The following is a 54,093-nucleotide window of genomic DNA, read 5'->3' as shown; positions in this document are numbered from 1 at the left end:
GTTGATAGGCCGGATGTGGAAGCCCTGTAAGGGGTGGAGCTGACCGGTACTAATAGGCCGAGGGCTTGTCCATAGTTGCTACGCGTCCACTGTGTTGTTCTGAAGGAACGACCCCCAACCCCCGTGCCCCAGGCACCGGGGGGTGGTGTCCGGTCAACTTCATAGAGTTTCGGTGGTCATAGCGTGAGGGAAACGCCCGGTTACATCCCGAACCCGGAAGCTAAGCCTCACAGCGCCGATGGTACTGCAGGGGGGACCCTGTGGGAGAGTAGGACACCGCCGAACAACCATTAACAGAAGGCCCCCTGACCATAGGTCAGGGGGCCTTTCTGCGTTCACCTGTTCCGGCCCCCGTCACACCGTCGGCCCCCATCGGCGGTGTGACGGGGCGCACGCTTGCGGGGAGTTCCGGTTGCGAACCGCCGCTGCTCCCTAAAATATTGATCATGAGCACACACTTTGATGTCGTGGTCCTGGGGGCTGGGCCGGGTGGCTACACCGCGGCGGTCCGAGCCGCACAGCTCGGGCTGCGGGCGGCCGTGGTCGAGCAGAAGTACTGGGGAGGCGTCTGCCTGAACGTGGGCTGCATCCCCTCCAAGGCGCTGCTGCGCAACGCCGAACTTGCGCACATCTTCACCCAGGAGGCCAAGACCTTCGGGATCCGGGTCGAGGGGACGGTGAGCTTCGACTACGGGGAGGCGTACCGGCGCAGCCGCAAGGTCGCGGACGGCCGTGTCGCCGGCGTCCACTACCTCATGAAGAAGAACTCCATCACCGAGTACGACGGCCGTGGCACCTTCGTGGACGACCGCACGCTCACGGTGGAGCTGAGCGCCGGCGGCACCGAGACGCTCACGTTCGACCACTGCATCATCGCCGCCGGCGCCACCACGCGCCTGCTGCCGGGGACCTCACTCAGCGACCGGGTCGTCACCTATGAGGAGCAGATCCTCAGTGACTCGCTCCCCGGCAGCATCATCATCGCGGGGGCCGGCGCCATCGGTGTCGAGTTCGCGTATGTGCTGCACAACTACGGGGTGAAGGTCACCATCGTCGAGTTCCTCGACCGGGTTGTGCCGCTGGAGGACGTCGAGGTCTCGACCGAGCTGGCCAAGCGCTACCGCCGCCTCGGGATCGAGGTGCTGACCTCCACCCGGGTCGAGTCGATCGACGACAGTGATCCCTCTGCCAAGGTCAGGGTGACGGTCACCCGGGACGGGCAGCAGCAGGTGCTGGAGGCCGACAAGGTCCTGCAGGCGATCGGCTTCGCGCCGCGCGTCAGCGGCTACGGGCTGGACGCCACCGGCGTCAAGCTCACCGACCGGGGCGCGATCGATGTGGACGGCCGCGGTCGGACCAGCGTTCCGCACATCTTCGCGATCGGGGATGTCACCGCCAAGCTGATGCTGGCCCATGCCGCCGAGTCGATGGGTGTGATCGCGGCGGAGACGATCGCGGGTGCGGAGACCATGGAGCTGGACTTCGTGATGATTCCCCGTGCGACCTACTGCCAGCCGCAGATCGCCAGCTTCGGCTGGACCGAGGCGCAGGCACGCGAGAAGGGCTTTGACGTCAAGGTGGTGAAGTTCCCCTTCACCGCGAACGGCAAGGCCCACGGCCTGGGTGACCCGGTCGGCTTCGTCAAGGTGATCAGCGACGGCCGTTACGGTGAGCTGCTCGGGGCGCATCTGATCGGCCCCGAGGTGACCGAGCTCCTGCCGGAACTCACGCTGGCGCAGCAGTGGGACCTGACGGTCCACGAGGTCGCCCGCAACGTGCATGCGCATCCCACGTTGGGTGAGGCGGTCAAGGAGGCCGTCCACGGCCTGGCCGGACACATGATCAACTTCTGAGAGTTGTGATACCGGCTGGTTTCTCGTTACCTGCTCAGGGTAGAAATTGCTCATGCGAGTAACCCCCGGCACCGTCGATGCGGCGCCGTCACGGTCCCCGGCCGGGGCGGCGCCCAGCGGTCGACGGACGGCGGTGGTCCTCCTCATCGACGTCGCGCTGCCCATCGGCACGTACTACGGCCTGCGGGCCGCCGGGGTCAGCGTCTTTCTCGCTTTGGTGATCTCGGCGGTGGTGCCGCTGGTGAGCGCGCTGGTGCAGTTTCGGCGCGAGCGGCGCTGGGACGGGATGGCGGCGTTCGTGGCCGCCATCATGCTGGCTGGGATGGCCGCATCGCTCGTCAGTGGGAGTACCCGTTTCCTGCTGGCGAAGGACGGATGGCTCACCGGGGCCGCGGGTCTCTGGTTCCTGGCGTCGATCCGGGCCAGCCGGCCGCTGGCGTTCCACGGTGCCCGCCCGTTCCTGGAGGGGCGCTTCCGGTCCGGCGGGATCTCCTGGGATGTGCTCTGGGAACAGGAGCCCCGGTTCCGCCACATCTGGCGGGTGTCGACCGCGATCTGGGCTGCGGCCATGATCCTTGACGGCGCGGCGCGGGTGGTGATGGCGTACAGCCTTCCCGTGGACCTGGTGCCCGCGCTGGGAGGCCTGCTGTGGCCGGTCACCCTGGTCCTGCTGCAGGTGGTGACCGGCGTCTACTACCAGGTCGCGGGGTTGTGGGGGTTCACCTCGCGATCTCCCCGACCAGCCGCGAACGACGAATCCGCCGCAGCCCCCGCAGCAGAGTCCGGGTGAGTCGGGACGGTCGGATGCGGCCTGGAAGGAGCGTCAGCCCGCTTGCCGGGTAAGGCTCTTGGGCTCCGGGGCGGGACCCGTTGCGACCGCCGTAGCCGTGCTGCCTCCGCGTGGGAGGAAGGCGTACGCGCCGAGGCCCGCCAGCAGCGCCCACAGTGGTGCGCCCACGCCGAAGGCGGTCACCCCGGACGCGCCCACGACGAAGGTGATGACGGCGGCCTCGCGCCCCTCCTGGTGGGCCAGGGTCGCCGCGAGCGCGGAGCCAAGGGTGCCGATCAGGGCGAGCCCGGCGATGGCCTCCACCAGCAGGGGCGGCGCGGCGGTGAGCAGGATCGCGGACAGTCCGGCGGTCAGGCCGAGCAGGATGTAGCACGCTCCGGCGCTGACCGAGGCGATCCACCGACGTGCACGGTCCGGATGGGCGTCCGGACCGGCGGCCAGTGCGGCGGTGATGGCGGCCAGGTTGACCATGTAGGCGCCGCCGACCGCTCCGATCGCGGTGGCGAGGCCGGTGCCGACCAGGACGGGACGCAGCGGCGGGCGGTAGCCGAAGTGGGTCAGCACGGCAAGGCCCGGGATGTTCTGCGAAGCCATGGTGATCACGTACAGCGGGACGGCGACGCCGATGGCGGCCCCGGGACTGAAGGCGGGGAGCGTGAGGCTGAGGGTCGGCAGCAGGGGTGCGGCCGGGCCGACGCTGTGCGCGGGGTGGACGAGCAGGGCGCAGACGGCCACAGCGAGGGCGCCGGGGGTGGCCCAGCGGCGTGCGTAGCGGGTGAGCAGCGCCCAGCTGACGATGGCCGGCAGCGCGAGGGCCGGGAGCTGGACCGCCGCCCGGACCGGGGCCAGGCAGAGCGGTAGCAGTACTCCGGCCAGCAGGGCGGTGGCGATCTGCGCCGGGATCGCGGCGACCAGACGGCCGAGGCGCTGCCACAGCCCGGTCAGCGTGATCAGCAGACCGCTGACTACGAAGGCCCCCACCGCGGCGCGGTAGCCGCCGCTCTGGTGGCCGGCGGCGACCAGCAGCGCTGCGCCCGGGGTGGACCAGGCGATGCTGATGGGCTGCCGATAACGCAGACCGAGCCACAGCGCGAGCCCGCCCATGGCCAGGCAGAGCAGCAGGAGGCCGGAGACGGCCTGGCCCCGGTCGGCGCCGACCGCGCGGAGGCCGGTCAGGACCAGGGCGAACGAGCTGGTGAAGCCCACCAGGGCGGTGACCAGACCGGCGGAGATCGGCTGACCCAGCCCGGGCGGTGCCTCGGTGGTGGTCCCCATGCTGCCCCTCCGGCCTTCGTGCTGTGCTGCGGTGTTCTGCTCCTGCGTTCCGTTTATGGAACGATAGGGCAGCGGACCTGCCGGGCGCCAGAGGATACTGGGCGCCATGGTTCAGGCATGGTCGAGCAGCGCCGCTGCCGAGACGGGCCGGCGGATCCGCCGACTGCGGGGCGAACGCGGGCTCAGCCTCTCCGAGTTGGCGCGCCGTGCGGACATCGGCAAGGCCACGCTGTCCGGGCTGGAGAGCGGCACCCGTAACCCCACCGCCGAGACCCTCTACGCCATCGCCGGGCAGTTGGGCGTCCCGTTGTCGATGCTCCTGTCCACGCCGCTGCTCTCCGCACCCGGCATCGCTGACGGCGGGGGCACCGAAACCTCTCCCGGCGACGCATCAGCGGCGGGTCCGGTCGGCAAGGAGGGTGGCGCCGTCCCGGTGGTCCACGGCGTCGCCGTGTCGGCCACGCTGCTGGAGGTGTTCACCGACGCCGGGATGAGCACGGAGCTCTACCGGCTGCGGATCCGACCCGGCGCGGTGCAGATCTCCCCCGCGCACGCCCCCCGGGTGATGGAGTACCTCACCGTGTTTGCCGGAACGGCAGAGGTCGGCCCGGTCGGACGGACCGTGGTGGTACCGGCCGGCGGGCACGCCGGGTGGGTCTCGGACGGGCCGCACAGCTATGCGGCGCTCGGCGGGACGGTGGTGGAGGCCAGCCTGCTGATCCGGCATCCACTCCCCGGGATCGTCCCCGGAGGCGCGGGTTGATCGTTCCCCGGGCCCCCGCGCTGCGGAGTGTCGGTGGTGCCGGTTACGGTGTGCGCAACACCGGCCGAACTCGCGGATCCGGCAGCGTTCGCGGTGCCGGCACCTGTTTCGCGGAGCCGGTACCTGCTTCGCAGAACCGACAAGGGAGAGGAGGCGGCGACCGTGCAGAATCTGACGCTGTCCTGGCAGTCCGCCGGGGCGGTCGGCGTGGCCGTCTACGCCGCCTCACTCGCGGTGCGCCGCACCAACCGGCCCGCTGCCGCCCTGGTGCTGCGCGAGGCGGCCACGGTGCTGGGCCTGTTCGCGGTCTGGCAGTTCGCCGGACAACTGTCGGTGATGGGCACGGACGGGGCCATCGGCCGCGGCCAGTGGCTCTGGGACACCGAGCGAAGACTCGGCCTGCCCAGTGAACTGACCCTGCAGCAGTGGGTGCTCCCGCATCCGCTGCTGGTCCAGGGCGCCAACTACTACTACGCGGTCATGCACTTCGGGGCGATGATCGCGCTGCTCGCCTGGGTGTTCCTGCGGCACCGCCAGGCCTATCCCTGGGTACGCACCACGCTGGTGCTGGTCACGGCGTCCTCGCTGCTGGTGCAGCTGATACCGGTGGCCCCGCCGCGGCTGCTGCCGGGCACGCAACTGGTGGACACGGCGGTCCAGTACGGGCAGTCGGTGTACGGGGAGACCCTGGGCGGAATCCAGCCCGACTCCTACTCCGCCATGCCCTCGGTGCACGTCGCCTGGTGCTTCCTGGTCGCGGTCGCGGTGATCAGGATCAGCCGCAGCCGCCGGCGCTGGCTGGTGCTCGCACATCCGCTGCTGACGGTCACGGTGGTGCTGGTCACCGCGAACCACTTCTGGCTGGACGGCGTGGCGGCGGTGCTCCTGCTGCTGCTGTCCTACTTGGTCCAGTGGGCGGTGGCGGCCGCCCTCGTGCGCCGCCGCTCCCGTAAGGATCAGACGACCGAGGCGGAGGACGACGCCCAGCAGGAAGCCGTGGGGGCGGACGTCCGTTCCTGAAACCCGCCCGGCGTTCGTCGGGGGCGCAGACCCTGCGCCCCCGACGGGTCGGCGGACGGTCACCGACCGGTCAGCGGACCGGCAGTGTCAGCCGTCCCCAGCGGCCTCCGGCCAGAGCGGAGGTCGCGCTGTACCAGGCGGCCAGCCCGGCCGCCGCGGCCACCCAGCCGCCGATCTTGCCCAGGGTGGCGTTCCCGGCCATGGTGTCGATGGCCATCAGCACCAGGGAGACCGTGAACAGGCCGTAGACCGCGCGCACCAGCGTCCCGCCGAGCCAGTGGGCGGCTGTCGTGGTGAGTGCGAGCAGGGCCCAGAGGACGAGGAAGAGCGCGGTCGCGTCCTTCCCGGCAGGAGCGGCTTCGGCCCAGGTCACCCAGAAGGCGCCGAGGACGGCGAAGGTGGTGCCGGTGGCGGCGTTGCCGCCGCTGAACTCCAGCAGGCCGGAGATGAACAGGGTGAGCCCGCCCACGAACAGGGCCAGGCTGCCGGCGTCCTTGACGCCCGCTCCGTTCAGGACGCCGGTGGAGAGAATGCCGAAGGAGAGGAGGGTCAGGCCGAGGGCCAGGTAGCCGAGCGGTCCGGCTGCGGATCCCAGGGATGCGGTACGGGCTTGCTGCGCCACCGCGGCTTCGTTGCTCACGGGGGCTCCTTTCCATGTGTCCGAGGTACTGCGACGGAAGGGTGGTACGCGTGTGCGCGCACGGTGCCGCACGGCGTGCTGTGCAGTGATGTGCCGCGCGGTGAAGTGACGTGCCGTGCGGAGCGGAGAGCCGGGGTCGGACGTCGTCGTCCGGTCGGGGTCCGCGAAGAGGTGGACGGGCACACTGTCCTGACAGTCGATCAGTACCCGACAGTGATGGGTCGTCAACCTTCCGTAACCATAGATTTATCGACTACTTGGGCAAACCGCCTGACAACGACGTCGACAACCGGTAATGGCGGTCGGCTAGGCGCCGGGGCTTCGCTGTGCCGGGACGCGCAGGGCCAGGATCGCCATGTCGTCGGAGGCCGGCTCCGGCGCGAACCGCTCCACCGCCCGCAGTACCCGGGCCGCGACCGCGCCGGCGGTGAGACCGGTGCATCCGGAGAGCACGTCCGCAAGGCCGTCCTCCCCCAGCATCCTGGTGCCCTCGCGCCGCTCGGTGATGCCGTCGGTCACGCACAGCAGCACGTCGCCCGGGTCCAGCACCCAGGTCTCCTCGGTGAGTTCGAGGTCCTCGATCACGCCCAGCAGCGGCTGCGGTTCGGCCGCCGCGCTGACGCTGCCGTCCGGTCGCAGCCGCAGCGGCAGCGGATGACCGGCGCAGACCGAGCGCAGTTCCACCGTGCCGTCCTGGCGCGGCGTCATCTCCCCGTACAGCAGTGTCAGGAAACGGCTTCGGGCGCCCTCGTCCAGGATCGCCGCGTTGAGGCGCTTGAGCACCTCGGGCGCGGACAGCCCCTCCCGGGCCAGCAGGCGCAGCGAGTGCCGGGCGAGTCCGGTGACCGACGCCGCCTCGGGGCCGGTCCCGCAGACGTCGCCGATCGCGAAGCCGTAGGTGCCGTCCCTGATGGTGAACACGTCGTAGAAGTCGCCGCCGACCTCGTTGCCCTCGCCCGCCGCGCGGTAGATCACCTCGACCTCGACGCCGGGGATCTTCGGCAGCTCCGGCGGCAGCAGGCTGCGCTGCAGCGCCCGGCTGATGGCGGTGCGCTCGGAGTACAGTCGGGCGTTGTCCAGGGCCAGGGCCGCGCGACGGGACAGGTCCTCGGCGAGTTCCAGGATCTCCCGACGGAACTTCTCCTCCGCGGCCTTCCCCAGCGTCAGCATCCCGATGACCCGGTTGCGGGCCACCAGCGGCAGCACCACCGTCTCGCCGCCGACGGTCACCGCGGTCGCCAGCGCGGCGGCGGACCCGGCAGTCGAGCCGGAGGCCGAACCGTTGGCTGAACCCCTGGTTCTGGGGCCGGGCACCGAGTCGTCCCGGCCCAGGCAGCGCAGCGAGGCGCGCATCGCCGCGTCGTTCGCCGCCGTCGCCGGGGCGCGCCAGTTGCGGGCCCCGGGCAGGTTGACCGGTTCCGGCGGCGGGATCTGCGCCAGCAGCGCCCGCAGCCCGTCGATCTGGTCCTCGTCCTCGTGCAGGACGAAGGCCAGCTCGGGCGCGGACTGTTCGGAGATGGTGTAGACGGCGCACCAGGCCGCCAGCGTCGGCACGGTCATCTGGGCCATCAGGGCCAGCGTCTGGTCCCGCTCCAGCGTCCCCGCGAGCAGGTCCGAGGCCTCGACCAGGAACGACAGCGAGCCCCTGCGCAGCCGTTCCAGCTCGGTGAGCCGGGCGCTCTCCAGGGCCAGGGCGATCCGGTCGGCGGCGAACTGCAGTCGCAGCGCGTCCTCGTTGCGGTACTGGCCGGGGGCCTGGGCGGCCACGCCCAGCGAGCCGGTGAGCCGGCCCTCGACCTTGAGCGGCACGGTCACCACCGAGCGCAGCCCGGTGCCGGCCAGCAGCGGTACCGTGCCCGGCTGCACGGTCAGATCGTCGTGGACGGCGGGCAGCCGGGCCGAGCCGTAGCGGGCGCTGCCGGCCTCGACCGGCACCCGGGCGAACCGCTGGCGGCCGGACGGCAGTCCGCAGCTGGCCCGTACCTCCAGTTCGGTCTCGTCGTCGGTGGCCAGCAGCAGGTAGGCCGCGTCGCCGTCGAGCATGTCCCGGGCGCGCTCGACGGTGCGCTGCAGCAGGCCGTCCAGGTCGTCGGGCGCGGGGGAGCCGATGAAGGCGTCGAAGGACTGCGGTCCGCCCTGGACCCCCACCGCGGGACCGTCGAGCTGGCCGGGGCCGGACTCGCCGGACTGGCCCCGGAACGGCGACTGCAGCACGGCGCGTTCCTGGTCGCGTACCAGCAGGCAGACCGTGGAGGGAGCCCCCTCGCTGTCCCGGACCCGCAGGTGGGCGCCGTACACCGGCAGCGTGCGGCCGTCGCCGCAGCGCAGTCCGTAGCTGCCCTCCCAGCGGGAGAGCCGCAGCGCCTCGTTGAGGCCCAGGCCGGTGCCGGGGGTCTGCGGCCAGGCCGCGTAGGCGCTGAGCGGGCGGCCGAGTGTCTGCGCCGAGGGGTGCTGGAACAGCGTTTCGGCGTCCTGGTTCCAGGCGCTGATCACGCCGTCGGCGTCGACTTGGACCACGGCGACCCGGACGGTGGCCTCGGCGGCCGGCAGCAGCCGGTCCGGGGTCACCGGCCCGGCGAAGCGGGTGCCGGCGGCGCGTTCCGGCATCTCCAGCCGGAACCAGACCCGCTTGCTGGCCGGCTCGTAGTCGACTCCCCAGCGTGCCGCGAGCGCGGCGCAGAGCAGCAGCCCCCGGCCGCCCTCGCGTTCCAGCTCGACCGGACCGGGTTCGAACGGGAGGCCGTCGACCGGACCGCCGTTGTAGAGCGGCAGTGCGCGCTTGGGGTAGCGGTCGGCTACCTCGACCCGCACCCAGTGCTCCTCGCGCAGGCAGACCACCTCGGCCGCGGTGCCCGCGTGCACCACCGCGTTGGTCACCAGTTCGCTGACGAGCACCACGGCGTCGTCCACGACCTCGGAGAAGCCCCAGCCCTGGAGGGTGTCGCGGACGAACCCGCGCGCGGACGCCACGGAGCGGCCGACCGGCTCGAACGTGGCGGCTGCACGCGCGGTGACCACGAAGTGACTCCTGTCGTTCCTGTGCTGGGGACAACGGTGCTACGGCCGTCAGGTTACTTTCCGCAGGCACATCCGCGTGCCCGATCCCCCACGAGGTCCGCCCGTCCGCGGCCGCCCGCCCGGTTCGCGCCGTTCCCGCTCCGTTCGCAGTGTTCCGTTCCCCGGTCGGCAAGGCGATACCCCGCGCCACCCCTCACGCAACCCCCGGGGGTCGCTAGATTGTGAGCAACAGGACGTCGGCGTCACCGCGGACGCGCCCCGGATCCTCGGTGCGGGGCGCGTCCGGGCTGCCGCCGGTCGGCGACTCTGGGAGGGACACCCCGGTGGAAACCAGCAGGGCTACAGCGACGGTGGCGGCCCGTGGCGGCCGGAGCCGCCGGAACCGGGGGGCGGACGCGGCGGATCTGCGGAAGCTGCTGTCCGCGTTGACCGCGATGCGCGACGGCAACTTCCGTCGTCGGATGACCGTCCCCGGCGACTCGGTGATGGCCGAGATCGCCGCCGTCTTCAACGAGATCGCGGAGCGCAACCAGCACCTCACCGGAGAGCTGGCCCGGGTGCGCCGGGCCGTCGGCCGCGAGGGCCGGCTCTCCGAGCGCCTGGAGATCGGCGCGGGGGAGGGGGCCTGGGGTGCGGCGGTCGACAACTGCAACGCGCTGATCGACGACCTGGCCCGGCCGATGGCCGAGGTCGGCCGGGTGCTCGGGGCCATCGCCGAGGGCGACCTGGACCAGCGGATGGAGCTGCGGGCGATCGGCCCGGACGGCGGGACGCATCCGCTGCGGGGCGAGTTCCTCAAGGTCGGCCGGACCGTGAACGGGCTGGTCGGGTCGCTCGCGGAGTTCACCGAGGAGGTGACCAGGGTCGCCGTCGAGGTCGGCACCGACGGCATCCTGGGCGGCCAGGCCCGGGTCCGCGGCGTCTCCGGCAGCTGGAAGGACCTCACCGACTCGGTCAACATGATGGCCAGCCGGCTGACCGCGCAGGTGCGCGACATCGCGCTGGTCACCACGGCGGTCGCCAAGGGCGACCTGTCCAACAAGGTCACCGTCCATGTCGCGGGCGAGATGCTGGAGTTGAAGAACACCGTCAACACGATGGTGGACCAGCTCTCCGGCTTCGCCTCCGAGGTGACCCGGGTGGCCCGCGAGGTGGGCACCGAGGGCCGGCTGGGCGGCCAGGCGACCGTCCCCGGGGTCGCCGGGACCTGGAAGGACCTGACCGACAACGTCAACCTGATGGCGACCAACCTCACCGTCCAGGTGCGCAACATCGCCCAGGTGACCACGGCGGTGGCGCGCGGCGACCTGTCGCAGACCATCGAGGTCGACGCGCGCGGCGAGATCATGGAGTTGAAGAACACCATCAACACCATGGTCGACCAGCTCTCCGGCTTCGCCGAGCAGGTCACCCGGGTCGCCCGCGAGGTCGGCACGGACGGGATCCTGGGCGGCCAGGCCATGGTGCCCGGGGCGGCCGGGGTGTGGCGGGACCTCACCGACAACGTGAACTTCATGGCCGGGAACCTGACCTTCCAGGTCCGCAACATCGCCCAGGTCGCCACCGCCGTGGCGCGCGGCGACCTGTCGCAGAAGATCACGGTGGACGCGCGCGGCGAGATCCTGGGTCTGAAGACCACGCTGAACACCATGGTGGACCAGCTGTCGGCGTTCGCCGACGAGGTCACCCGGGTGGCCCGCGAGGTCGGCACCGACGGCACGCTGGGCGGCCAGGCCGTGGTGCCGGGAGTCTCCGGCACCTGGAAGGACCTGACCGACAACGTCAACTTCATGGCCAACAACCTCACCGGCCAGGTCCGCAACATCGCCGAGGTGACCACCGCGGTGGCGCGCGGCGACCTGTCCAAGAAGATCACCGTCTCGGCCCGGGGCGAGATTCTGGAGCTGGTCACCACCGTCAACACCATGGTCGACCAGCTGTCGGTGTTCGCCGACGAGGTGACCCGGGTGGCCCGCGAGGTCGGCACCGAGGGCATCCTGGGCGGCCAGGCCCGGGTCAAGGGCGTCTCCGGCATCTGGCGCGACCTGGCCGAGAACGTCAACTTCATGGCCAGCAACCTCACCTTCCAGGTGCGCAACATCGCCCAGGTCGCCACCGCGGTCGCCGGCGGCGACCTGTCGAAGAAGATCACCATCGAGGCTCAGGGCGAGGTCGCGGCCCTGGCCGACACCCTGAACACCATGGTGGACCAGCTGTCGGCGTTCGCCGACGAGGTGACCCGGGTGGCCCGCGAGGTCGGCACCGACGGGACGCTGGGCGGCCAGGCCCGGGTGGCCGGGGTGGCCGGCATCTGGAAGGACCTGACCGACAACGTCAACTTCATGGCCAACAACCTCACCGGCCAGGTCCGCAACATCGCCCAGGTGACCACGGCGGTCGCCAAGGGCGACCTGTCCAAGAAGATCGACGTGGACGCGCGCGGCGAGATCCTGGAACTCAAGACCACCATCAACACCATGGTCGACCAGCTCTCCGGCTTCGCCGAGCAGGTGACCCGGGTGGCCCGCGAGGTGGGCACCGACGGACGCCTCGGCGGCCAGGCCCGGGTCCCGGGCGTGGCCGGGACCTGGCAGGACCTCACCGAGTCGGTGAACGAACTGGCCGGCAACCTGACCCGGCAGGTGCGCGCCATCGCCCAGGTCGCCACCGCCGTGACCCGGGGCGACCTCAGCCTGCGGATCGACGTGGACGCGTCCGGCGAGCTCGACGAGCTCAAGGACAACATCAACCAGATGATCGCCAACCTGCGCGAGACCACCAGGACCAACCAGGAACAGGACTGGCTCAAGACCAACCTGGCCCGGATCTCCGGTCTGATGCAGGGCCGCCGCGACCTGGAGGCGGTCGCCTCGCTGATCATGAGCGAGCTGACCCCGGTGGTCTCCGCCCAGCACGGCGCGTTCTTCCTGGCCCAGCCCGGCAGCCGGCCGCCGGAGCTGGTCCCGGACGAGGAGGACGACGGCGACCTGGTGCTGCGCCTGATCGGCTCCTACGGCTACCAGCGGCGGGCGATGCCGACCACCTTCCGTCCCGGCGAGTCGCTGATCGGCCAGGCGGCGGTGGAGAAGCGGCCGATCCTGCTCAAGTCCGCGCCGCCCGGATATCTGAAGATCGCCTCGGGGCTCGGCGAGGCCGCCCCGGTGAACGTCATCGTGATGCCGGTGCTCTTCGAGGGCCGGCTCCTCGGGGTCATCGAGCTGGCCTCGTTCAACGCCTTCACCAAGGTCAGCCTGGACTTCCTGGACCAGATCGCGGAGATGATCGGCGTCACCGTCAACACCATCTCGGTCAACACCAAGACCGAGGGCCTGCTGCTGGAGTCCCAGCGCCTCACCGCCGAACTGTCGATGCGGTCGGCCGAGTTGGAGGCCCGGCAGGAGGAGCTGCAGCGCTCCAACGCCGAGTTGGAGGAGAAGGCGGAGCTGCTCGCCACCCAGAACCGCGACATCGAGATCAAGAACTCCGAGATCGAGGAGGCGCGCCAGGTCCTGGAGGAGCGCGCGGAACAGCTCGCACTCTCCTCGCGCTACAAGTCGGAGTTCCTCGCCAACATGTCGCACGAGCTGCGCACGCCGCTCAACTCGCTGCTGATTCTGGCCAAACTGCTCACCGACAACGCCGAGGGCAACCTCAGCCCCAAGCAGGTCGAGTTCGCCGAGACCATCCACGGCGCCGGCTCGGACCTGCTGCAGCTGATCAACGACATCCTGGACCTGTCCAAGGTCGAGGCGGGGAAGATGGACGTCCGCCCGGCCCGGATCGCGCTGGTGCAGCTGGTCGACTACGTCGAGGCCACGTTCCGTCCGCTCACCGCGGACAAGGGCCTGGACTTCGCGGTGCGGGTCTCGCCGGACCTGCCGGTGACCCTGCACACCGACGAGCAGCGGCTGCAGCAGGTGCTGCGCAACCTGCTGTCCAACGCGGTGAAGTTCACCGACTCGGGCGCGGTCGAGCTGCTGATCCAGCCGGCCGGATCCGGCCGCGGTCAGCATCCGGTGCCCGCGCCGATCATGGAGCAGTTGCTGGAGACCGGCGCCATCGCCGACCCGGACGTGCCGCTGATCGCCTTCTCGGTCACCGACACCGGCATCGGCATCCCGCAGAACAAGCTGAGGGAGATCTTCGAGGCCTTCAAGCAGGCCGACGGCACCACCAGCCGCAAGTACGGCGGTACCGGTCTCGGGCTGTCGATCAGCCGCGAGATCGCCCGGCTGCTCGGCGGGGAGATCCACTCCGAGAGCGAGCTGGAGCGGGGCAGCACCTTCACCCTGTTCCTCCCGCTGGACGCCGGCCTGGAGCAGGGCGACGGCGGTGTCGAGTCCGCGCTGCCGGACATCTGGAGTCTGAGCGGGATGCCGCCCACCAGCCCGGCGCAGCAATGGGCGGACGAGGTGCGCGAGGCGGCGCACGAGCGTCGCCGCGAGGCCGCCGCGCTGGCCTCGGCGCACCGGGTCGGGCTGGAGCCGCCGTCGGTCGGCAGCCGGAACGGCTCGGTCGGCGCCCCGCGCCCGGTCGGCGACCCGCGCCCGCTCGCGGACGGGCACCCCGGCGCGCGCGGCGACGACCGTCCCGGCCAGCTGTTCCCCGACCGCACCGGGCACGGCGGTCGCGGCGACCACAGCGAGCACGTCGGAGGCGTGCACGAGGGTCCGTTCACCGGGCGGTTCGAGGGCGAGAAGGTGCTGATCGTCGACGACGACATCCGCAACGTCTTCGCACTGACCAGCGTGCTGGAGCAGTACGGGCTGTCCGTGCTGTACGCGGAGAACGGCCGCGAGGGCATCGAGGTGCTGGAGCAGCACGAGGACGTCGCCGTGGTGCTGATGGACATCATGATGCCGGAGATGGACGGCTACGCCACGACCGAGGCGATCCGACGAATGCCGCAGTTCGCCGGGCTGCCGATCATCGCGCTCACGGCCAAGGCGATGAAGGGCGACAAGGAGAAGAGCCTCGCGGCGGGCGCCTCCGACCATGTGACCAAGCCGGTGGACACCGACCATCTGCTCGGCGTCATGGCGCACTGGCTGCGGGCCCGTGGGTGACCGACTGACCTCGGCGGGCGGCGGGCCGGGACATCCGTCCAGCTCCGCGGCCCGGTGGGGGCGATCCGTCCCCGGCCGGGCCGCGGCCGCCACCGCAGGGCCACCGGCCGGATTCCGGGCGGCTGGATCGGGCATGGGACCGGAACCCGCCCGGAAGGGCGGGGGCTGCACGGTTTCCGGCGGATCGTCTGTACCCACTCGTAGGGGTGGTAGAAGGTCCGGAGGGGAACGGGGTAGGGTCACTCGGCGTTGCTACCGGTGTCGACTGGGTCACCAGAGTGCCTGGTGCCCAGTGGTAGGTGCCGGACACCGTCAGGACGGTGGCGTGGGTGGCGGGCAGTGAGGTGCGGCTAGCATGACCGTGACGAGCACGACCGGAAGCGTGACCGGAACGGGCGGCGCATCCGCGCCGGTCCATGGGACGTCGACCGGATCCGTACCGGGGCGAGGAGGGCGGGCCGCAGTGCAGAAGGCCAAGATCCTCCTGGTCGACGACCGACCGGAGAACCTGCTGGCGCTGGAGGCGATCCTCTCGGCGCTGGACCAGACCCTGGTCCGTGCGTCCTCCGGGGAGGAGGCGCTGAAGGCGCTGCTCACCGACGACTTCGCGGTCATCCTGCTGGACGTGCAGATGCCCGGGATGGACGGCTTCGAGACCGCCGCGCACATCAAGCGCCGGGAGCGGACCAGGGACATCCCGATCATCTTCCTCACCGCGATCAACCACGGCCCGCACCACACCTTCCGCGGCTACGCGGCCGGCGCGGTGGACTACATCTCCAAGCCGTTCGACCCCTGGGTGCTGCGCGCCAAGGTGTCCGTGTTCGTCGAGCTCTACATGAAGAACTGTCAGCTCAAGGAGCAGGCCGCGCTGCTGCGGCTGCAGCTGGGCGCGGACGGGTCGGGGCCCCGGAGGAGCAACGGCGGCAACGCCGCCGCCGACGACCTGACCCGCCGTCCGGGCGCCAGCGGGGTGCTCGCCGAGCTGTCCGCGCGGCTGGCGGCGGTCGAGGAGCAGGCCGAGGCGCTGACCAAGCAGTTGGACGAGAACGCGGACCCGGCGGCCCTGGCCACGGCCACCCACCTGGAACGCAAGCTGTCCGGACTGCGCCGGGCCCTGGACGCGCTGGAACCCGGCACCGGCACCGCGGCCGCCGGCAGCAGCAACTGACACCGCGGCAACTGACAGCCCGACACGCGTGAAGCCCTCGCGGCGCATGTCGCGCCCCCAACACCACCGGTAACCTGAGGCCCATGGCTACACGCATGTCCGGAAGCGGCTCGCAGACCCGTGGCACGGGGTCGGCGAAGAAGGCTGCCGCCGGACCGGCGAAGGCCGCCGCCAAGAAGGCCCCGGCCAAACCGGCGGCCGCGAAGAAGGCCCCCGCCAAGGCGGCCCCGGCCAGGAAGGCCGCCGCCAGGAAGGCCGCCGCCGCGCCCCCGCCCGCGCCGCCCAAGCCGATGCCCTACCGCGCCGTGCGCGGCAGCTGGCTCGGCATCGCGCACGGCGTCGGGGCCATGGCCAGGGGCGTGGGCGACGGCGCCAAGGGGCTGCACCCGGCGCACCGCAAGGACGGTCTGGCGCTGCTGCTGATCGCGCTGGCGCTGCTGGTCGCGGCCGGCTCCTGGTCGGATCCGCAGGGCTGGCTCGGCATCGCGGTCACCAACGTGGTGATGGGCGCCTTCGGCCGGCTGGCGGTGCTGGTCCCGGTCCTGCTCGGTGGGCTCGCGATCCGGCTGATGCGTCATCCGGAACGCCCGGAGGCCAACGGACGGATCGTCATCGGCCTGGGCACGCTCATCTTCGGCGTCCTCGGCCTGATCCACATCGGCTCCGGCGCACCGTCCCTGAACGCCGGAGCCAGCCAGATCCGCAGCGCCGGCGGGCTGATCGGCCTGGCCGCCTCCCGGCCGCTGATGGAGGCGGCCGGACCCGCGCTCGCGGTGCCGCTGCTGCTGCTGGTCACCTTCTTCGGGCTGCTGGTGGTCACCGCCACCCCGGTCAACCAGATCCCGCAGCGCTTGCGCCTGCTGGGCACCCGGCTGGGCCTGATCGAGCCGCAGCTCCCGGAGCAGGACCCGTTCGGGCCGGACGGCGAGGAGTTCGACGGCGGTCTCGACGGACTCGGCCTCGGCGCCGACTTCGAGGGCGAACCGGGAACCCCGGACGAACGTGCCGCCCTGCTGGCCAAGCGCGAGCGGCTGGAGGCGGAGGGCGCGGTCGCCGCGCCGCCGGCCCGCCGTCGGCCGCGCCGCCGTCAGGGCGCGGCGGCGGAGCCGGACCTGGCGCCCGACGGGCTCGCGCCGGGCGGTCTCGACCCGATCGACGTGGCCGCCGCCGCGGCCGCCGCGCTGGACGGCGCGGTGCTGCACGGGGTCCAGCCCTCGTCCACGCTGGCCGACGTCCTGGGCCGGGTGAAGGACCGCACGCCGCCGAGCGACAGCGTCGCGCCCCCGGTCACCTCGCTCGACAAGCAGGCTCCGCTCCAGGACCGGATCGGTGCGGCGCAGGCCGGCACCGTTCAGGACGGCACAGGTCAGGACGGCGCAGTTCAAGACGCCGCCGAGGACGCCGCGGTACCGCCGGCCCGCCGGGAGGACGCCCCGGGGGAGGCCGTCGACGGCGGCATCCCGCCGCTGCGCTCCGAGCAGCTGCGGCTGCCCGCCGACAACAGCTACCAGCTGCCCTCGCCCGACCTGCTCACCCGCGGCGGCCCGGGCAAGGCCCGCAGCAAGGCCAACGACGACGTCGTGGCCGCGCTGACCAACGTCTTCGCCGAGTTCAAGGTCGACGCGGCCGTGACCGGCTTCACCCGGGGGCCGACGGTCACCCGCTACGAGGTGGAGCTGGGCCTGGCCGTCAAGGTCGAGCGGATCACGGCGCTGGCCCGCAACATCGCCTATGCGGTGGCCAGCCCGGACGTGCGGATCATCAGCCCGATCCCGGGCAAGTCCGCGGTCGGCATCGAGATCCCCAACACCGACCGGGAGATGGTGAACCTCGGCGACCTGCTGCGCTCACCGGTCGCCACCGGCGACCCGCACCCGATGATCGTCGGGATGGGCAAGGACGTCGAGGGGCAGACCAGCGTCGCCAACCTGGCGAAGATGCCGCACATCCTGGTCGCCGGAGCCACCGGCGCGGGCAAGTCCTCCTGCATCAACTGCCTGATCACCTCGATCCTGATGCGGGCGACGCCCGACGAGGTACGGCTGGTCCTGGTCGACCCCAAGCGGGTCGAACTGACGGCGTACGAGGGTGTGCCGCACCTGATCACCCCGATCATCACCAACCCCAAGAAGGCCGCCGAGGCGCTGCAGTGGGTCGTGCGCGAGATGGACCTGCGCTACGACGACCTGGCCGCGTTCGGCTTCCGCCATGTGGACGACTTCAACAAGGCGGTCCGGTCCGGCAAGGCCCAGCCGCTGCCGGGCAGCGAGCGGGTGCTGGAGCCCTACCCGTACCTGCTGGTGATCGTGGACGAGCTGGCGGACCTGATGATGGTCGCGCCGCGCGACGTCGAGGACTCCATCGTCCGGATCACCCAGCTGGCCCGGGCCGCCGGGATCCACCTGGTGCTGGCGACCCAGCGACCCAGCGTGGACGTGGTGACCGGCCTGATCAAGGCCAACGTCCCGTCCCGGCTGGCGTTCGCCACCTCCTCGCTGGCCGACAGCCGGGTCATCCTGGACCAGCCCGGCGCCGAGAAGCTGATCGGCAAGGGCGACGCGCTGTTCCTGCCGATGGGAGCGGGCAAGCCGGTCCGGATGCAGGGCGCCTTCGTCACCGAGGAGGAGATCGCGGCCGTCGTCGACCACTGCAAGGCGCAGACGCAGACCGCCTACCGCGCGGACGTCACGGTGGGCAGCGCGCCCCGTAAGGAGATCGACGAGGAGATCGGCGACGACATGGACCTGCTGGTCCAGGCCGCCGAGTTGGTCGTCTCCACGCAGTTCGGTTCGACGTCGATGCTGCAGCGCAAGCTGCGGGTGGGCTTCGCCAAGGCCGGGCGGCTGATGGACCTGATGGAGTCGCGGGGGATCGTCGGGCCCAGCGAGGGGTCCAAGGCCCGCGACGTGCTGGTGCAGCCCGACGAGCTGGACGCCGTGCTGCTCACTCTCCGGGGGGAATGACCGGGGCCGGGCGCATCGCATACGCATGGACCGCCGTTGACCGGGTAGGGGCGACCCATACGGTTCCGCTCTCCTGAGCGGCCGTCACCAGCGCGTACGGTGGCCGGACGAAGGCCTCGGCATCCCCTCGGCATCCCCTCGGCGACCTGAACGCACTTTCGGCGGTATCCGGCTTGATACCTCCGCAGGGTCGCGCCCTAGACTGAAACACCCGGTTCCGCAAAGGAGCCGCAGCAGTAGATGGCCAACGCTCGAAAGGCGCCATTGTGACCATCGGCAAGTCCCCTTCCGGAGACCCCGGCCGAACTGCTCGACCCAGCACGACGACGACTGAGACCGCTGCGCGGACCGCGAAGGCCGCCAAGGCTCAGGCGGCGGCCGCCAAGGCCAAGGCGGAGGCGCCGGCGCCGTCCACCACCTCGGCACGCGCCCAGGCCCAGGTCTTCCGGACCCCGGACCGGACCGCGCCCCCGGCCGAGCCGGTGACCGCGTCGGAGCCGTCGATCGGCACGGTGCTCGGCACCGCGCGGCTGGCCGCGGATCTGACGGTCGAGGAGATCAGCGCGCGGACCCGGGTCCGGGTGCCGATCATCCACGCCATCGAAGAGGACGACTTCACCCGCTGCGGCGGGGACTTCTACGCCCGTGGCCACATCCGCTCCATCGCCCGCGCGGTCGGTGTCGACGGCGACCCGCTGGTCGCCCGCTACGACGACGCCCACGGCGGGTCTCCGGCGTCGGCCCGTCCGGTTCCGCTGTTCGACGGGGAGCGGATCCGCTCCGAGCGCCGCCGGCCGAACTGGACCGGGGCGATGATCGCCGCGATCGTCGTGGTGGTCGCCGTCATCGGCTTCAACCTGGCCAGTGGCAAGAACCGGACCCCGGTCGCGCAGGCCGCGGTCCCGGCGCCCACGGTGACCGCGCCCACCCTGCACCCGGCGCCGCAGACGCCCCTGGCGGTCAAGCCCAGTGCGGTGGCGGCCGCTCCGGCGGGCCAGGTCACCCTGAAGGTGAGCGCCGAGTCCGGCGACACCTGGCTGCTGGTCAAGAACAGCGAGGGCAAGACCCTCTACCAGCAGACCCTGGCCCAGGGGTCCTCGCAGACGTTCAACGATCCCAAACAGCTGAAGATCGTCCTCGGTGACGGCGGAGCGGCGCACGTCTGGGTGAACGGCAAGGACCTGGGCAAGGTGGGACAGAGCGGGCAGGTGGTCAACGCCACCTACACCCCCGGCGACCCGCAGGCGGGCTGAGTCCGCCCGCCCGGCGCCGTGGTGGAGCCCCAGGTCGAAGGCCTGGCGGATGATCCACTACGGCGTCGCGGGCCGGGTCCGCGTCACGCGGTCGAAAACCTCGGTAACCTTGGCGACATGCCCGAACGCCGCACAGTCGCCCTTGTCACGCTTGGATGCGCCCGCAACGAGGTGGATTCCGAGGAACTCGCCGGGCGTCTGGAGGCCGACGGCTGGGAGCTGGTCCAGGACGCCGCCGACGCCGACGTCGCCGTGGTGAACACCTGCGGCTTCGTCGAGGCCGCCAAGAAGGACTCGGTCGACGCCCTGCTGGAGGCCAACGACCTCAAGGGCCACGGCCGCACCCAGGCCGTGGTCGCGGTCGGCTGCATGGCCGAGCGTTACGGCAGGGAACTCGCCGAGGCGCTGCCCGAGGCCGACGCGGTACTCGGCTTCGACGACTACGCGGACATCACCGACCGCCTGCAGACCATCCTGGCCGGCGGCCACCACACCTCGCACGCCCCCCGGGACCGGCGCAAGCTGCTGCCGCTCAGCCCGGTCGAGCGGCAGCAGGCCGCGGGCGCCGGTGCGGTGGCGGTCCCCGGCCACGGCGCCGAGCCGGTCGCCGACACGACGGTCGTCGACGAGAGCGCCGACGGCAACACGCCGATCCCCGACCTCCCGGACGGCGTCGCCCCGGCCTCCGGTCCGCGCATGCTGCGCCGCCGGCTCGACGACAGCCCGGTCGCCTCGGTCAAGCTGGCCTCCGGCTGCGACCGGCGCTGCAGCTTCTGCGCCATCCCCGCCTTCCGCGGCTCCTTCCTCTCGCGTCGTCCCTCGGACGTGCTGAACGAGACCCGCTGGCTGGCCGAGCAGGGTGTCCGCGAGGTGATGCTGGTCAGCGAGAACAACACCTCCTACGGCAAGGACCTCGGCGACATCCGGCTGCTGGAGACGCTGCTGCCGGAGCTGGCGGCGATCGAGGGCGTCGAGCGGATCCGGGTGAGCTACCTGCAGCCGGCCGAGATGCGTCCCGGCCTGATCGAGGCGCTCACCACCACCCCCGGGGTGATGCCGTACTTCGACCTGTCGTTCCAGCACTCGGCCGCCAACGTGCTGCGCCGGATGCGGCGGTTCGGCGACACCGACCGGTTCCTCACGCTGCTGGACGAGATCCGGGCCAAGGCCCCCGAGGCCGGCGCCCGCTCCAACTTCATTGTCGGCTTCCCCGGCGAGACCGAGGCCGACCTGGCGGAGCTGGAACGGTTCCTCACCCACGCCAGGCTCGACGCCATCGGCGTCTTCGGCTACTCCGACGAGGACGGCACCGAGGCCGCCGGCTACGAGGGCAAGCTGCCCGAGGACGTCGTGGCCGAGCGCCTGGCCCGGATCACCAGGCTCGCCGAGGAGATGACCGCGCAGCGCGCCGAGGAGCGGGTCGGCAGCGTGGTGACGGTCCTGGTCGAGTCCGTCGACGAGGACGAGGACGGCTCGGTGGTCGGCCGGGCCGCGCACCAGGCACCGGAGACCGACGGCATCACCTCGCTGACCGGCCCGCTCGACCACGTGCGGGTCGGCGACCTGGTCGAGGCCGTGGTGGTGGCGAGCGAGGGCGTCGACCTGATCGCGGAGGTCCGTGCGGTGGTCGGGGTGGACGCGTGATCCAAGGCGCCGAGGGGGGAGCCAGAGCCGCCGGGGCCGCCGGAGGCGCCGCGGGAGCGCATCCGTCGCGCCCCGACGGCGCCGCGGCCGCGGCCGGAGCGCGCCCGGCGCCGAGCCTGTGGAACATCCCCAATCTGCTGACCATGCTGCGGCTGCTGATCGTCCCGGTCTTCGCCGCGCTGCTGCTGGCGAACGGCGGGCACGATCCCAAATGGCGCGCGGTCGCCTGGGCCTCGTTCGCCATCGCCATGATCACCGACCTGTTCGACGGCGAGCTGGCCCGGCGGATGGATCTGGTCAGCGACTTCGGCAAGATCGCGGACCCGATCGCGGACAAGGCGATCATGGGTACCGCGCTGGTGGCCCTCTCCGCGCTGGGCGACCTGCCCTGGTGGGTGACCATCGTGATCCTCACCCGGGAGATCGGGATCACCCTGATGCGTTTCTGGGTGATCCGGCACGGGGTGATCCCGGCCAGCCGCGGCGGCAAGCTGAAGACGCTCACCCAGGGAATCGCCGTGGGCATGTACGTGTTGGTGCTGACCGGGCCGCTGGCCGGCGCGCGTGCCTGGGTGATGGGGCTCGCGGTGGTCCTCACCGTGGTCACCGGTCTCGACTACGTCCGGCAGGCGGTGGTGCTGCGGCGCGCGGGCCTGGCCAGGGAGCGTGCCGGGAGCGCGCGGGAGAACCACGGGAAGCAGGAGGAGGCGGCGGGATGAGCGTGGAGCCGACGCCGACTCCGGCCGCGCGGGCACTGCGCCGGCTGGAACAGCTGGGCGCGACCGTGGCCGTGGCGGAGTCGCTCACCGGTGGCCTGGTGGCCGGCTGGTTCGTCGACGTCCCGGGTGCCTCGCGGAGCTTCCGCGGGTCGGTGACCGCCTATGCGACCGATCTCAAAGGCTCGGTCCTCGGCGTGGACCGCTCCCTGCTCGACCAGCGCGGCGCGGTGGACCCGGAGGTGGCCGTGCAGATGGCCCAGGGCGTGCGGCGGCTGATGGGCGCGGACTACGGGGTGGCGACCACCGGTGTGGCCGGACCCGAACCGCAGGACGGCAAGGCGGTGGGCACCGCCTACGTCGCCGTGGCCGGACCGGACGCAGTGCTGACCGTTTCGCTGGCCGAGCCCGGGACCCGCGAGCAGGTCCGGAGCGCTGCCGCGGCGGCCGCCGTGGAACTGCTGTGCCAGGTTCTGGACCGTGCTTCGGACCGGGTTGCGGGTTAGTGATGGCGTTCCCACCGGGCATAAGAACAAGTAGGGAACCGCGAAGATCGAGCGTCCATACCGCGAACGGCAGGGGAGGGGCTATGGATACAGCCCAGAGTGAACACGACCAGGCTCCCCGCACGCGACGCGGGCCAAGCGGTACGGTGGGGCAGTGACGTCTCGAGCCGCGGTCCAAGGAGGGAGCCACCGATGATCCTGCTCCGTCGTCTGTTGGGTGACGTGCTGCGTCGGCAGCGCCAGCGCCAGGGCCGCACCCTGCGCGAGGTCTCTGCTGCCGCACGGGTCTCGCTGGGCTACCTCTCCGAGGTGGAGCGCGGCCAGAAGGAAGCGTCCTCCGAACTGCTCTCCGCCATCTGTGACGCCTTGGACGTGCGGATGTCCGAGGTCATGCGCGAGGTCAGCGACGAGCTGTCGCTCGCCGAGCTGGCCGCCAGCGAGCCGGTACGCCCGGTCCTGGTCGAGCCCGTCCCGGTACCCGCGGGTGCGCCCGACCGAATGCCGTCCCTGGTACCCAAGGCCAGCGCGATGGACGTCGTCGCGGCCTGACTGCACGGTGTGTGGCGCCGGTGCCCCGCGTGTTCTCCAGCGGGAGCCACCGGCGCACTCCGTTTCCGGCCTGCCCCGCTTTCCGGCCTGCGCTGAGCTCTGCGGCGTCCGGGCGGAATGTCGGTTTGTCGCTACGATGAAACTTCTGTCCTGTCGCCTGCCGGGATCGCGAGGTGTTCGTCCGTGAGGCTGCCCGCCCTTCCGCGCCGCAGCCCGCTGCTGTGGGGTGTGTCACTTCTGCTGAGCGCCGCCCTGTGGGCGCTGCTGCTCTCCGGTCTGCTGGGCGGTGGTCTGCTGGACGGCGACGCCGGCGTGGGCCTGCTCTTCGCCGGCGGCTGGACGCTGACGCTGCTGCCGGTGCACAGCGCCCGCTTCCGTCCGCGCGCGAAGCGGCCCCGGCCTCGCGGCTGACCGCCCGGGGGCGAGGAGCTAGGCGCGCAGCCGGAGGCCGCGCGGCGTGGGGTGGAAGCCGGCCGTCTCGAACGCCCCGCTGAGCGGGGAGGTCAGCGCCGGCTCGCCGTTGATCCGTTCGATGGTGAGCGCCGGGAGGCTGCCGTCCTGCGAGGCACGGGTCAGTGCGGTGGCGGCGTGCCGCAGCGAGTCCGGGTCGGTGAGCCACGCGAGCATGGACCTGCCGCCGCGCTCCAGGTAGCAGGCGAGCTCGCCGTCCAGCAGCACCACCAGGGAGCCGGCCTTGCGGCCCGGCTTGTGGCCGACCGATGGGCCCGCCGGGGACTCGGGCCAGGGCAGAGCGGCCCCGTAGGCGTTGGCGGGGTCGGCGGCGGCCAGCACGAAGGCCGACGGGCCGCCGTCCCGGCCGGACGGCACCGCGGACTCCAGGGCGTTGTTCACCGCCCGAAGCCGGTCGATGGCCCCGTCACCGGCGAACTGGGCCGCGCCGAGCCCCTCGACCACGTAGCCGCGCCGGGTCCTGCCGTTCTCCTCGAAGGCCGAGAGCACCCGGTAGACCGCGGCGAAGCCGCCGGCGGCCCGCTCCGCCTGCACCGCGCCGCGGGTGACCACACCGTGGCGGTCCAGCAGGGTCTGCGCCAGCGCGTGGGCGCGCTGGGTCGGATCGGCCGGCCGCCCCGGCAGCAGCGACCAGCGCCCGGCGGTGGTCGGGTCGGTGGCGGCGCGGGGTGTCGGCCTGCCGGTGCCGTACCGGCCGCGCGGGACGGCCCTGGGCGCCCGGTGGGCGGTGGAGCCCGCGGTGCGCCCGGAACCGAGCAGGGCGCGCAGCGGGCCCAGGGTGTCATTGCTCAGGTGCCCGGCCCAGGTCAGGTCCCACAGTGCGGTGGCCAGCTCGGCGCGGGTGGCGGTGAGGCCCTGCCGGCCCACCTCCTCGGCGATCTGACGCTCGAACAGGCCGTACCCGGGCGCCAGTGCGGCCAGTATCGCCCGGTGCAGCGGGCCGGTCTCCAGCGGCAGCGGGGCGGCCAGCAGCAGCGGCGCGCTGTCGGCCGGGCAGAGTGCGATCCAGCCGTCCTTGCCGGGCAGTGCCCCAGCGCCGGTCCAGAGCACCTCGCCGGCGCTGGTCAGCTCGTCCAGCATGCCCGGGTGGTAGTCGGCTACCCGGGACGGCAGCACCATCCGCTCCAGCGCGGACGCGGGCACCAGCGCGCCCTGCAACTGCTCGACCGCCCGGAGCAGCCCGTCGATGCCGCGCAGCCGGTGGCTGCCCAGATGCTGCCACTGCGGCAGGTACGCGGCGAGGGCGCGCGGCGGCACCGGCTCGACCTCGTGCCGCAGGGCGGCCAGTGAGCGCCGCCGTAGCCGCCGCAGCACCTCGGCGTCGCACCACTCGGCGCCGGTGCCGCCGGGGCGGAACTCGCCCTGGACCAGGCGTCCGGTCGCGGCCAGCCGCTGCAGTGCGCCCTGGACCACGGCCGGGCCGAGGCCGAAGCGGGCGGCGGTGTCGGCGACGGTGAACGGGCCGTGGGTGCGGGCGTGACGGGCCAGCAGATCGCCGAGCGGCTCCCTGACCGGCTCGGTGAAGGCCTCCGGGACGCCGACCGGCAGGGGGGTGCCCAGCGCGTCGCGCAACCGCCCGGCGTCCTCGACCGCGGCCCAGCGCTGTTCACCGGCGATCCTGACCTCGATGATCCGGCGCGCGGCGGCCAGCTCGGCGGGCCAGTCGGGGGCGCAGCCGCGTTCGGCGAGTTCGGCCGGTGAGAGCGGGCCGAGCAGCCGCAGCGCGTCGGCCAGGCCCTCGGTGTCCCTGATCCGGCGCTCCGGGGTGAGCCGCTGCAACTCGGCCTCCAGTTCGGCCAGCGCGGCCGGGTCGAGCAGCTCGCGCAGCTCGGCCTGGCCCAGCAGTTCGGCCAGCAGCCGGGAGTCCAGGGCCAGGGCGGCCGCGCGGCGCTCGGCGAGCGGGGAGTCGCCCTCGTAGAGGAACTGGGCGACGTAGCCGAAGAGCAGCGAGCGGGCGAACGGCGACGGCTCCGGTGTGGTGACCTCGACCAGGCGGACCCGGCGGGACTCGATGTCCCGCATCAGCTCGACCAGGCCCGGTACGTCGAAGACGTCCTGCAGGCACTCGCGGACCGCCTCCAGCACGATCGGGAAGGAGCCGAACTCGCTGGCGACCTGCAGCAGCTGGGCGGAGCGCTGGCGCTGCTGCCAGAGCGGGGTGCGACGGCCGGGGCTGCGCCGGGGCAGCAGCAGCGCGCGGGCGGCGCACTCGCGGAACCGGGCGGCGAACAGGGCGGAGCCGCCGACCTGGTCGGTGACGGTCTGTTCGATCTGTTCCGGGTCGAAGACGGTGGCCTCCGCGCCGATCGGCGCCTCGTCGGCGGCGGTGGCCGGTACGGAGCCGGCGTCGGGGCCGCCGTCGGTGCCGGAGGTGGTCCGGGGGTCGGTCCCGGGGTCGGGGAAGTCCCTCGGGTCCAGGTCCGGAAAGTCCATCATGTCGGCGTCCGGCAGCCGCAGCACGATGCCGTCGTCGGCGTGCATCACCTGTGCGTCCAGGCCGTGCTTCTCGGCCAGCCGGGCGCCGAGCGCCAGGGCCCAGGGGGCGTGCACCTGGGCCCCGAACGGGGAGTGCACCACCACGCGCCAGTCGCCCAGCTCGTCGCGGAAGCGCTCCACCACGATGGTCCGGTCGTCCGGGAGGTGGCCGGTGGCCTTCCGCTGCTCGGCCAGGTAGGCGAGCAGATTGGACGCGGCCCAGTCGTCCAGTCCCGCCGCCCGCAGCCGGGTGGTCGCCCGCTCCGGGGTCAGCCCGCCGAGCTCGCGCAGGAATCCGCCGACGGCCCGGCCGAGCTCCAGCGGCCGGCCGAGCGAGTCGCCGTGCCAGAACGGCAGCTTCCCGGGGACGCCCGGGGCGGGGGAGACCAGCACCTGGTCATGGGTGATGTCCTCGATCCGCCAGGAGGTGGTGCCCAGGGTGAACACGTCGCCGACCCGCGACTCGTACACCATCTCCTCGTCCAGCTCGCCGACCCGGCCACCGCCCTTGCGGCGCCCGCCGGTGCCGCCGCCATCGCCGTCGGTCTTTCCGCCGCCCGCGCCGTGCCCGGCCAGGAAGACGCCGAACAGGCCGCGGTCCGGAATGGTGCCGCCGGAGGTGACCGCCAGCCGCTGCGCACCGGGCCGGCCGGTGACGGTACCGGCCACCCGGTCCCAGACGACGCGCGGGCGCAGCTCGGCGAAGGCGTCCGAGGGGTAGCGGCCGGCCAGCATGTCCAGGACCGCCTCGAACGCGGACTGCGGCAGGGCGGCGAAAGGAGCCGCGCGGCGCACCACCGCGAGCAGCTCGTCCACGTCCCAGACGTCCAGCGCGGTCATCGCGACGATCTGCTGGGCCAGCACGTCCAGGGGGTTGCGCGGGACCCGCAGCGACTCGATGGCGCCGGCGCGCATCCGCTCGGTGACCACGGCGGACTGCACCAGGTCGCCCCGGTACTTGGGGAAGACGACGCCGGTGGACACCGCCCCGACCTGGTGTCCGGCCCGGCCGACGCGCTGCAGGCCGGAGGCCACCGAAGGGGGTGACTCGACCTGGACGACCAGGTCGACGGCGCCCATGTCGATGCCCAGCTCCAGACTGGAGGTGGCCACCACGGCCGGCAGCCGGCCGGACTTCAGCTGCTCCTCGACGTCGGCGCGCTGCTCCTTGGAGACCGAGCCGTGGTGTGCGCGCGCCAGCACCGGAGGGGCTCCGTGGGCGACGCCCGCCTGCGCCATCAGCTGCGCCGGGGCGTGCGACTGAGGCGGGGACTCGCCGGTGGCGCGCTGCTGGGCGATCTCGTTGAGCCGGCCGCAGAGGCGCTCGGCGAGGCGGCGGGAGTTGGCGAAGACGATGGTGGAGCGGTGCGCCTGGACCAGGTCGGCGATGCGCTCCTCGACATGCGGCCAGATGGAGGCGTTGCGCTCGGGCTCATCGGCGTCGGGCCGGCCGCCGGACAGTTCGCCGAGGTCCTCGACCGGGACCACCACCGACAGGTCGAAGCGCTTCTCGGACGGCGGCTGAACGATCGTCACCTTGCGCTGCGGGCTGAGGAACCGGGCCACCTCGTCGACCGGGCGCACGGTCGCGGACAGGCCGATCCGGCGCGCAGGGACGGTCAGCAGCCGGTCCAGCCGTTCCAGCGAGAGCGCCAGATGCGCGCCGCGCTTGGTCCCGGCCACGGCGTGGACCTCGTCGAGGATCACCGTGTCCACACCGCGCAGCGCCTCACGGGCGGCGGAGGTGAGGATCAGGAACAGCGACTCCGGGGTGGTGATCAGGACGTCCGGTGGACGGGTGGCGAAGCGGCGCCGCTCGGCCGGGGGAGTGTCGCCCGAACGGATGCCGACCTCGATCTCCGGCTCGGGCAGGCCCAGCCGGACCGCCGCCTGGCGCAGCCCGGCGAGCGGGGCGCGCAGATTGCGCTGCACGTCCACGGCCAGTGCCTTGAGTGGCGACACGTAGACCACCCGGCAGCGCTTCACCGCCTCGGCCGGCGGCGGGGTGACCGAGAGCCGGTCCAGTGCGGACAGGAAGGCCGCGAGCGTCTTGCCGGAGCCGGTCGGGGCCACCACCAGCACGTCGGAACCCTCGCTGATGGCCTGCCAGGCCCCGGCCTGGGCGGCGGTGGGCGCCGGGAACGCGCCGCTGAACCAGGCGCGCGCGGGCGCGCCGAAGCCCGCCAGCGGGTCGCGCTCGGCGGGACGGGGAGGGGTGCGGTCGGCCATGCCCCCCATGGTGCACCGCCGCACTGACAACGCGGCCGCGCCGGCGACCCGGCCGACCGGCGGGCCAGCTGCGGACGTACGCGGGTGCGGGAAGCGGGATCCGATATCAGCTCATATCGTAATTAATATCCCCGCCCTGGCTCGGGGGCCGGCGAGGCAGGGAGGCATGGGTGCGGCAGCAGCGCTGGAGTCATGCCGTGGTGTTCGGCCGGTGCACCGTGGTGCTGCTGGTGGTCGGACTGCTACTGAGCGGCGCGGTGCCGTATGTCGGCGGGAGTGCGCAGCCGGCTCTGAGCTATCTGGTGCTGGGGCGGGACCCGGGGGCGGCCGGCGCGATCGCGGCCGGTTCGGCCGTCCGCGCCGCCGGGGGCCGGCTGGTGCGCGAGTACCCGCAGATCGGCGTGGCCCTCGGCTACGGTTCCGGGACGGACTTCGTGGCCCGGGTGCGCAGCGCCCCCGGCGTGCTCGGGGCGGGTGCGACCAGGACCGCACCGCTGCCCGACGCGGGGACCGGCCTCGGCGGCAACGCGGCCGGCGTGCCGCAGCCGCCCACCCCCGCGTCGACCGCCCACGCGGCAGCCCGGGGTGACGCGGCTCGCGGGGGCGTGGCGGGCGGTGACGCCGGACCGGCCCGCGGTCCGGCTGACGACATCCCCGCCGCTCCCGACCCGCACGGTCGGCAGCAGTGGAACCAGCGGATGGTGACCGTGCTGGCGGGGGCCCGGGGCCGGGCCGCCGCCGCCCTGGCGTCGAGCCTGCACGGAGTGGTCGTGGCGGTGCTGGACTCGGGGGTCGACGACACCCATCCGGACCTGCGCGGCGCCGTCGACCCGAACCGCTCGGCCGCCTGCGTGGACGGCACCCCCGACACCCGCCCCGGTGCGTGGCGGCCCGACCCGTCGGTCGGCGAGAGCGGACACGGCACCCATGTCAGCGGCATCATCGGCGCGAACCGTGCCGGCGACGGGGTGGCCGGGGTCGCCGCCGGGGTGCGGATCGCCGCGGTGCGGCTGCTCGGCTCAGCCGGTCAGTACTACGGCGAGAACCTGGTCTGCGGCTTCCTCTGGGCCGCCGACCACGGCGCCCGGGTGATCAACAACAGCTACTTCGCCGACCCGTGGAAGTACAACTGCCCGGAGGACCCGGACCAGGCCGCCGTCACCGCCGCCGTCGGCCGGGCCGTCGCGTACGCCCAGAGCAGGGGCGCGGTGGTGGTCGCCTCGGCCGGGAACGACGCCCAGGACCTCGGCGCGGCCAGGACGGACGACCGCAGCCCCAACGACAGGCCCCAAGGGGTGGCTCCGCGGACCAGGCGGCTGGGGCCGGAGTGCGTCCGGCTCCCCGGCGGGCTGCCCGGCGTCCTGGACGTCACCGCGGTGGACGCCGACGGCAGCCTTGCCGGGTACTCCAACTGGGGGCAGCGGCGGGTGCAGTTGGCCGCGCCCGGCGGCGACCCCGACGGTGGCACCGACCAGGCCGTGGTCTCGGACTGGCCGGGCGGCGGGTACGCCGCGCTGGCGGGTACGTCGATGGCGGCCGCGCACGTGAGTGCGGCGGCGGCGGTGGAGGCGGCGCTGCATCCGGCCGCTGGATCGGCGGAGCTGGCACGGTTGCTGGAGCAGTCGGCACTGCCGATGGACTGCCCTTCCGGCCAGGTCGGCGGGTCCGGCTGCCCCGGCGCGGCGTACTACGGCTACGGCCTGGTCGAGCGCCCGACCCAGTAGCGCGGTGCCGTCCGCCGCGGGCTCCCGTCCGGTGACTACGGGCCGGGTGCGGCGATCACCAGGGTGATGTAGCCGAGGAACACCCGGGTGACCTCGGCGTGCATCGCCGGCCGTTCCTCCGGGGTGACGGCCATGATCAGCGGCAGCAGGCCCTTGAACGTCATCGCCGTGACGTGCGCCGCGCGATTCAGGGTCTCCGCGGAGAGCTGTGGGGCCAGCGCGGCGATCAGCGCCGTGACCTCGGCCACCATCGCCGCGTGCAACGGCGCATGGGCGTCGGCCAGTCGCTGCGGTACGTCCGGGCCCATGAACAGCACCGGGCAGGCCGGGTTCTCCACATGGAACCGGTACAGCGGTTCGAGTACCCGCTCCAGCAACTGGTCCAGCGGCAGTTCGGTCAGCCCCGGCACGAGCATGAGCTGCGTGAGCTCGTGCAGCTGCACGGCGAAGCGCTCGGCCAGGGCGTCGGCCATGGCGTCCTTGTTGGGGAAGTACTGGTACAGCGTGCCGGGGGAGACGCCCGCGCGGGCCGCGATGGCGTTGGTCGTGGTGGCGGAGTAGCCGAACTCGGCGAACACCGCCCCGGCGGCGTCCAGCAGCTCGGCGATGCGGCGCTCGCCGCGTGCCTGTCGCCGCCTGGGCGCGGCCTCGGTCCCGCTCTGCGTCATCGCTTCCTCCCGCCGTGCCGCTGTGGCTGCCGTCCTGGCGCTGATCTCGGGCAAGTCTAGGCTCGTTGACTAATGCGAGCGAGTGCTCGTATTCTCGGAGCAGATAACACGAGCTATCACTCGCATTATTGCGCACTTCGTCGTGCCCGTCCGCCGACGTCCCGCACACCTCCGGATCTCCCAACCTTTCAAGGGGACAGCCATGTCTGCCGTCACCGTCACCGAGCACGCTCCCGGGGAGGCGGCCGAAGCCGCGCCCGGGAGCAACCGCTGGTGGACCCTGGCGATCATCTCGATCGCCACCTTCATGCTGATGCTCGACCTCACCGTGGTGAACGTCGCCCTGCCCGAGCTGCGCACCAGCCTCCACGCCGGCTTCTCCGACCTGCAGTGGGTACTCGACGCCTATGCGCTGACCCTTGCCGCACTGCTGCTCACCGGTGGCTCGCTGGCCGACCGGCTGGGCCGCAAGCGGGTCTTCATCGCCGGATTCGCAATCTTCACCCTGTCCTCGCTGGCGGCGGGCGCCGCGCCCGGCATCCTCGAACTCAACCTCGCCCGCGGCGCCCAGGGCGTCGGTGCGGCCGTCCTGTTCGCGGTCGGCCCGGCGCTGCTCGGTCAGGAGTTCCGGGGCAAGGACCGGGCCATGGCCTTCGGGGTCTTCGGCGGGGTCTCCGGGCTGGCCATCGCGTTCGGGCCGCTGATCGGCGGCGGCCTGACCGACGGGCTCAGCTGGCGCTGGATCTTCTTCGTCAACGTCCCGATCGGGATCGTCGCGATGCTGCTGGGCGCGCTGCGGATCCGGGAGTCCGCCGAGCCCGGAGCGCACCGGGTGGACTGGGCCGGGGTCACCGTGTTCTCGGCCGCGCTGAGCCTGCTGGTCCTCGGCTTCCTGCGGGGTGAGGCGGAGGGCTGGACCAGCGCGCCCATCCTGGCCATGTTCACCGGCGCCGCCGCGCTGCTGGCGCTGTTCGTGGTGATCGAGCGCCGGGCCGGGGCCGACGCGATGCTCGACCTGAGCCTCTTCCGGATTCGCACCTTCATCGGCGTCTCGGCGGCGACCCTGTTCGCCAACGCCGCCGGGATGGCCACGATCTTCCTGCAGGTCTCCTATGTACAGAACGTTCTGGGCTACTCGCCGTGGGAGACCGGGCTGCGCTTCCTGCCACTGACGCTCACGCTCTTCGTGGCCGCCGCCGTCACCGGCAGCCTCACCGTCGTGGTGCCGCCGCGCGTGCTGATGGGGGTGTCGCTGACGCTGCTGGCCACCGGGCTGGCGCTGATCACCCTGGTCGGGGTGCACAGCTCGTGGACGGCGCTGCTGCCCAGCATGATCGTGACCGGCGCCGGGATGGGCATGTTCAACCCGCCCCGGGCGTCGCTGTCCATCGCCGTCGTCGAGCCCGGGCGGGCCGGGATGGCGGCCGGTATGGGCGAGACCTTCCAGCAGGTCGGCGTGGCGATCGGGATCGCCGCGTTCGGGGCGATGTTCCAGAACCGGGTCGCGAGTTCCTTCGCGGCCTCGGCCGCGGGCGGCCGACTCGGCTCGCAGGCGCAGGAGTTCGGCAAGGGCGTGGCGGCCGGGGCGGGCGACCAGCTGGCCCGGTCCCTGCCCCGGGGACTGGCCCAGCCGGTCGCCGAGGCGGCCCGGACCGCCTTCGTGCACGGCCTGGACCTGGTCGTGCTCTGCTGCGGCGGAGTCGCGGCGGTCGCCGCGCTGATCGGCTTCACGATGATCAGCCGCCGGGACCTGCACGAGAGCGCGCTCGCCGGAGCGGAGGCCGTGCCGCAGGCGGTGTGACCGATACTGGGGGACATGCGGCTGACGGAGTTCTGGAACAGGATGAACGCCCACTTCGGCCCGGCGTACGCGGAGAGCTTCGCCGGCGACCATGTGATGTCCGAGCTCGGTGGGCGGACCGTGCGGGAGGCGCTGGACGCCGGCTGGGAGGCGAAGGACGTGTGGCGCGTGGTGTGCACGTCGATGGACGTCCCGGCCGCGCTGCGCTGACCCGCGTGGTCCGCGCAGGGCCGGCTCCGGGGCGCTGTGACTGGGGAAGTCGCAGGTGGGAGCGGTGAGGGGTGGGAGTGAAGAGAAAACGGCGTGGCCTTGAGCGGTAATCGAACTGGCGTTCCCTATACTGGGGTGCAGCGAGTTATCCACAGGCCTACGCCCGGTCAGGGGTCGATTGTCAGTGGTGCGCGCTAGCGTCTTTCGTGATGAAGCGCTCAGCACAGACCCCCAGGACGGAATCCATGGCAGCGAACGACCGCGAGCGGGCCCTTGAGACCGCGCTCGCCCAGATTGAACGGCAGTTCGGCAAGGGCTCGGTGATGCGCCTCGGCGACGAGGCGCGGGCCCCGATCGAGGTCATCCCGACCGGCTCGATCGCACTGGACATCGCCCTCGGCGTCGGCGGCCTGCCGCGCGGCCGGGTGGTCGAGGTCTACGGTCCGGAGTCCTCCGGCAAGACCACGCTCACCCTGCACGCGGTCGCCAACGCGCAGAAGGCGGGCGGCATCGTCGCCTTCATCGACGCCGAGCACGCGCTCGACCCCGACTACGCCAAGAAGCTCGGCGTGGACACCGACGCCCTGCTGGTCTCCCAGCCGGACACCGGTGAGCAGGCGCTGGAGATCACCGACATGCTGATCCGCTCCGGCGCGGTCGACCTGATCGTGATCGACTCGGTGGCGGCGCTGGTGCCCCGCGCCGAGATCGAGGGCGAGATGGGCGACTCGCACGTCGGTCTGCAGGCCCGGCTGATGAGCCAGGCGCTGCGCAAGATCACCGGTGCGCTGAGCCAGTCCAAGACCACCGCGATCTTCATCAACCAGCTCCGTGAGAAGGTCGGCGTGATGTTCGGCTCCCCGGAGACCACCACCGGTGGCCGGGCGCTGAAGTTCTACGCCTCGGTGCGGCTGGACATCCGCCGGATCGAGACGCTGAAGGACGGCACCGAGGCGGTCGGCAACCGCACCCGGGTGAAGGTGGTCAAGAACAAGGTCGCCTCGCCGTTCAAGCAGGCCGAGTTCGACATCATCTACGGCCAGGGCATCAGCCGTGAGGGCGGACTGATCGACATGGGTGTGGAGCAGGGCTTCGTCCGCAAGGCCGGCGCCTGGTACACCTACGAGGGCGACCAGCTCGGCCAGGGCAAGGAGAACGCCCGCAACTTCCTGCGGGACAACCCGGACCTCGCCGACGAGATCGAGAAGAAGATCAAGGAGAAGCTGGGCGTCGGTCCGCGCCGCGTCGAGGGCGACGGCGAGCCCGTGGTCAAGGAGATCACCCCGGTCGTCAAGTCGGTCACCACCCGCGCCAGCAAGGCGAAGGCCGCCGCGGCCGCGGCCGCCGCCCCGGCGATTCCCGCCACCCCGGCCACGCCGGCCACCCCGGTGGCCGAGCCGGCCGAGCCGGTAACGGCGGCGAAGTCCTGACGGCCCGACGGCGATGACCGGGACATATCCGCAGCAGCCGGCGCGCGACGCCTGGGGGCCGCGCGACTGGTGTGCCAGCGGCGACGGTGGGGAGCAGTTCGAGCTGCTCCCCACCGACCCGGCGGCCGATCCGGATCCGGACCCGCACGGGGAGCCGGGCCCCGAGAGGGCTCCGGCCGAGCCGGCGGATCCGGCCGCGCGGGCGCGGGCGCTGTGCCTGCGGCTGCTGACCGGATCACCGCGAACCCGCCGTCAGCTGGTCGACGCCATGCGCAAGCGCGAACTGCCGGAGGAGGTCATCGACGAGGTCCTCTCCCGCTACGAGGAGGTCGGGCTGATCGACGACGCCGCCTTCGCCGACGCCTGGGTGGAGTCGCGGCAGCGCAGCCGGGGGCTGGCCCGCCGGGCGCTGTCCAGGGAACTGCGCAGCCGGGGTGTCGACGCCGCGGTGGTCGCCGAGGCGGTGGACCGGCTCGACCCGGAGCAGGAAGCCGAGACGGCGCGGGAGCTGGTGCGCCGCAAGCTCCGTTCCACGCGGGGGCTGGACCGCCAGGTCCGGATCCGCCGGCTCGCCGGGATGCTCGCCCGGCGCGGCTATCCCGAGGGGCTGGCCCTGCGCGTGGTGCGCGAGGCGGTGGACGCGGACCGGGCCGAGCACGAGGAGGCCGGGTACGAGCGCGAGAAGTCCGCTTGGTCCGAGGACGAGGAGTGACCGGCCTCATGACGAGTGGTCAGGACGATCGCCATCTTGACCATTTCGTAACCTGGACCTAGCCTCGCAACCAGTGCGGGATCACTCCGGGCACTTCGGAGCAGGGAAGCCTGCAGGGGAGGTCCGATGGAGATCGCGCTCTTCGTGCTGTCCGCTCTCGTTCTGGCGGCAGCCGTGCTCACCGTCGGTGGATCCCGCCTGAGACGCAGCCGCGAGGAGCTCCGCCGACTGCATGACGAGTGGGAGCGACGCGAGCAGCGTAACGCCGAGCGCGAGATCCGGCTGGACGAGGAACAGCGCCGGCTGCATGCCTCCGCGATCGAGGCCGCCGAGGCCCAGGCGGTCCTGGTCCGCCGGCGTGAGGAGTTGCGCGCAGCGGCCGTCCTCGCCGAGTCCGAGCAGCGGCTGGCCCTGGAGCGGGTGGCCGGGCTCACCTCCGCGCAGGCCAGGGCCGAGGTGGTGCGTGCGGCCGAGGAGCAGGCCAAGCGCGACGCGGTGCGGATCGTCCGCGAGATCGAGCGCGCGGCGCGGGCCGACGGCGAGGCGCGGGCCCGCGACATCGTCGCCACAGCGGTGCAGCGGCTGGCCGCGGCGCAGACCGCCGACGTGGTGGTGACGGCGGTGGCGCTGCCGGCGGATGACATGAAGGGCCGCATCATCGGCCGCGAGGGGCGCAACATCCGCTCCTTCGAGGCGGTCACCGGGGTCAACCTGGTGATCGACGAGACCCCGTCCTCGGTGCTGCTGTCCTGCTTCGACCCGGTGCGCAGGGAGGTCGCCCGGCTCACCCTGGAGGCCCTGATCGCGGACGGGCGGATCCACCCGCTGCGGATCGAGGAGGAGTACGCGCGCAGCCTGGTCGAGGTGGAGCGGCTCTGCGCCAGGGCCGCCGAGGACGCCCTAGCCGAGGTGGGGGTCGGCGACCTGCACCCCGAACTGCTGCGCCTGCTCGGCCGCCTGCGCTACCGCACCTCCTACGGCCAGAACGTGCTCGGACATCTGGTGGAGTCCGCGCACCTGGCCGGGATGATGGCCGCCGAACTGCGGGTGGACCCGGTGCTGGTCAAGCGCTGCACGTTGCTGCACGACGTCGGCAAGGCGCTGACCCACGAGGTCGAGGGCAGCCACGCGGTGGTCGGCGCGGAACTGGCCCGCCGCTACGGCGAGTCGGAGGAGGTCGTGCACGCCATAGAGGCGCACCACAACGAGGTCGATCCGCGGACCGTCGAGGCGGTGCTGACCCAGGCGGCGGACGCCTGCTCGGGCGGCCGCCCCGGGGCCCGGCGGGAGTCGTTGGAGCTGTTCGCGCGCAGGCTGGAGCGACTGGAGCAGATCGCCCGCCGACACCAGGGGGTGCACAAGGTCTTCGCCATGCAGGCCGGCCGCGAGGTCCGGGTGATGGTCCTGCCGGAGGCCGTGGACGACCTCCAGGCGCAGGTCATCGCCAGGGACGTGGCCAAGCAGGTGGAGGAGGAGCTGACCTATCCGGGGCAGATCCGGATCACGGTGATCCGTGAGAGCCGGGCCACCGAGTTCGCCCGCTGACCGCTCGCCCGCTGACCGCTCGGTCCTGACCGCTCGGCCCTGACCGGGCGATGTCCGCCGGTCCGGTGGTGCCCCCTGCGAAGCCGAGCTGTCAGCCCGGACGGTGCGCCCCCGGACGGTTTGGCCCTGTGTGGCTCGGTGCCGCGTCATTGGCTGTCGGGGCGGTCGCCGATCGCGGCGATCGAGGGGTGCGGGACGGACGGGCGGCCCGGGACGGGCGGCGTCACCGGGAGGCCGGCCGCCGCCCAGCCCTGGAAGCCGCCGACCAGGTCGGTGGCCCGGCGCAGTCCCAGCGCCTGCAGTGAACGGGCCGCAAGGCTGGAGGCGTAGCCCTCGTTGCAGACCACGACCACCGGCAGATCGTGCCGGGTGGCCTGCGGGATCCGGTGCGCGCTGTGCGGATCCAGCCGCCACTCCAGTTCGTTGCGCTCCACGATCACCGCCCCGGGGATGACGCCGTCCCGGTCGCGCAGCGCGCCGTAGCGGATGTCGACCAGCAGCGCTCCTTCGTCCTCCACGGCCCGTGCGGCCTGATCCGGCGTCAGCCGGTGCAGGTGGGCCCGCTCCCGGTCCAGCAGTTCGTCCACCCCGAGGGGAAGGTTCACGGTCACCACTCCGCCGGCAGTTCGACCAGGGCGAGTCGCAGCACATCGCCGGTGCGGGCGTAGCGCCGCACGCTGGGCAGCGGCGGGTAGTAGGCGTGCACCGAGACGGCGTGCTCCTGCTCGGAGGCGTTGACCACCTGGTGCACATGGTGCGGTCCGAACGACCGGCCCCGGCCGGTCGGGAGGCTCCGGCGGCGGTCCACCCCCTGCTCCAGTTCCAGGCTGCGCCAGCCGGCGGTGGGGATGGGCAGTCCGAGGGAGAGCTCGCTGAGTTCGCCGCTGGCCGTGACGAAGGCGCCGCTGGAACCGCCGTGGTCGTGCCAGCCGGTCTCCGAGCCCGGTGGCCAGCCGATCAGCCAGGCCTCGCTGCCCATCGGCCCGTCCACGCGCAGCCAGGTGCGCTCGGTCGGATCGATGCGGAGCCGGGCCAGTGCGCCGGGGTCGGCCGCTGTCCGTCTGGCGAAGTCGAGCAGGTCGCCGAGCGTGGGCGCGAGCCGGCGGGTGGGCGCGGGACTGCGGGAGTGGGTGATCGACATGTGGCGTCCCTGGGGTACGGGTGCGGTACGGGGCGAAGGGGGAGAGCGGCACTGCGGGAGCAAGGGGCGGCGACCGCGGACCGGGCCGGAGCGAGTGCGGGCGGAGGGATGGACGCGCGACGGTACGGCGACCCGCGCCACGGCACCGGAGGGGCCGGGACGGACGGAGAGGTGCTGAACCGGCGGCAGACGGTGCCGCCACGGACGGTGCCGCGACGGTGAGGTGGGCGCAGCGGATCGGGATGATCCCGGATGATCGCCCGTTGCCAGGCCGTTGCCGACACAGGGTCGGCGCCGCACGCGAGGCCCTCGCCGACGTGGGTGCCGGCGCCGGCACGAGGTCAGCGCCGCGATGTCAGCGGTGACGGCGGAGCGGTGCCGAGGGTGATCCGGGAAGCGGAAGGCCGGTCAGGCGGGTGTACAGAGCGCGCCCAGGTACCGGACCAGGTCCAGGTGGGCACGACGCACCAGGCGCACAACGGTCATTCCGAGGGCAGGCAGCGTGCCGACGTCCCGGGGGGCTTCACCCGGGCTCTCAGCCGACATTCCGAGTGGCCGGAGCCACCTGCGCTGCTGCATGCGCGTCAGTGAAGCATGCGGTCCGATGATCGTCAACCCTGACCGGCCGTCAGGCACGGGCCCTGGCCTGGTCGGCCGGGACCCGGCTGGACCGGTCGGTCATGGCTGCTCCGGCGTTGCGGCTCCTGGCAGCTTCCCGGGCGCCACCGTCCCGGGCGCCACGGTCCCCGCCGCCCCCGGCCGTGTCGCCGTCGGCGCGCGGAACGGGCAGTTCGGAGCCGCCGCCGCGGGCCCGGTCGGCCAGTGCCCACAGGTCGTCCGGGCGGCAGCCGTGCAGCGCGGCGACCAGGTGGCCGTCCGGCCGGACCAGCAGCACCGTGTGCGGGGAGGCCGTCGGATAGGACTCGGCGACCAGCAGTTCGGCGGGCAGCGGCAGCGCCTCGGTGGCCTCGGTCAGCCGCGGCATCAGGCCCGCGCCGAGCCAGTGCTCGCTGGCCCAGACGCCGGTGCCCGGGGCGACCAGCACCACCAGGAAGCCCCGGCCGAGCCGGGCCCGCAGCCGGTCAGGGCTGCCGTCCGTGGTGACCACCGGCACATTGTGGACCAGCACCCCGGGGCTGGTGGGCGAGAGCGCCGGGCTGAGCGCCGGCCGGCTGCGGCCGGACGCGCCGGGCGAGGGGTAGGCCGGGGCGGCGCCGAGGCGGCCGCGTCCCAGTGAGCCGTCGGAGAGCAGGGTGGCGTTGCGGCGCAGCGACCCCGACAGCAGGCTGCGGCGCGCCTCCAGCAGCGGGGTGCTCGGCTGCAGCAGCGGCATCGCCTGGTCCACCGCCCGCAGCCGGGAGATCACCGCCTCCCGCCGCTCCTGCTGATAGGTCGTCAGCAGTTGTTCGGTGGCGCAGCCGTGCCAGACCAGGGCGAGCTTCCAGGCCAGGTTGTCGGCGTCGCGCAGCCCCTCGTCCAGGTTCTGCATGCCCAGCGAGCCGAGCAGGTGGGCTGCGTCGCCGGCCAGGAAGACCCGGCCGACCTGGAACCGGGTCGCCAGCCGCTGCTGGACCATGTGGTCCGCGGTGGAGACCAGCTCGTACGGCGGCACCGCGCCGTCGTTCCAGCCGGCCAGGGTCGCCCGCAGCTGTTCGACCAGCGCGTCCGGGGTGAGCGGCGGCTGCCGCACCGGCAGTCGCCAGTCCAGCCGCCAGACGCCGTCCGGCAGCGGGCGCGCGGTGACCTCGCGGCTGACTCCGCCGCGGCGGTCCGGCAGCTGCGGCGCGTCCCGGTGCAGCCGGGCCTCGCCGGGGAAGGGCAGGTCGACCCGGACCGTCGCCACGGTGTAGTGGTCGGCGGCCGCCCGGCCGGGAAAGCGCAGTCTGGCCTGCTTGCGCACGGTGGACCGGGGGCCGTCGCAGCCGACCAGGTGACTGCCGCGCCACCAGGTCCCGGCCGCGTGCACACTGACGCCGTCGGCGTCCTGCTCGATCTCGGTCACCGCGGAGTGGTGCACCAGCTCGATCAGCGGGGTCGCCGAGACCGCGTCGCGCAGCCCGCGCTGCAGCCGGTGCTGGGAGAGGTGCAGCACCTCGTCGCCGGGAAGCGGCAGGTGCAGCAGTTCGCGGTTGCGGCGCAGGGTCCGCCAGGAGGTCCAGGCGCGGCCGTCGGCGGCGACCCTGGCGTAGCCGACCCGGGTCAGGAAGTCGGTGGTGTCCGCCCGGAGCACGGTCGAGCGCGCGCTCTCGGGGGAGACCCCGGGGCCCTCGTCCAGCACCACGGTCGGCACCTGGTGCCGGGCCAGGGCGAGCGCCAGCGCGAGACCGACCGGACCGGCTCCGGCGATGATCACAGGGTCCACGGTCACCTGTCCGTGGACGTGAAGTCGGTATGGCCTGGGCCCGTCATGGTGTCACTGCAACAGATCGCCTGGTCCATCGTCAAGCAGCGCCGGGGGCGCGCCCGTTCGTGGCGCGCCCCGGCTCACGCCGTAGTGCGGCGAGGCCGCCGGCGCGGGCCCGCGCGGGGCGTTCGCCTCCATGGTCGGCGGCACCCTCGACGGGATCCGCCGGGGCGCGGGACCGGGCCCTGCGAGGGTGCGCCGACCGGCTGCCGGAGCCGCGCGCCGGGCCGGACCGGTCAGCGGTTCCGGCCGGGGCCGCCGGCCAGGAACGCGCGGGCCCGGGCCGTGCGCGGCATGGTGAAGAACTCCTCCGGCGGGGCCTGTTCGAGGATCCGGCCGCCGGACATGAACACCACCCGGTCCGCCAGCGAGCGGGCGAAGCCGAACTCCCCGAACTCCCCGGCGGCCAGCACCATGGCCACCCCGTCCGCGGCCAGCGCGCTCAGCACGCCTTGCACCTCCCCGGTCTCGGACGGGGCGAGGTCCAGCGTCGTCTCGTCGAAGACCATCAGCTCCGGCCCGGCCACCAGCGCCCTGGCGATGGCGACCCGGCGCTGCTGGCCGTCGGACAGCTCCCAGGGGAACAGCTCCGCCGCCTCGGCCAGGCCGACCCGGTCCAGCAGCGCCAGCGCACTGCGTTCCACCGCCGCGGCCGAGGACGCCACCAGCCCGTGCCGCAGCCGCATCCACCGCCCGATCCGGCCCGCCTTCACGTTCTCCAGCACGGTGAGGTGGGCGAGCAGCTGCGGGATGTGGTCCACCAGGCCGATCTCGGGCCGCAGCCGCGCGGCCCGGCGGCCGCGTTGCGGCAGCGGGGTGCCGGCCACGGTGACGGCGCCGGCGTCGATCCGCTCCAGGCCGTTGAGGGTGCGGCAGAGCGTGGTCTTGCCGGCGCCGGTCGGCCCGAGCACCGCGACCACCTCGCCGCGGGCCAGTTCCAGGTCGATCCCGTCCAGTGACTGCACCAGGCCGTGGCGCTTGCTCACCCCGCGCAGCGAGATGAGCGGCAGCTGCCCCGCGCCCCCCGGCGTCATCACCGCTCCCTCGCGTCGCAGGCCACCGGTGGATCCCGGCCGTCATCAATATCTCTGCTGACGACAATATGCCTGGTCCGGGCCGGTGATCGGATTTCTGAGCGGGATTTGAGGAACTCCTTGGGAGATTCATCGCAGCTCCATAACAGTCGGCCCGCCGGCCGGGGGAGGTCTTGACCGCGAGGACACAACCGGGATGGGGTGCATCCCAGGACCGGAATCGCTGCATCCCCAGGAGGAGACGACATGCGCCTGCTCCTTGTCGAGGACGACGACCATGTGGCGGCTGCCCTGGTGACCGTGCTCAGCAAGCACGGATTCGAGGTGCGCCACGCCCGCACCGGCAACGAGGCGCTGGACGCCCTGGTGCCCGACGGCCGCGGCCCGTACCGGGTGGTGCTGCTCGACCTGGGCCTTCCCGACCGGGACGGGTTCGAGGTCTGCGGCCAGATCCGGCGCCGCGGCGGCATCCCCGTGATCATGGTGACGGCCCGTACCGACATCAGTTCCCGCATCCACGGGCTGAACCTCGGGGCGGACGACTACGTGGTCAAGCCCTACGACATGGGCGAGCTGCTGGCGCGGATCCACGCCGTGGTCCGCCGCGGCGCTCCGCCGCAGCCGTCCGCCGGGGCGTCCGCGGCCGCTTCCGCCGACGATCCGGCCGACCAGCTGCGCCGGGCCTGCGGTCTGCGCCTGGACGCGGCCGCCCGCAAGGCGCTGGTGCACGACCGCGAGGTGGCGCTCACCCGCAAGGAGTACGAGCTGCTGGCCCTGCTGGCGCAGAACCCGGGCGTGGTGATCCGCCGCGAGCAGATCATCAGCGAGGTGTGGCGCAGCAGCTGGGAGGGCACCTCGCGCACCCTGGAGGTCCATATCGCCTCGCTGCGCCACAAGCTGGCCGTGCCGGCGCTGATCGAGACGGTCCGCGGCATCGGCTACCGGCTGGTCGTCCCCCCGGACGCGGCAGCTGGTTGATGCGCACCCGGCTGCTCGGCATCCTGCTGGCCCTGATGGCCTGCGTGCTGGTCGCGCTCGGCCTGCCGCTCGCCGTGAGCGAGGCCGCGGCTCAGCAGCAGCAGCTGCTGGTGGACCGGATCGACGACACGGCGCGGTTCGCCGCGCTCGCGCAGAACCCGCCCGAGCAGGCCGGTGCCCCGACCGCGAGCGCCGACGAGCAGGTCCACACCCTGGAGACGGAGGTCCGCCGCTACTACGAGGTGTACGGGATCCGCGCCGGGGTGTTCCAGATCAACGGCCGGCCGGTCACCGCCGACCCGGCCGACTGGACCGACGCCTCGCGGGGCGACTCGGCCGAGGCGTTCCGGGAGGCTCTCGACGGGCGACGCAGCCAGGATCCGTCCCAGTCCTGGCCCTGGCAGCAGAACCGCCGCCTGGTGGTCGCCTCGCCGGTGGTCTGGGACGGGGACGTGGTGGCGGTGGTCGTCATCGAGTCGCCGACCGGGGCGCTGGGGTCGCGGATCCTGCACGGCTGGCTGCTGCTGGCGGGCGGCGAGGCGGTGGCGGTGCTGGTCGCCGTGGCCGCCGCGGTGCTGCTCACCGGCTGGGTGCTGCGACCGGTCCAGGACCTGGACAAGGTGACCCACGACATCGCCACCGGCCGGCTCGCGTCCCGGGTCGCCCCGGCCGGCGGGCCACCCGAACTGCGACGACTGGCGCGCGCGTTCAACGAGATGGCGGACCATGTCGAGCAGGTGCTCGACCAGCAGCGGGCCTTCGTCGCGGATGCCTCGCACCAGCTCCGCAATCCGCTGGCGGCGTTGATGCTCCGGGTCGAGGCGATGGGCATGGAGCTGCCCGAGGGCCATGAGGCGGAGATGACCGGCGTCAGGGTCGAGGGCCACCGGCTCGCCCGGGTGCTGGACGACCTGCTGGGCCTGGCCGTGGCCGAGCACGCCGGGCAGGGAGCCGAGCGCACCGACCTGGCGCGGCTGACCGCCGACCGGGTCCAGGCCTGGGCCCCGCTGGCCCGCGAGCGCGGCGTCGTGCTGGTGGGCCGGCTGCCGAAGGAACCGGTACTGGGGATGGCCGATCCGGTGGGCTTCGGCAGCGCGCTGGACGCGGTGGTGGACAACGCCCTGAAGTTCACCCCGCGCGGCGACCGGGTCACGGTCACCGTGACGGCCGACGCGGAACGTGCGGCCGTGGTGGTGACCGACGCGGGTCCGGGACTGACCGAGGAGGAGCTGGACCGGGTCGGCGACCGCTTCTGGCGCAGCCCGCGGCACCAGAACGTCGACGGCTCCGGCCTCGGCCTGGCCATCGCCCGCACCCTCCTCACGGCGTCCGGCGGCGCGCTGGAGTTCACCCCCAACGAGCCGACCGGGCTGGCGGTGACGCTGGCCGTTCCGGCGGTCCAGCCCGGGTGACCCGCGCCGGCGAGGGGGTCGGGCAGGGGGTGGGGGGAGGGGTCGGGGAGCCGCGCGGGCGGTGGTCCCGGATCGTCGGCGCGGGTGGTCCGGGTCGCGGGCGCGGTGTATCCGGCGGGACTCCTTGACCGCGCCAGTAACCACTGACACATTGACCGATGGGAATGTGCAGCGCCGCCGCACCGGAGGGAGCCCGATGATCCCGGGAGCCACTGAGCACCAGGTCATCACGCCGGACGGGGTGCGCCTCGCAGTCGTCGAAGCCGGTGATCCGACCCGCCCCACGCTGCTCTTCCTGCACGGCTACCCCGACTGCCGAGAGGTCTGGGAGCCGGTGATGTCCCGGCTCTGCTCCCGCTACCACGTCGTCGCCTACGACGTCCGGGGTGCCGGCCGCTCCACCGCTCCGGCGCCGACCGCCGACAGCTACCGGCTGGAGCGGCTGGAGGACGACTTCCTCGCGGTCCTCGACGCCCTCGCCCCCTACGGTCCGGTGCACCTGGTCGGCCATGACTGGGGGTCGGTGCAGAGCTGGGAGTTCGTCACCTCGCCCCGGCTGCAGGGCGGACTGGCCTCGTTCACCAGCATCTCCGGACCCTGCCTGGACCACTTCGGACTCTGGCTCCGCGAGCGGCTGCACCGGCCGACCGCCCGGCGGCTGATGCAGGCCGCGGGGCAGGGGGCACGCTCCTGGTACGCCCTGTCGTTCCAGCTGCCGCGCGTCCCCGAGGCACTGTGGCGCGGACCGCTGGGCCGGCACTGGCCGGCGGTCCGCCGGGCGATGGAGCGGCTGCCGCTCGCCGACGACCGCCCGTCCGACACCCTGTCCGAGGACGCCGCGAACGGCACCTGGCTCTACCGCGCCAATATGCGCGAGCGGCTGCGCCACCCCCGGACCGACCGGGTGGCGACGGTCCCGGTACAACTGGTGGTCCCGCTCAGGGACCCCTATCTCTCCCGGCACCTCTACGACGACCTGGACCGCTGGGCCCCGGTGCTGCGCCGCCGCACCGTGGACGCCGGGCACTGGCTGCCGCTGACCCGGTCGGACCAGCTGGCGGAGTGGATCAGCACCTTCGTGGACGCCGTACGGGACGGCAGCGTGCCCTCGGTACGCCCCGGGGCGGCGTCCCGGGGCGGCGCGGCCTCCGACCGTGCGGGTGCGCCCGGCGACGGTCAGGAGGCGGGCCGGACCGGCGGCGGGTCGGCGCCCGACCAACCGATACGCTCAGTTCCGCGCTGACATACGCGGCTTCGGGCGAACCGGGGCCCGAGGAGTGGAGGACCGCAACGTGACGACGGTGCCGCAGCAGCGCGGTCCGCGCCTGCAGGGCTCGGGCCCGGCCGGACCGGTCGAGTACCGCATCGACGACCTGGCCCGCGCCGCCGACACCACCGTCCGCAACGTCCGGGCGTACCAGGACCGCGGACTGCTGCCGCCGGCCGACCGTCGCGGTCGCGCCAACGTCTACGAGCAGGCCCATCTGGAGCGGCTCCGGCTGATCGCCCAGCTCCTGGACCGGGGCCACACCCTGGCCGGGATCAAGGAGCTGCTCGACGCCTGGGAGAGCGGACGTGGCCTCGGCGGCGTGCTGGGTCTGGTCGCCGAGGTCACCGGGCCCTGGACGGACGAGACGCCGACCCGGCTCACCCGCGCCGAACTGGTCGCGGCCTTCCACGGGGTGGAGGACCGGGAGTCCATCGCCCACGCGCTCCGCCTCGGCGTGCTCCGGCCGGACCGGCCGTCGGACCCGGCCCGCGTCGGAGCCGGAGGGGACGCCGGAGTCGGGGTGGACGCCGGGGACGCGGTGGACGCCGTCGATGGCGTCGATGGCGAGGCGTTCGTGGTCCCCAGCCCCGCCCTGCTCGGCGTCGCCGTCGAACTGCACGCCCTCGGCGTCCCGTTGCCGGCGATCATCGCCCACCTGGAGGAGGTGCGCGGGGCCACCGGCGGCATGGCCCGCCGCTTCGTGGAGTTCAGCGCCGTCCATGTCTTCGCCCGCTACGCGGGACACCATCTCAGCGACGCCGAGGCCGGCGAGGCGGTCGGCACCGTGCGCCGGCTGCGGCCGCTGGCGCAGGCCGTGGTCGACGCCGAACTGGGGCGCGCGATGCGGCTGGAGGCGACCCGGCTGCTGCGCGCGGCGGTCGAGCTGTCCGGCGACGGGCCGCTGCGCGACCTGCTGCAGAGCGAGCTGACCGCCAGTGAGGCCCTGGCCGACCACGTCGGCTGCGATCAGGGCTTCACCGAGACGTAGTAGCGGCGGGCCCCCTCGGCCAGCGGCAGCGGGTCGGTGTAGATCGCCGACCGGATGTCCACCAGCTGCGCCGAGTGGACGTAGGCGCCGATCTCGTCCCGGCTCGCGATGACCGACTCGGTCACCCGCTGCACCAGCCCCATCGACACGTCGTCCCGGGTCACCATCAGATTGGCGACCGCGATCGTCGACACGGCCTCGTCCTTGTCGGTCTGCGGGTAGGCGCTGACCGGAATCGTCGAGGTGCGGTAGATCTGGGTGTTGCGCGCCCCCGGGTCCTCCTTCGCGGCCAGGTCGTCCAGCGGCGTGGCCAGCCCGCCCAGCGGCACCAGCCGCACGTGGGCCTTCGCGGTCAGGGCGGTGATGGCCTGGGTGGGGAGTCCTCCGGACCAGAAGAACGCGTCGATCTTTCCCTCGCGGAGCTGCTGCGGCGCCTCGTCGATCCCCACCGGCACCTCGGTCAGCTGGTGCCCCTCCGGGTCGATGCCGGACACCCGCAGCACCCGGTCCGCTATCAGCGCCACCCCCGAGTTGGGCTGGCCGGTTCCGACCCGCTTGCCGCGCAGGTCGGCCACGGTGCGGATGGAGGAGTCCGAGGGCACCACCAGCTGCACGTAGTCGTCGTACAGCCGCCCCAGGGCACGCAGGTCCTCGCCGTCCGGCCCGTTGTAGTGGGCCACCGCGTCCGCCGTGGCGATCCCGAAGGTGTCCTGCCCCGTGGCCACGCGGCGCAGGTTGTCCGGACCGCCCTCGCTCGCGTCCAGCCGCAGCACCACTCCTGGCAGGTCGTGGTCCACCCGCGGCTTGAACAGCGTGCCGTAGAGGGCGTAGACACCGCCTGCCGATCCGGTCGCCAGGCCGTAGCTCCCGGTGGGGTAGTCCACTCCTCCCGGAGTGTTCAGCCACCAGCCGACCCCGCCCATGGCGAGCGTCACCAGCACGGCCAGCACCTGGACGGCACGCATCCGCAGCACCCGGGGCAGCTCCCCGGCGAGGCAGGCCAGTGATTCACGCATGCGCGCGATCCTGCCAAACATGTCGCCGCCGCGACAGTGCCGTGAGGACCCGGACTGCGGAGAACCGGCCGGTGGCGCGGGCGGCCGGTCCGGGCCGTGAAGCCGTGGCGGCGCAGCGCTTACCCTTGGGGGCGTGACTGAGACCGCCACCGCCGCCGACCCGACCGCCGTACCCGTTCACCGGACGTTCGAGGTGCGCACCCACGGGTGCCAGATGAACGTGCACGACTCCGAGCGGCTGTCCGGGCTGCTGGAGGAGGCCGGGTACAGCCGGGCCGAGTCGGGCGCGACCGCCGACGTGGTGGTGTTCAACACCTGCGCGGTGCGCGAGAACGCGGACAACCGCCTCTACGGCAACCTCGGTCAGCTCGCGTCGGTCAAGGCGGTGCGGCCCGGGATGCAGATCGCGGTCGGCGGCTGCCTGGCGCAGAAGGACCGCGAGACCATCGTGAAGAAGGCCCCCTGGGTCGACGTGGTCTTCGGCACCCACAACATCGGGCACCTCCCCGCGCTGCTGGAACGCGCCCGGGTCCAGGAGGAGGCCCAGGTCGAGATCCTGGAGTCGCTGGAGGTCTTCCCGTCCACGCTGCCGACCCGCCGCGAGTCCGCCTACGCCGCCTGGGTCTCGATCTCCGTGGGCTGCAACAACACCTGTACCTTCTGCATCGTGCCGGCCCTGCGCGGCAAGGAGAAGGACCGGCGCACCGGTGACATCCTCGCCGAGATCGAGGCGCTGGTCGCGGAGGGCGTGGTCGAGGTCACCCTGCTCGGCCAGAACGTCAACGCCTACGGCCAGGACATCGGCGACCGCCAGGCGTTCAGCAAGCTGCTGCGCGCCTGCGGGTCCATCGAGGGCCTGGAGCGGGTCCGGTTCACCTCGCCGCACCCCAAGGACTTCACCGACGACGTGATCGCCGCCATGGCGGAGACCCCCAACGTGATGCACCAGCTGCACATGCCGCTGCAGTCCGGCTCCGACCAGGTGCTGCGCGCCATGAAGCGGTCCTACCGCCAGGAGCGCTACCTCGGCATCATCGAGCGGGTCCGCGCGGCGATGCCGGACGCGGCCATCTCCACCGACATCATCGTGGGCTTCCCCGGTGAGACCGAGGAGGACTTCGAGCAGACCATGCACGTGGTCCGCGAGGCCCGTTTCGCCCAGGCGTTCACCTTCCAGTACTCCAAGCGCCCCGGTACGCCGGCGGCGGACATGGAGGGGCAGATCCCCAAGGCGGTGGTCCAGGAGCGGTACATGCGCCTGGTCGCCCTGCAGGAGGAGATCTCCTGGGAGGAGAACAAGAAGCAGGTCGGGCGGACCGTCGAGGTCCTGGTCGCGGAGGGCGAGGGCCGCAAGGACCAGCACACCGACCGCCTGTCCGGGCGGGCCCCGGACAGCAGGCTCGTGCACTTCACCCGCCCGTCCGACGGCGTCCGGCCCGGTGACGTCGTGACAGTGGAGATCACCTACGCCGCGCCGCACCACCTGCTGGCGGAGGGCGCGCCGCTGGCGGTACGCCGGACCGCCGCGGGCGACGCCTGGGAGCGCCGGCAGAACGCGCCCGCCGCCAGGCCGGCCGGGGTGCTGCTCGGGTTGCCCGGCATCGGCGTCCCCGCGCCGCTCCCGGTGTCCGACGCACCGAGCTGCCGGTAGTGATCGCCGGGTAGGGTCGGAACCATGCTGGTCGCCGCTGCCGTCTGCCCCTGCCCGCCCCTGCTGCTGCCCGAGCTGGCCGCCGGAGCCGCCGCCGAACTGGACGGTCTGCGCGCCGCCTGCGACACCGCGATCGGCGCGGTGCTCGCGGCGGAGCCCGACCTGGTCTGGGTGGTCGGCCCGGCCGCCGAGCACGGTGTCTTCGAGGAGGGCGGGGTCGGCTCGTTCCAGCCCTACGGCGTCGGGCGCGCCGTGACGCTCGGCCCCGGGCGGTCGTCCGAGCCGCTGCCGTCCTCGCTCGCGGTCGGCGCCTGGCTGCTGGAGCGCAGCGGATGGCGCGGTGACGCCCGTGGGCTCGGGGTGCCCGACTACCTGGAGGCCGAACTGTGCGCGGCCAACGGCGTCCGGCTGGCGGGCTCGGCCACCCGGGTGGGGCTGCTGGTGCTGGGGGAGGGCAGCGCCCGGCGTTCGCTCAAGGCCCCCGGCTACCTGGACGAACGGTCCGAGGCGTTCGACGAGACGGTCGCCAGGGGCCTGGCCGGCGCCGACGCCGGCGGCGAGCTGTCCGCCCTCGACGACCACCTGGCGTTCGAGCTGATGGCCTCGGGGCGGGCCCCGTGGCAGGTGCTCACGGCCGCGGCCGCCGGGCTCGGCCTTTCGGCGAAGCTGCTGTACGCGGACGCGCCGTACGGCGTGGGCTACTTCGTCGCCGCCTGGAGCTGACCGGGCCACGCCGGCCCTGGAGACCGTCGGTTCAGGAGGCCGCCGGGGTCTCCGGTGGCTGCTCGACCGTCTCGCCGGCGGTGGGGTGCTTGTCGCCCCCGACGTGCTCCAGCGCCTCCTTGGCCTTGTCGCGACCCGTGTTGATCTTGTCGCTGTACTTGCCCTTGGTGGCCTTGTCCGCCAACTCGCCGACCTTGTCGAGTCCGCTGTCGATGGCTGCGCTGTGCTTCCCGGCGAAATCGGTGGCCTTCTCCTTGGCGTGGTCGAGTGCGCCCTTGAGACTGTCCGAGACGCTCATGGCGGCTCCTTTCAGCGGACATATCGCCCATAGATGACTACAGGGTACGAGCTGCCCCCGCGCCGCGTCCGGGCTGTGCGCCGAACGAGCGGGCGGCGTCGGCTGGTCGGGCAGCGCCCCGGGTTTGGGAGAATGCGGACGTGAACACCTCAGCTGCCGGCCCCGCTCCCGGCCCCGTCCCCGCCGCGACCCGTGTGGTCGCCGTCGTCGGCGCCACCGCCGCCGGCAAGTCCGATCTCGGCGTGGCCCTGGCCCAGGAACTCGGCGGCGAGGTGGTCAACACCGACTCCATGCAGCTCTACCGGGGCATGGACATCGGTACCGCGAAGCTGACCATGACGGAGCGGCAGGGCGTGCCGCACCATCTGCTGGACGTCTGGGACGTCACCGTGGCCGCCAGCGTCGCCGAGTACCAGCGGATGGCGCGCGCGACCATCGACGCGCTGCTGGCGCAGGGCCGTACGCCGGTGCTGGTCGGCGGCTCGGGGCTGTACGTCCGGGCGGCGATCGACGAGCTCGACTTCCCCGGCACGGATCCGCTGGTGCGGGCCCGGCTGGAGGCCGAGCTGGAAGCCGGCGGCCCGGGGCTGCTGCATGCCCGGCTCGCCGAGCTCGACCCGCCGGCCGCGACGGCGATCCTGCCCAGCAACGGGCGCCGGATCGTCCGGGCACTGGAGGTGGTGGAGATCACCGGCAAGCCCTTCACCGCCAATCTGCCGGGCCATGAGTCGGTCTACGACGCCGTGCAGATCGGGGTGCGGGTGCCCCGACCGGAGCTGGACCGGCGGATCACCGTGCGGGTCGACCGGATGTGGGAGGCGGGGCTGGTGGCCGAGGTCGAGGCGCTGGCCGCCGTGGGCCTGCGCGAGGGCAGGACCGCCTCCCGGGCGCTCGGCTACCAGCAGGCGCTGGCGCAGCTCGCCGGCGAGTGCGGGGAAGGGGAGGCGCGCGAGGAAACGGTGCGCGCCACCAAGCGCTTCGCGCGCCGCCAGGAGTCCTGGTTCCGCCGTGACCCCCGGGTGCACTGGCTCGGCGGTGAGGAGGGGGACAGCCCGCAGGCCCTGGTGCGCACCGCGTTGGAGCTGATCCGGGGGCACTGACGCGGATGATCGACGGGCTCCCGTCCGGAACGGCGTCGGGCGTCGGGCCGGCACCACGGGGGCGTGCGCTTCGCGCGCCCCCCACCGGTCACGCACCGCTCGTCCACAGAAGCCCCATGCGCCACCCGCGCACGGTAGGTGGGCGGTTACGGGCTGATCACGTGATGGCCACGGATCACCGATCCGGGCCTTGAGAGCGTGGTGAGGTGAGGCGTACGTGCCATCATCAAGCTCAGAGAGAGCCATCGCGCCGAAGCAGTTCCGCAACGGCACTTACTGCCAGGGAGGCCGCGTGTCGATGGATACCGGCCCCGAGACCCATCGGCTGCCCGAGGAGTCGTTCGGCTCCGCCGGGTGGGGCTCGGACGCGTTCTCACTCCCGGAACTGACACCGCTTCCGCCGGCCGAGCCGGCCGACGAGGGCCGCTTCATGGAGCGCGAACTGCGCCCGGAGCGGCGGCTGAGACTGTGGCAGCTCGTGCCCATCGTCGGGCTCGCCGTTCTCGGTTCGCTGATGTTCGCCTTCCCGCTGGCCTTCGAGTCCGGGGGGCCGCTGGTCGGGATGCTCGGACTGCTGCTGACCGCCGCCTCCGCCGGCTGGGGCGCGATGGCCGCGCGCCGGGCCGGTTACGCCTGGCCGGGGCTGCCCCGGCAGGGATCGGGCCGCCGGGCCGGCTGGCGGGCCCTGCTGGTCTACACCGCGCTGGCCCTGTCGCTGCTGGCCCTCGGGCTGTGGCGGGTCTCCGGTATCAGCGGCTGACACGAGCTGTCAGGTCCTGCCCCGCCCGCTCTACGATGGAGCGGTGAACGAGATCATCAGGGACGGGCGTCTTCTCAAGGGTTTGGTCTTTCTCAAGGGGCATGGCACCGAGAACGACTTCGTGATCGTTCCGGACCCGGACGGCTCGGTGGATCTGCCGCCGGCGCTGGTCGCCCGGCTGTGCGACCGCCGTGCCGGAGTCGGCGGCGACGGGCTGCTGCGCGTGGTGCGCTCGGCCGCGCACCCCGAGGCCGCGTCGATGGCCGCCGAGGCCGAGTGGTTCATGGACTACCGCAACTCCGACGGCAGCGTCGCCGAGATGTGCGGCAACGGGGTCCGGGTGTTCGCGCGGTACCTGGTGCTGGCCGGGCTCGCCGAGCCGGGGGAGCTGGCGATCGCCTCCCGCGCCGGTGTGCGGCAGACCTACGTCGCGCCGGACGGGCCCGAGGGGCCGGGCGCGGTGACGGTGCGGATGGGACGGGCGGTCCTGCCCGGTACCGAGGGCGTCACGGTCACGGTGGGGGAGCGCAGCTGGCCCGCCGTCAACGTCAACATGGGCAACCCGCACGCGGTGGCCTTCGTCGACGACCTGGACCAGGCCGGCGACCTGCTGACGGCGCCGTCGGTGACCCCGGCGCAGGCCTACCCGACCGGCGTGAACGTGGAGTTCGTGGTGGACCGGGGGCCCCGGCACGTGGCGCTGCGGGTGCACGAGCGCGGCTCGGGGGAGACCCGTTCCTGCGGCACCGGCGCCTGCGCGGTGATGGTCGCCGCCGCTCGCAGGGACGGCACCGATCCGGCGGTGACCGGGCAGCCGGTGACCTACACGGTCGACGTGCTCGGCGGACGGCTGCTGATCACCGAGCGGGTGGACGGCGAGATCGAGATGACCGGACCCGCCGTCGTCCTCGCCGAGGGAGAGCTGGACGAGGCCTGGCTGGCCGGCTGACGGCACGTCGGGGCAGTGGTTGGGGAGGTGGCTGGGAGCGGGCTTCGGGGCAACCTAGAAGTCTTACCGGAATCGGGCCAGTTCAAATCCCCCAAACGAGTGATCACAATGACATAGGGAACATGCGGCGTCGCCGAGCGTGTTGCACTGGCTAGCATGGACCATCGGGGTGCCGAGCCACTCCGGTGATCGCTGCCGGAGGTGCGCATGAACGTCGATGCCAGTGGTCTTCCCGTCGTCCCGGCCGTCGTCCCGGCCGCAGCGCCGCTCAGCGGCCGTCTTTCGCTGCCGGCGTCCGGCCGGCAGGGCACTCAGAAGCGTGCCCGGGGCAGGTCCGGACTGGGCCGGGCCGGGTTCGCCGCCCTGCTGGCGGGCAGCCGCCCGCAGTTCGCCGACGCCCTGGAACCGGTGGTCCGCGCCCACCGCGCGCACCATCCCAGGGCCGACCTGCTGCCGCTGGACCGCGCCTACCAGGTCGCCGAGGCGAGCCACCGCGGCCAGACCCGCAAGAGCGGTGAGCCGTACATCACCCACCCGCTCGCCGTCACCATGATCCTCGCCCAGCTCGGTGCCGAGACCACCACCCTGGTCGCCGCGCTGCTCCACGACACGGTCGAGGACACCGCGGTGACGCTGGATCAGGTGCGCGAGGGCTTCGGCGACGAGGTGGCCTATCTGGTGGACGGGGTGACCAAGCTGGAGAAGGTCGACTTCGGCGCCGCCGCCGAGGCGGAAACGTTCCGCAAGATGCTGCTGGCCACCGGCGAGGACGTCCGGGTCATGGTGATCAAGCTCGCCGACCGGCTGCACAACATGCGGACCATCCGGCACATGAAGCCGGCCAGCCAGGCGCGGATCGCCAAGGTCACCCGGGACGTGCTGATCCCGCTGGCGGAGCGGCTCGGGATCCAGGTGGTCAAGACCGAGCTGGAGGACATCGTCTTCGCCACCCTCCACCCGGACGAGTACGCGGCGACCCGCGCCCTGATCGGCGCACGGGAGACGGCCCAGCAGCAGGGCGGTGATCCGCTGGCCGAGTTCGCCGGGGCGCTGCGGCGGCAGCTGCGCGAGGCCAGGATCGCGGCCGAGGTGACGGTCCGGCCCCGGCACTGCGTCTCGGTGCACCGGGCCCGGCTCCGCCGGGGTGAGCTGCGGGCCTGCGACTTCGGCCGGCTGCTGGTGGTGGTCGAGGAGAACGCCGACTGTTACGCGGTCCTCGGCGAACTGCACACCTGCTGGTCGCCGCTGCCGGGCGAGTTCAAGGACTTCGTCGCCGCGCCGAAGTTCAACCTGTACCAGTCACTGCACACCGCCGTCAGCACCGAGCAGAACGACCTGGTCGAGGTCCTGGTGCGGACCGGGGAGATGCACAGGGTGGCCGAGTTCGGCGTGGTCGCCCTGGGCGGCCGGGGAGTGCGCGAGGGCGAGGAGCCCGGCGAGCGCGACGAGCTGGACCGCACCGACCCGGCCCGCCCCGGCTGGCTCTCCCGGCTGCTGGACTGGGAGCGGGACACCCCGGACGCGGACACCTTCTGGTCCGCGCTGACCGCCGACCTCTCCGGCGACGGCGAGCTCACCGTGGTCACCGAGGGCGGCCGGACGCTGCAGCTGCCGGCCGGCTCCAGCTGCGTGGACGTGGCCTACGCGCTCGGCGAGGACGTCGGCCACCGATGTATCGGCGTCCGGCTCGGCGGGCGGCTCGCCGCGTTGTCCACGCAGCTCCACGACGGCGACGTGGTCGACGTGCTCACCGACCCGGACGGGCCCGGCGGCCCCTCACCCGAATGGCTCAGCCACGCCCGCAGCGCGGCGGCCAGGATCGCCATCGAACGCTGGCTGGCCGACCACCCGGAGGCCGCGGCGGCGGACGGCGCCGA

Annotated in this window: 40 protein-coding genes and 2 rRNA genes (1 of these 42 only partly in view); 31 read left to right on the top strand and 11 right to left on the bottom strand. The window is 72.9% G+C overall.

What is annotated here, in order from left to right; translation table 11 throughout:
* The 4 genes from ABH925_RS04175 to ABH925_RS04160 form a co-directional block, all read left to right on the top strand.
* A 23S ribosomal RNA gene (locus ABH925_RS04175) occupies positions 1-73 on the top strand; the annotation flags it as partial.
* 95 nt (positions 74-168) lie between these two features.
* A 5S ribosomal RNA gene (rrf, locus tag ABH925_RS04170) occupies positions 169-285 on the top strand.
* A gap of 161 nt (positions 286-446) precedes the next feature.
* Positions 447-1,853 (top strand): dihydrolipoyl dehydrogenase, encoded by a 1,407-nt coding sequence (gene lpdA, locus ABH925_RS04165; RefSeq protein ID WP_370145395.1) that lies wholly within the window; start codon positions 447-449, stop codon positions 1,851-1,853.
* A 52-nt stretch (positions 1,854-1,905) separates the two neighbouring features.
* Positions 1,906-2,643 (top strand): VC0807 family protein, encoded by a 738-nt coding sequence (locus ABH925_RS04160; protein WP_370145394.1) that lies wholly within the window; start codon positions 1,906-1,908, stop codon positions 2,641-2,643.
* A gap of 33 nt (positions 2,644-2,676) precedes the next feature.
* Here ABH925_RS04160 and ABH925_RS04155 read toward each other — a convergent pair whose 3' ends face one another.
* A complete protein-coding gene (locus ABH925_RS04155; protein ID WP_370145393.1) occupies positions 2,677-3,918 on the bottom strand; it encodes a benzoate/H(+) symporter BenE family transporter in 1,242 nt (413 codons plus the stop codon).
* A 106-nt stretch (positions 3,919-4,024) separates the two neighbouring features.
* On the opposite strand from ABH925_RS04155, the gene ABH925_RS04150 reads away from it, so the two are divergent.
* Entirely contained in the window at positions 4,025-4,681 is a 657-nt protein-coding gene (locus tag ABH925_RS04150; RefSeq protein WP_370145392.1) for a helix-turn-helix domain-containing protein, read from the top strand.
* A 162-nt stretch (positions 4,682-4,843) separates the two neighbouring features.
* Positions 4,844-5,701 (top strand): phosphatase PAP2 family protein, encoded by an 858-nt coding sequence (locus ABH925_RS04145; protein WP_370145391.1) that lies wholly within the window; start codon positions 4,844-4,846, stop codon positions 5,699-5,701.
* Between the two features lie 70 nt (positions 5,702-5,771).
* Here the strand turns inward: ABH925_RS04145 and ABH925_RS04140 are convergent, their stop codons facing one another.
* Positions 5,772-6,341: an acetate uptake transporter gene (locus ABH925_RS04140; RefSeq protein ID WP_370145390.1), complete on the bottom strand. Its 570-nt coding sequence runs from the start codon at positions 6,339-6,341 to the stop codon at positions 5,772-5,774.
* Between the two features lie 306 nt (positions 6,342-6,647).
* Positions 6,648-9,359, bottom strand: coding sequence for a SpoIIE family protein phosphatase (locus tag ABH925_RS04135; protein ID WP_370145389.1), 2,712 nt, complete (start codon positions 9,357-9,359; stop codon positions 6,648-6,650).
* 434 nt (positions 9,360-9,793) lie between these two features.
* Here ABH925_RS04135 and ABH925_RS04130 point away from each other — a divergent pair, with 434 nt between their 5' ends.
* The 9 genes from ABH925_RS04130 to ABH925_RS04090 all read left to right on the top strand — a co-directional run bounded on the left by ABH925_RS04130 (position 9,794) and on the right by ABH925_RS04090 (position 23,638).
* A complete protein-coding gene (locus ABH925_RS04130; protein ID WP_370145428.1) occupies positions 9,794-14,425 on the top strand; it encodes a HAMP domain-containing protein in 4,632 nt (1,543 codons plus the stop codon).
* Positions 14,426-14,888: 463 nt separating this feature from the next.
* Positions 14,889-15,596 carry a two-component system response regulator gene (locus tag ABH925_RS04125; protein WP_370145388.1) on the top strand — a complete coding sequence of 236 codons (708 nt, stop codon included), beginning with the start codon at positions 14,889-14,891 and terminating at the stop codon, positions 15,594-15,596.
* Positions 15,597-15,679: 83 nt separating this feature from the next.
* Positions 15,680-18,559 carry a DNA translocase FtsK 4TM domain-containing protein gene (locus tag ABH925_RS04120; protein ID WP_370145387.1) on the top strand — a complete coding sequence of 960 codons (2,880 nt, stop codon included), beginning with the start codon at positions 15,680-15,682 and terminating at the stop codon, positions 18,557-18,559.
* A 482-nt stretch (positions 18,560-19,041) separates the two neighbouring features.
* A complete protein-coding gene (locus ABH925_RS04115) occupies positions 19,042-19,812 on the top strand; it encodes a RodZ domain-containing protein (RefSeq protein WP_370145427.1) in 771 nt (256 codons plus the stop codon).
* Positions 19,813-19,929: 117 nt separating this feature from the next.
* The gene (gene rimO / locus ABH925_RS04110) at positions 19,930-21,456 is read left to right on the top strand and encodes a 30S ribosomal protein S12 methylthiotransferase RimO (protein WP_370145386.1); all 1,527 of its coding nucleotides are present in this window, start codon (positions 19,930-19,932) and stop codon (positions 21,454-21,456) included.
* Positions 21,453-22,175: a CDP-diacylglycerol--glycerol-3-phosphate 3-phosphatidyltransferase gene (gene pgsA, locus ABH925_RS04105; protein WP_370145385.1), complete on the top strand. Its 723-nt coding sequence runs from the start codon at positions 21,453-21,455 to the stop codon at positions 22,173-22,175. The genes rimO and pgsA overlap by 4 nt, the downstream gene beginning before the upstream one ends.
* The gene (locus ABH925_RS04100) at positions 22,172-22,678 is read left to right on the top strand and encodes a CinA family protein (RefSeq protein WP_370145384.1); all 507 of its coding nucleotides are present in this window, start codon (positions 22,172-22,174) and stop codon (positions 22,676-22,678) included. The genes pgsA and ABH925_RS04100 overlap by 4 nt, the downstream gene beginning before the upstream one ends.
* A 192-nt stretch (positions 22,679-22,870) precedes the next feature.
* Complete coding sequence (locus ABH925_RS04095) at positions 22,871-23,227, top strand: helix-turn-helix domain-containing protein (protein ID WP_370145382.1); 357 nt, start codon at positions 22,871-22,873, stop codon at positions 23,225-23,227.
* Between the two features lie 183 nt (positions 23,228-23,410).
* Positions 23,411-23,638, top strand: coding sequence for a hypothetical protein (locus tag ABH925_RS04090; protein ID WP_370145381.1), 228 nt, complete (start codon positions 23,411-23,413; stop codon positions 23,636-23,638).
* Between the two features lie 18 nt (positions 23,639-23,656).
* Here the strand turns inward: ABH925_RS04090 and ABH925_RS04085 are convergent, their stop codons facing one another.
* The gene (locus ABH925_RS04085) at positions 23,657-28,402 is read right to left on the bottom strand and encodes a DEAD/DEAH box helicase (protein ID WP_370145380.1); all 4,746 of its coding nucleotides are present in this window, start codon (positions 28,400-28,402) and stop codon (positions 23,657-23,659) included.
* A gap of 170 nt (positions 28,403-28,572) precedes the next feature.
* Here ABH925_RS04085 and ABH925_RS04080 point away from each other — a divergent pair, with 170 nt between their 5' ends.
* Positions 28,573-30,126, top strand: coding sequence for a S8 family serine peptidase (locus ABH925_RS04080; protein WP_370145379.1), 1,554 nt, complete (start codon positions 28,573-28,575; stop codon positions 30,124-30,126).
* A gap of 35 nt (positions 30,127-30,161) precedes the next feature.
* On the opposite strand, the gene ABH925_RS04075 is transcribed toward ABH925_RS04080, so the two are convergent.
* Positions 30,162-30,794: a TetR/AcrR family transcriptional regulator gene (locus ABH925_RS04075; RefSeq protein WP_370145378.1), complete on the bottom strand. Its 633-nt coding sequence runs from the start codon at positions 30,792-30,794 to the stop codon at positions 30,162-30,164.
* Positions 30,795-30,996: 202 nt separating this feature from the next.
* Between ABH925_RS04075 and ABH925_RS04070 the strand changes: the two genes are divergently transcribed.
* The 5 genes from ABH925_RS04070 (at position 30,997) to rny (ending at position 36,492) form a co-directional block, all read left to right on the top strand.
* Positions 30,997-32,595: an MFS transporter gene (locus ABH925_RS04070; protein WP_370145376.1), complete on the top strand. Its 1,599-nt coding sequence runs from the start codon at positions 30,997-30,999 to the stop codon at positions 32,593-32,595.
* Between the two features lie 15 nt (positions 32,596-32,610).
* The gene (locus ABH925_RS04065) at positions 32,611-32,805 is read left to right on the top strand and encodes a DUF3046 domain-containing protein (RefSeq protein WP_370145375.1); all 195 of its coding nucleotides are present in this window, start codon (positions 32,611-32,613) and stop codon (positions 32,803-32,805) included.
* Positions 32,806-33,050: 245 nt separating this feature from the next.
* Positions 33,051-34,235 (top strand): recombinase RecA, encoded by a 1,185-nt coding sequence (gene recA / locus ABH925_RS04060; protein WP_370145374.1) that lies wholly within the window; start codon positions 33,051-33,053, stop codon positions 34,233-34,235.
* Positions 34,236-34,248: 13 nt separating this feature from the next.
* Positions 34,249-34,947, top strand: coding sequence for a recombination regulator RecX (gene recX, locus ABH925_RS04055; protein ID WP_370145372.1), 699 nt, complete (start codon positions 34,249-34,251; stop codon positions 34,945-34,947).
* Between the two features lie 126 nt (positions 34,948-35,073).
* Positions 35,074-36,492: a ribonuclease Y gene (rny, locus tag ABH925_RS04050; protein WP_370145370.1), complete on the top strand. Its 1,419-nt coding sequence runs from the start codon at positions 35,074-35,076 to the stop codon at positions 36,490-36,492.
* Between the two features lie 146 nt (positions 36,493-36,638).
* Here the strand turns inward: rny and ABH925_RS04045 are convergent, their stop codons facing one another.
* The 4 genes from ABH925_RS04045 to ABH925_RS04030 form a co-directional block, all read right to left on the bottom strand.
* The gene (locus tag ABH925_RS04045) at positions 36,639-37,106 is read right to left on the bottom strand and encodes a rhodanese-like domain-containing protein (RefSeq protein ID WP_370145369.1); all 468 of its coding nucleotides are present in this window, start codon (positions 37,104-37,106) and stop codon (positions 36,639-36,641) included.
* On the bottom strand, positions 37,100-37,633 hold the full coding sequence (locus tag ABH925_RS04040; RefSeq protein WP_370145368.1) for a cysteine dioxygenase: 534 nt from the start codon (positions 37,631-37,633) through the stop codon (positions 37,100-37,102). The genes ABH925_RS04045 and ABH925_RS04040 overlap by 7 nt, the downstream gene beginning before the upstream one ends.
* 628 nt (positions 37,634-38,261) lie before the next feature.
* Positions 38,262-39,995 (bottom strand): FAD-dependent monooxygenase, encoded by a 1,734-nt coding sequence (locus tag ABH925_RS04035; RefSeq protein ID WP_370145367.1) that lies wholly within the window; start codon positions 39,993-39,995, stop codon positions 38,262-38,264.
* Positions 39,996-40,273: 278 nt separating this feature from the next.
* Positions 40,274-41,071, bottom strand: a complete 798-nt coding sequence (locus tag ABH925_RS04030; protein WP_370145366.1) for an amino acid ABC transporter ATP-binding protein — start codon at positions 41,069-41,071, stop codon at positions 40,274-40,276.
* Between the two features lie 246 nt (positions 41,072-41,317).
* Here ABH925_RS04030 and ABH925_RS04025 point away from each other — a divergent pair, with 246 nt between their 5' ends.
* From ABH925_RS04025 to ABH925_RS04010, 4 genes are all read left to right on the top strand, one after another.
* Positions 41,318-42,049, top strand: coding sequence for a response regulator transcription factor (locus tag ABH925_RS04025; protein WP_370145365.1), 732 nt, complete (start codon positions 41,318-41,320; stop codon positions 42,047-42,049).
* On the top strand, positions 42,049-43,461 hold the full coding sequence (locus ABH925_RS04020; protein WP_370145364.1) for an ATP-binding protein: 1,413 nt from the start codon (positions 42,049-42,051) through the stop codon (positions 43,459-43,461). The genes ABH925_RS04025 and ABH925_RS04020 overlap by 1 nt, the downstream gene beginning before the upstream one ends.
* Positions 43,462-43,657: 196 nt before the next feature.
* A complete protein-coding gene (locus tag ABH925_RS04015; RefSeq protein ID WP_370145363.1) occupies positions 43,658-44,704 on the top strand; it encodes an alpha/beta fold hydrolase in 1,047 nt (348 codons plus the stop codon).
* 58 nt (positions 44,705-44,762) lie between these two features.
* The gene (locus tag ABH925_RS04010) at positions 44,763-45,719 is read left to right on the top strand and encodes a MerR family transcriptional regulator (protein ID WP_370145426.1); all 957 of its coding nucleotides are present in this window, start codon (positions 44,763-44,765) and stop codon (positions 45,717-45,719) included.
* Here ABH925_RS04010 and ABH925_RS04005 read toward each other — a convergent pair.
* Positions 45,698-46,735, bottom strand: a complete 1,038-nt coding sequence (locus ABH925_RS04005; protein WP_370145362.1) for a TAXI family TRAP transporter solute-binding subunit — start codon at positions 46,733-46,735, stop codon at positions 45,698-45,700. The genes ABH925_RS04010 and ABH925_RS04005 overlap by 22 nt on opposite strands.
* 133 nt (positions 46,736-46,868) lie before the next feature.
* Between ABH925_RS04005 and miaB the strand changes: the two genes are divergently transcribed.
* The gene (gene miaB, locus ABH925_RS04000) at positions 46,869-48,386 is read left to right on the top strand and encodes a tRNA (N6-isopentenyl adenosine(37)-C2)-methylthiotransferase MiaB (RefSeq protein WP_370145360.1); all 1,518 of its coding nucleotides are present in this window, start codon (positions 46,869-46,871) and stop codon (positions 48,384-48,386) included.
* Between the two features lie 24 nt (positions 48,387-48,410).
* Positions 48,411-49,109, top strand: a complete 699-nt coding sequence (locus tag ABH925_RS03995) for a hypothetical protein (protein WP_370145359.1) — start codon at positions 48,411-48,413, stop codon at positions 49,107-49,109.
* A 31-nt stretch (positions 49,110-49,140) separates the two neighbouring features.
* On the opposite strand, the gene ABH925_RS03990 is transcribed toward ABH925_RS03995, so the two are convergent.
* Entirely contained in the window at positions 49,141-49,407 is a 267-nt protein-coding gene (locus ABH925_RS03990) for an antitoxin (protein ID WP_370145358.1), read from the bottom strand.
* Between the two features lie 140 nt (positions 49,408-49,547).
* On the opposite strand from ABH925_RS03990, the gene miaA reads away from it, so the two are divergent.
* The 4 genes from miaA to ABH925_RS03970 form a co-directional block, all read left to right on the top strand.
* Positions 49,548-50,507 carry a tRNA (adenosine(37)-N6)-dimethylallyltransferase MiaA gene (gene miaA / locus ABH925_RS03985; RefSeq protein WP_370145357.1) on the top strand — a complete coding sequence of 320 codons (960 nt, stop codon included), beginning with the start codon at positions 49,548-49,550 and terminating at the stop codon, positions 50,505-50,507.
* Positions 50,508-50,805: 298 nt separating this feature from the next.
* Complete coding sequence (locus ABH925_RS03980) at positions 50,806-51,267, top strand: hypothetical protein (RefSeq protein ID WP_370145424.1); 462 nt, start codon at positions 50,806-50,808, stop codon at positions 51,265-51,267.
* Positions 51,268-51,310: 43 nt separating this feature from the next.
* Positions 51,311-52,216, top strand: coding sequence for a diaminopimelate epimerase (gene dapF / locus ABH925_RS03975; RefSeq protein ID WP_370145356.1), 906 nt, complete (start codon positions 51,311-51,313; stop codon positions 52,214-52,216).
* Positions 52,217-52,423: 207 nt separating this feature from the next.
* On the top strand, positions 52,424-54,093 hold the 5' portion of the coding sequence (locus ABH925_RS03970; protein WP_370145355.1) for a bifunctional (p)ppGpp synthetase/guanosine-3',5'-bis(diphosphate) 3'-pyrophosphohydrolase. 772 nt of this gene lie beyond the right edge of the window; 1,670 of the gene's 2,442 nt are visible here — the first part of the coding sequence; its start codon is at positions 52,424-52,426; the stop codon falls past the right edge of the window.

The organism is Streptacidiphilus sp. EB129 (assembly GCF_041262645.1).
Classification (GTDB): domain Bacteria; phylum Actinomycetota; class Actinomycetes; order Streptomycetales; family Streptomycetaceae; genus Streptacidiphilus.
Note: the sequence above shows the minus strand (reverse complement) of the source record. Positions and strands in the feature narration are given on the sequence as shown.

Coding starts and splice junctions, on each gene's coding strand:
- lpdA (WP_370145395.1), top strand. CDS start 447: ATGAGCACACACTTTGATGTCGTGGTCCTGGGGGCTGGGCCGGGTGGC.
- ABH925_RS04160 (WP_370145394.1), top strand. CDS start 1,906: ATGCGAGTAACCCCCGGCACCGTCGATGCGGCGCCGTCACGGTCCCCG.
- ABH925_RS04155 (WP_370145393.1), bottom strand. CDS start 3,918: ATGGGGACCACCACCGAGGCACCGCCCGGGCTGGGTCAGCCGATCTCC.
- ABH925_RS04150 (WP_370145392.1), top strand. CDS start 4,025: ATGGTTCAGGCATGGTCGAGCAGCGCCGCTGCCGAGACGGGCCGGCGG.
- ABH925_RS04130 (WP_370145428.1), top strand. CDS start 9,794: ATGCGCGACGGCAACTTCCGTCGTCGGATGACCGTCCCCGGCGACTCG.
- ABH925_RS04120 (WP_370145387.1), top strand. CDS start 15,680: ATGGCTACACGCATGTCCGGAAGCGGCTCGCAGACCCGTGGCACGGGG.
- rimO (WP_370145386.1), top strand. CDS start 19,930: ATGCCCGAACGCCGCACAGTCGCCCTTGTCACGCTTGGATGCGCCCGC.
- ABH925_RS04100 (WP_370145384.1), top strand. CDS start 22,172: ATGAGCGTGGAGCCGACGCCGACTCCGGCCGCGCGGGCACTGCGCCGG.
- ABH925_RS04095 (WP_370145382.1), top strand. CDS start 22,871: ATGATCCTGCTCCGTCGTCTGTTGGGTGACGTGCTGCGTCGGCAGCGC.
- ABH925_RS04085 (WP_370145380.1), bottom strand. CDS start 28,402: ATGGCCGACCGCACCCCTCCCCGTCCCGCCGAGCGCGACCCGCTGGCG.
- ABH925_RS04075 (WP_370145378.1), bottom strand. CDS start 30,794: ATGACGCAGAGCGGGACCGAGGCCGCGCCCAGGCGGCGACAGGCACGC.
- ABH925_RS04070 (WP_370145376.1), top strand. CDS start 30,997: ATGTCTGCCGTCACCGTCACCGAGCACGCTCCCGGGGAGGCGGCCGAA.
- ABH925_RS04065 (WP_370145375.1), top strand. CDS start 32,611: ATGCGGCTGACGGAGTTCTGGAACAGGATGAACGCCCACTTCGGCCCG.
- recA (WP_370145374.1), top strand. CDS start 33,051: ATGGCAGCGAACGACCGCGAGCGGGCCCTTGAGACCGCGCTCGCCCAG.
- recX (WP_370145372.1), top strand. CDS start 34,249: ATGACCGGGACATATCCGCAGCAGCCGGCGCGCGACGCCTGGGGGCCG.
- rny (WP_370145370.1), top strand. CDS start 35,074: ATGGAGATCGCGCTCTTCGTGCTGTCCGCTCTCGTTCTGGCGGCAGCC.
- ABH925_RS04040 (WP_370145368.1), bottom strand. CDS start 37,633: ATGTCGATCACCCACTCCCGCAGTCCCGCGCCCACCCGCCGGCTCGCG.
- ABH925_RS04030 (WP_370145366.1), bottom strand. CDS start 41,071: ATGACGCCGGGGGGCGCGGGGCAGCTGCCGCTCATCTCGCTGCGCGGG.
- ABH925_RS04025 (WP_370145365.1), top strand. CDS start 41,318: ATGCGCCTGCTCCTTGTCGAGGACGACGACCATGTGGCGGCTGCCCTG.
- ABH925_RS04020 (WP_370145364.1), top strand. CDS start 42,049: ATGCGCACCCGGCTGCTCGGCATCCTGCTGGCCCTGATGGCCTGCGTG.
- ABH925_RS04015 (WP_370145363.1), top strand. CDS start 43,658: ATGATCCCGGGAGCCACTGAGCACCAGGTCATCACGCCGGACGGGGTG.
- ABH925_RS04005 (WP_370145362.1), bottom strand. CDS start 46,735: ATGCGTGAATCACTGGCCTGCCTCGCCGGGGAGCTGCCCCGGGTGCTG.
- ABH925_RS03995 (WP_370145359.1), top strand. CDS start 48,411: ATGCTGGTCGCCGCTGCCGTCTGCCCCTGCCCGCCCCTGCTGCTGCCC.
- ABH925_RS03990 (WP_370145358.1), bottom strand. CDS start 49,407: ATGAGCGTCTCGGACAGTCTCAAGGGCGCACTCGACCACGCCAAGGAG.
- ABH925_RS03980 (WP_370145424.1), top strand. CDS start 50,806: ATGGATACCGGCCCCGAGACCCATCGGCTGCCCGAGGAGTCGTTCGGC.